The 57,671-nt window shown below is 43.6% G+C and carries 61 protein-coding genes and 5 pseudogenes (1 of these 66 running past the window's edge); 5 read left to right on the top strand and 61 right to left on the bottom strand.

Annotated elements, in window-relative coordinates:
- Positions 1 to 17 precede the first annotated feature (17 nt).
- Together ACIFSR_RS13695 and ACIFSR_RS13700 are read right to left on the bottom strand one after the other, a co-directional pair.
- The gene (locus tag ACIFSR_RS13695; RefSeq protein ID WP_430057852.1) at positions 18 to 485 is read right to left on the bottom strand and encodes a hypothetical protein; all 468 of its coding nucleotides are present in this window, start codon (positions 483 to 485) and stop codon (positions 18 to 20) included.
- 137 nt (positions 486 to 622) lie between these two features.
- A complete protein-coding gene (locus ACIFSR_RS13700; protein WP_430057853.1) occupies positions 623 to 1,114 on the bottom strand; it encodes a hypothetical protein in 492 nt (163 codons plus the stop codon).
- A 123-nt stretch (positions 1,115 to 1,237) separates the two neighbouring features.
- Here ACIFSR_RS13700 and ACIFSR_RS13705 point away from each other — a divergent pair.
- A pseudogene (locus tag ACIFSR_RS13705) lies at positions 1,238 to 2,129 on the top strand (transposase); the annotation flags it as partial.
- A 239-nt stretch (positions 2,130 to 2,368) separates the two neighbouring features.
- Here the strand turns inward: ACIFSR_RS13705 and ACIFSR_RS13710 are convergent.
- Positions 2,369 to 2,815, bottom strand: a complete 447-nt coding sequence (locus ACIFSR_RS13710) for a hypothetical protein (protein ID WP_339203227.1) — start codon at positions 2,813 to 2,815, stop codon at positions 2,369 to 2,371.
- 722 nt (positions 2,816 to 3,537) lie between these two features.
- Between ACIFSR_RS13710 and ACIFSR_RS13715 the strand changes: the two are divergent.
- Positions 3,538 to 3,609, top strand: a pseudogene (locus ACIFSR_RS13715) (IS3 family transposase); the annotation flags it as partial.
- 228 nt (positions 3,610 to 3,837) lie between these two features.
- Positions 3,838 to 4,005, top strand: a complete 168-nt coding sequence (locus tag ACIFSR_RS13720; protein ID WP_430057855.1) for a hypothetical protein — start codon at positions 3,838 to 3,840, stop codon at positions 4,003 to 4,005.
- A gap of 263 nt (positions 4,006 to 4,268) precedes the next feature.
- Here ACIFSR_RS13720 and ACIFSR_RS13725 read toward each other — a convergent pair whose 3' ends face one another.
- From ACIFSR_RS13725 to ACIFSR_RS13755, 7 genes are all read right to left on the bottom strand, one after another.
- Entirely contained in the window at positions 4,269 to 4,472 is a 204-nt protein-coding gene (locus tag ACIFSR_RS13725) for a hypothetical protein (RefSeq protein WP_339203229.1), read from the bottom strand.
- The gene (locus ACIFSR_RS13730) at positions 4,469 to 5,575 is read right to left on the bottom strand and encodes a GerAB/ArcD/ProY family transporter (RefSeq protein WP_430057857.1); all 1,107 of its coding nucleotides are present in this window, start codon (positions 5,573 to 5,575) and stop codon (positions 4,469 to 4,471) included. The genes ACIFSR_RS13725 and ACIFSR_RS13730 overlap by 4 nt, the downstream gene beginning before the upstream one ends.
- Positions 5,572 to 6,756, bottom strand: a complete 1,185-nt coding sequence (locus ACIFSR_RS13735; protein WP_430057858.1) for a Ger(x)C family spore germination protein — start codon at positions 6,754 to 6,756, stop codon at positions 5,572 to 5,574. Before ACIFSR_RS13735 ends, ACIFSR_RS13730 begins: the two co-directional genes overlap by 4 nt.
- Positions 6,753 to 8,252: a spore germination protein gene (locus ACIFSR_RS13740; RefSeq protein WP_430057860.1), complete on the bottom strand. Its 1,500-nt coding sequence runs from the start codon at positions 8,250 to 8,252 to the stop codon at positions 6,753 to 6,755. Before ACIFSR_RS13740 ends, ACIFSR_RS13735 begins: the two co-directional genes overlap by 4 nt.
- A gap of 234 nt (positions 8,253 to 8,486) precedes the next feature.
- Positions 8,487 to 8,708: a hypothetical protein gene (locus ACIFSR_RS13745; protein WP_430058054.1), complete on the bottom strand. Its 222-nt coding sequence runs from the start codon at positions 8,706 to 8,708 to the stop codon at positions 8,487 to 8,489.
- A 444-nt stretch (positions 8,709 to 9,152) separates the two neighbouring features.
- The gene (locus ACIFSR_RS13750) at positions 9,153 to 9,821 is read right to left on the bottom strand and encodes a DNA alkylation repair protein (RefSeq protein ID WP_430057861.1); all 669 of its coding nucleotides are present in this window, start codon (positions 9,819 to 9,821) and stop codon (positions 9,153 to 9,155) included.
- A gap of 262 nt (positions 9,822 to 10,083) precedes the next feature.
- Positions 10,084 to 10,632, bottom strand: coding sequence for a DUF3221 domain-containing protein (locus ACIFSR_RS13755; protein ID WP_430057863.1), 549 nt, complete (start codon positions 10,630 to 10,632; stop codon positions 10,084 to 10,086).
- Between the two features lie 98 nt (positions 10,633 to 10,730).
- Between ACIFSR_RS13755 and ACIFSR_RS13760 the strand changes: the two are divergent.
- Positions 10,731 to 11,012 (top strand): annotated as a pseudogene (locus ACIFSR_RS13760) (transposase); the annotation flags it as partial.
- A 391-nt stretch (positions 11,013 to 11,403) separates the two neighbouring features.
- Here the strand turns inward: ACIFSR_RS13760 and ACIFSR_RS13765 are convergent.
- The 7 genes and pseudogenes from ACIFSR_RS13765 to ACIFSR_RS13795 all read right to left on the bottom strand — a co-directional run bounded on the left by ACIFSR_RS13765 (position 11,404) and on the right by ACIFSR_RS13795 (position 17,245).
- Complete coding sequence (locus tag ACIFSR_RS13765; RefSeq protein ID WP_430057864.1) at positions 11,404 to 11,751, bottom strand: hypothetical protein; 348 nt, start codon at positions 11,749 to 11,751, stop codon at positions 11,404 to 11,406.
- A 66-nt stretch (positions 11,752 to 11,817) separates the two neighbouring features.
- Positions 11,818 to 13,029: an MFS transporter gene (locus tag ACIFSR_RS13770; protein WP_430057866.1), complete on the bottom strand. Its 1,212-nt coding sequence runs from the start codon at positions 13,027 to 13,029 to the stop codon at positions 11,818 to 11,820.
- A 22-nt stretch (positions 13,030 to 13,051) separates the two neighbouring features.
- Positions 13,052 to 13,495 (bottom strand): MarR family winged helix-turn-helix transcriptional regulator, encoded by a 444-nt coding sequence (locus ACIFSR_RS13775; protein ID WP_076269362.1) that lies wholly within the window; start codon positions 13,493 to 13,495, stop codon positions 13,052 to 13,054.
- 360 nt (positions 13,496 to 13,855) lie between these two features.
- Positions 13,856 to 15,105 (bottom strand): annotated as a pseudogene (locus ACIFSR_RS13780) (IS91 family transposase).
- Between the two features lie 601 nt (positions 15,106 to 15,706).
- Complete coding sequence (locus tag ACIFSR_RS13785) at positions 15,707 to 16,108, bottom strand: hypothetical protein (RefSeq protein ID WP_430057867.1); 402 nt, start codon at positions 16,106 to 16,108, stop codon at positions 15,707 to 15,709.
- A gap of 339 nt (positions 16,109 to 16,447) precedes the next feature.
- Entirely contained in the window at positions 16,448 to 16,660 is a 213-nt protein-coding gene (locus tag ACIFSR_RS13790) for a DUF3006 domain-containing protein (protein ID WP_430057868.1), read from the bottom strand.
- A gap of 21 nt (positions 16,661 to 16,681) precedes the next feature.
- Positions 16,682 to 17,245: an excalibur calcium-binding domain-containing protein gene (locus tag ACIFSR_RS13795; RefSeq protein ID WP_430057870.1), complete on the bottom strand. Its 564-nt coding sequence runs from the start codon at positions 17,243 to 17,245 to the stop codon at positions 16,682 to 16,684.
- A 178-nt stretch (positions 17,246 to 17,423) separates the two neighbouring features.
- Here ACIFSR_RS13795 and ACIFSR_RS13800 point away from each other — a divergent pair, with 178 nt between their 5' ends.
- A complete protein-coding gene (locus ACIFSR_RS13800; protein WP_430057872.1) occupies positions 17,424 to 20,156 on the top strand; it encodes an S-layer homology domain-containing protein in 2,733 nt (910 codons plus the stop codon).
- Between the two features lie 1,491 nt (positions 20,157 to 21,647).
- Here the strand turns inward: ACIFSR_RS13800 and ACIFSR_RS13805 are convergent.
- The 44 genes and pseudogenes from ACIFSR_RS13805 to prsW all read right to left on the bottom strand — a co-directional run.
- The gene (locus ACIFSR_RS13805; RefSeq protein WP_430057873.1) at positions 21,648 to 22,739 is read right to left on the bottom strand and encodes a prephenate dehydrogenase; all 1,092 of its coding nucleotides are present in this window, start codon (positions 22,737 to 22,739) and stop codon (positions 21,648 to 21,650) included.
- 4 nt (positions 22,740 to 22,743) lie between these two features.
- On the bottom strand, positions 22,744 to 23,841 hold the full coding sequence (hisC, locus tag ACIFSR_RS13810) for a histidinol-phosphate transaminase (RefSeq protein WP_430057875.1): 1,098 nt from the start codon (positions 23,839 to 23,841) through the stop codon (positions 22,744 to 22,746).
- 730 nt (positions 23,842 to 24,571) lie between these two features.
- Positions 24,572 to 25,381: a tryptophan synthase subunit alpha gene (gene trpA / locus ACIFSR_RS13815; protein ID WP_430057876.1), complete on the bottom strand. Its 810-nt coding sequence runs from the start codon at positions 25,379 to 25,381 to the stop codon at positions 24,572 to 24,574.
- On the bottom strand, positions 25,368 to 26,573 hold the full coding sequence (gene trpB / locus ACIFSR_RS13820; protein ID WP_430057877.1) for a tryptophan synthase subunit beta: 1,206 nt from the start codon (positions 26,571 to 26,573) through the stop codon (positions 25,368 to 25,370). The genes trpA and trpB overlap by 14 nt, the downstream gene beginning before the upstream one ends.
- Positions 26,570 to 27,247, bottom strand: coding sequence for a phosphoribosylanthranilate isomerase (locus ACIFSR_RS13825; RefSeq protein ID WP_339203262.1), 678 nt, complete (start codon positions 27,245 to 27,247; stop codon positions 26,570 to 26,572). The genes trpB and ACIFSR_RS13825 overlap by 4 nt, the downstream gene beginning before the upstream one ends.
- Positions 27,244 to 28,044, bottom strand: a complete 801-nt coding sequence (trpC, locus tag ACIFSR_RS13830; protein WP_339203263.1) for an indole-3-glycerol phosphate synthase TrpC — start codon at positions 28,042 to 28,044, stop codon at positions 27,244 to 27,246. The genes ACIFSR_RS13825 and trpC overlap by 4 nt, the downstream gene beginning before the upstream one ends.
- Positions 28,031 to 29,083 (bottom strand): anthranilate phosphoribosyltransferase, encoded by a 1,053-nt coding sequence (trpD, locus tag ACIFSR_RS13835; protein WP_339203265.1) that lies wholly within the window; start codon positions 29,081 to 29,083, stop codon positions 28,031 to 28,033. The genes trpC and trpD overlap by 14 nt, the downstream gene beginning before the upstream one ends.
- Positions 29,083 to 30,654, bottom strand: a complete 1,572-nt coding sequence (gene trpE, locus ACIFSR_RS13840; RefSeq protein WP_430057878.1) for an anthranilate synthase component I — start codon at positions 30,652 to 30,654, stop codon at positions 29,083 to 29,085. The genes trpD and trpE overlap by 1 nt, the downstream gene beginning before the upstream one ends.
- Before the next feature lie 359 nt (positions 30,655 to 31,013).
- The gene (gene aroH / locus ACIFSR_RS13845) at positions 31,014 to 31,382 is read right to left on the bottom strand and encodes a chorismate mutase (protein WP_076271337.1); all 369 of its coding nucleotides are present in this window, start codon (positions 31,380 to 31,382) and stop codon (positions 31,014 to 31,016) included.
- Positions 31,382 to 32,482, bottom strand: a complete 1,101-nt coding sequence (aroB, locus tag ACIFSR_RS13850; RefSeq protein WP_339203267.1) for a 3-dehydroquinate synthase — start codon at positions 32,480 to 32,482, stop codon at positions 31,382 to 31,384. Before aroB ends, aroH begins: the two co-directional genes overlap by 1 nt.
- Positions 32,483 to 32,484: 2 nt before the next feature.
- Positions 32,485 to 33,654, bottom strand: a complete 1,170-nt coding sequence (aroC, locus tag ACIFSR_RS13855) for a chorismate synthase (RefSeq protein ID WP_339203268.1) — start codon at positions 33,652 to 33,654, stop codon at positions 32,485 to 32,487.
- A 295-nt stretch (positions 33,655 to 33,949) separates the two neighbouring features.
- The gene (locus tag ACIFSR_RS13860) at positions 33,950 to 34,120 is read right to left on the bottom strand and encodes a hypothetical protein (protein ID WP_339203270.1); all 171 of its coding nucleotides are present in this window, start codon (positions 34,118 to 34,120) and stop codon (positions 33,950 to 33,952) included.
- Positions 34,121 to 34,193: 73 nt separating this feature from the next.
- Positions 34,194 to 34,973 carry a CheR family methyltransferase gene (locus ACIFSR_RS13865; RefSeq protein WP_430057879.1) on the bottom strand — a complete coding sequence of 260 codons (780 nt, stop codon included), beginning with the start codon at positions 34,971 to 34,973 and terminating at the stop codon, positions 34,194 to 34,196.
- A gap of 29 nt (positions 34,974 to 35,002) precedes the next feature.
- Positions 35,003 to 35,446 carry a nucleoside-diphosphate kinase gene (ndk, locus tag ACIFSR_RS13870; RefSeq protein WP_076271341.1) on the bottom strand — a complete coding sequence of 148 codons (444 nt, stop codon included), beginning with the start codon at positions 35,444 to 35,446 and terminating at the stop codon, positions 35,003 to 35,005.
- 29 nt (positions 35,447 to 35,475) lie between these two features.
- Positions 35,476 to 36,450, bottom strand: coding sequence for a polyprenyl synthetase family protein (locus ACIFSR_RS13875; protein ID WP_339203272.1), 975 nt, complete (start codon positions 36,448 to 36,450; stop codon positions 35,476 to 35,478).
- 8 nt (positions 36,451 to 36,458) lie between these two features.
- Positions 36,459 to 37,307: a menaquinone biosynthetic enzyme MqnA/MqnD family protein gene (locus tag ACIFSR_RS13880; protein ID WP_430057881.1), complete on the bottom strand. Its 849-nt coding sequence runs from the start codon at positions 37,305 to 37,307 to the stop codon at positions 36,459 to 36,461.
- Positions 37,270 to 37,935, bottom strand: coding sequence for a UbiX family flavin prenyltransferase (locus ACIFSR_RS13885; RefSeq protein WP_339203275.1), 666 nt, complete (start codon positions 37,933 to 37,935; stop codon positions 37,270 to 37,272). The genes ACIFSR_RS13880 and ACIFSR_RS13885 overlap by 38 nt, the downstream gene beginning before the upstream one ends.
- Positions 37,929 to 38,804: a UbiA-like polyprenyltransferase gene (locus tag ACIFSR_RS13890; RefSeq protein WP_076271344.1), complete on the bottom strand. Its 876-nt coding sequence runs from the start codon at positions 38,802 to 38,804 to the stop codon at positions 37,929 to 37,931. The genes ACIFSR_RS13885 and ACIFSR_RS13890 overlap by 7 nt, the downstream gene beginning before the upstream one ends.
- Before the next feature lie 2 nt (positions 38,805 to 38,806).
- Positions 38,807 to 39,517 (bottom strand): demethylmenaquinone methyltransferase, encoded by a 711-nt coding sequence (locus ACIFSR_RS13895; RefSeq protein ID WP_339203276.1) that lies wholly within the window; start codon positions 39,515 to 39,517, stop codon positions 38,807 to 38,809.
- 18 nt (positions 39,518 to 39,535) lie between these two features.
- A complete protein-coding gene (locus ACIFSR_RS13900) occupies positions 39,536 to 40,396 on the bottom strand; it encodes a heptaprenyl diphosphate synthase component 1 (protein WP_430057883.1) in 861 nt (286 codons plus the stop codon).
- A gap of 125 nt (positions 40,397 to 40,521) precedes the next feature.
- Entirely contained in the window at positions 40,522 to 41,097 is a 576-nt protein-coding gene (locus ACIFSR_RS13905) for a hypothetical protein (protein WP_430057885.1), read from the bottom strand.
- 160 nt (positions 41,098 to 41,257) lie between these two features.
- The gene (gene mtrB / locus ACIFSR_RS13910) at positions 41,258 to 41,479 is read right to left on the bottom strand and encodes a trp RNA-binding attenuation protein MtrB (protein WP_054024369.1); all 222 of its coding nucleotides are present in this window, start codon (positions 41,477 to 41,479) and stop codon (positions 41,258 to 41,260) included.
- 227 nt (positions 41,480 to 41,706) lie between these two features.
- Positions 41,707 to 42,006 (bottom strand): annotated as a pseudogene (locus ACIFSR_RS13915) (HU family DNA-binding protein); the annotation flags it as partial.
- 205 nt (positions 42,007 to 42,211) lie between these two features.
- Positions 42,212 to 43,690 carry a stage IV sporulation protein A gene (gene spoIVA, locus ACIFSR_RS13920; protein ID WP_076271348.1) on the bottom strand — a complete coding sequence of 493 codons (1,479 nt, stop codon included), beginning with the start codon at positions 43,688 to 43,690 and terminating at the stop codon, positions 42,212 to 42,214.
- 295 nt (positions 43,691 to 43,985) lie between these two features.
- A complete protein-coding gene (locus ACIFSR_RS13925) occupies positions 43,986 to 44,738 on the bottom strand; it encodes a hypothetical protein (RefSeq protein ID WP_339203279.1) in 753 nt (250 codons plus the stop codon).
- 128 nt (positions 44,739 to 44,866) lie between these two features.
- The gene (locus ACIFSR_RS13930; protein WP_339203281.1) at positions 44,867 to 45,214 is read right to left on the bottom strand and encodes a 2Fe-2S iron-sulfur cluster-binding protein; all 348 of its coding nucleotides are present in this window, start codon (positions 45,212 to 45,214) and stop codon (positions 44,867 to 44,869) included.
- Entirely contained in the window at positions 45,202 to 45,816 is a 615-nt protein-coding gene (locus ACIFSR_RS13935; RefSeq protein WP_430057887.1) for a nucleotidyltransferase domain-containing protein, read from the bottom strand. Before ACIFSR_RS13935 ends, ACIFSR_RS13930 begins: the two co-directional genes overlap by 13 nt.
- A 32-nt stretch (positions 45,817 to 45,848) precedes the next feature.
- On the bottom strand, positions 45,849 to 46,145 hold the full coding sequence (locus ACIFSR_RS13940; protein WP_076271352.1) for a 2Fe-2S iron-sulfur cluster-binding protein: 297 nt from the start codon (positions 46,143 to 46,145) through the stop codon (positions 45,849 to 45,851).
- Between the two features lie 55 nt (positions 46,146 to 46,200).
- Positions 46,201 to 46,380 (bottom strand): DUF2768 family protein, encoded by a 180-nt coding sequence (locus tag ACIFSR_RS13945; protein WP_076271353.1) that lies wholly within the window; start codon positions 46,378 to 46,380, stop codon positions 46,201 to 46,203.
- 136 nt (positions 46,381 to 46,516) lie between these two features.
- A complete protein-coding gene (locus ACIFSR_RS13950; protein ID WP_076271354.1) occupies positions 46,517 to 46,792 on the bottom strand; it encodes a stage VI sporulation protein F in 276 nt (91 codons plus the stop codon).
- 81 nt (positions 46,793 to 46,873) lie between these two features.
- Complete coding sequence (locus tag ACIFSR_RS13955) at positions 46,874 to 47,884, bottom strand: NAD(P)H-dependent glycerol-3-phosphate dehydrogenase (RefSeq protein WP_430057889.1); 1,011 nt, start codon at positions 47,882 to 47,884, stop codon at positions 46,874 to 46,876.
- A gap of 34 nt (positions 47,885 to 47,918) precedes the next feature.
- Positions 47,919 to 48,515, bottom strand: coding sequence for a glycerol-3-phosphate 1-O-acyltransferase PlsY (gene plsY / locus ACIFSR_RS13960; RefSeq protein WP_076271355.1), 597 nt, complete (start codon positions 48,513 to 48,515; stop codon positions 47,919 to 47,921).
- A 12-nt stretch (positions 48,516 to 48,527) separates the two neighbouring features.
- Entirely contained in the window at positions 48,528 to 49,850 is a 1,323-nt protein-coding gene (gene der, locus ACIFSR_RS13965) for a ribosome biogenesis GTPase Der (RefSeq protein ID WP_076271356.1), read from the bottom strand.
- Positions 49,851 to 49,927: 77 nt separating this feature from the next.
- Complete coding sequence (locus ACIFSR_RS13970; RefSeq protein ID WP_076271357.1) at positions 49,928 to 50,107, bottom strand: capping complex subunit for YIEGIA; 180 nt, start codon at positions 50,105 to 50,107, stop codon at positions 49,928 to 49,930.
- A complete protein-coding gene (locus ACIFSR_RS13975) occupies positions 50,100 to 51,017 on the bottom strand; it encodes a YIEGIA family protein (protein WP_430057891.1) in 918 nt (305 codons plus the stop codon). Before ACIFSR_RS13975 ends, ACIFSR_RS13970 begins: the two co-directional genes overlap by 8 nt.
- Positions 51,017 to 51,661 (bottom strand): YphA family membrane protein, encoded by a 645-nt coding sequence (locus ACIFSR_RS13980; protein WP_430057893.1) that lies wholly within the window; start codon positions 51,659 to 51,661, stop codon positions 51,017 to 51,019. Before ACIFSR_RS13980 ends, ACIFSR_RS13975 begins: the two co-directional genes overlap by 1 nt.
- A gap of 194 nt (positions 51,662 to 51,855) precedes the next feature.
- Entirely contained in the window at positions 51,856 to 53,091 is a 1,236-nt protein-coding gene (rpsA, locus tag ACIFSR_RS13985; RefSeq protein ID WP_339203290.1) for a 30S ribosomal protein S1, read from the bottom strand.
- Positions 53,092 to 53,172: 81 nt separating this feature from the next.
- Complete coding sequence (locus tag ACIFSR_RS13990; protein ID WP_339203291.1) at positions 53,173 to 53,751, bottom strand: lysophospholipid acyltransferase family protein; 579 nt, start codon at positions 53,749 to 53,751, stop codon at positions 53,173 to 53,175.
- A gap of 3 nt (positions 53,752 to 53,754) precedes the next feature.
- Positions 53,755 to 54,423: a (d)CMP kinase gene (gene cmk / locus ACIFSR_RS13995; RefSeq protein WP_339209675.1), complete on the bottom strand. Its 669-nt coding sequence runs from the start codon at positions 54,421 to 54,423 to the stop codon at positions 53,755 to 53,757.
- A gap of 171 nt (positions 54,424 to 54,594) precedes the next feature.
- A complete protein-coding gene (locus ACIFSR_RS14000) occupies positions 54,595 to 54,792 on the bottom strand; it encodes a hypothetical protein (RefSeq protein ID WP_076271362.1) in 198 nt (65 codons plus the stop codon).
- A 53-nt stretch (positions 54,793 to 54,845) separates the two neighbouring features.
- A complete protein-coding gene (locus ACIFSR_RS14005) occupies positions 54,846 to 55,502 on the bottom strand; it encodes a flagellar brake protein (protein WP_076271363.1) in 657 nt (218 codons plus the stop codon).
- Between the two features lie 58 nt (positions 55,503 to 55,560).
- A complete protein-coding gene (gene ypeB / locus ACIFSR_RS14010; protein ID WP_430057895.1) occupies positions 55,561 to 56,913 on the bottom strand; it encodes a germination protein YpeB in 1,353 nt (450 codons plus the stop codon).
- Positions 56,914 to 57,016: 103 nt separating this feature from the next.
- On the bottom strand, positions 57,017 to 57,178 hold the full coding sequence (locus ACIFSR_RS14015) for a hypothetical protein (protein ID WP_179089937.1): 162 nt from the start codon (positions 57,176 to 57,178) through the stop codon (positions 57,017 to 57,019).
- A 74-nt stretch (positions 57,179 to 57,252) separates the two neighbouring features.
- A protein-coding gene (prsW, locus tag ACIFSR_RS14020) for a glutamic-type intramembrane protease PrsW (RefSeq protein WP_076271365.1) crosses the window boundary here: on the bottom strand, positions 57,253 to 57,671 show its 3' portion. It continues 277 nt past the right edge of the window; 419 of the gene's 696 nt are visible here — the last part of the coding sequence; its start codon lies beyond the right edge, outside the window — the gene reads right to left on this strand; the stop codon is at positions 57,253 to 57,255.

The following is a 57,671-nucleotide window of genomic DNA, read 5'->3' on the forward strand; positions in this document are numbered from 1 at the left end:
AGCCTTAACAGGAATGTTTAGTTCAATGATTTGGTCGAAATTATCAATTGATTATGCTGGTCTAAGTCGTTTAATGCATCATTGACTGATTCATATGAAAAATTCCTCACAATTATTTGATTCTCAATTAAATATACATTACCATCCATATTTCGCTCTAAATAATCCATTAGCCCCGATTTCGTACAGATTGAACACCATCTCGTCTGACCATCATTAAATAAAATAGAGATCTCGATGTGTTCTAATGAATTCGCACTTGAATCCTCAACTGAATCGTCAAATTTCCAACTAACTATAACGGGTACACTAATTCCAGAACTTACGAAATAATACTTCTTAAACCACCTGGATCGGTTGTTGTCACCTTTTATTTTAAACTGTTCTTTTTCTTCATCCTCAGCTATCACTTCATATTCATTACCACGAGTCAATGCTTCTAAATAAGGACCAATGTCATTACAAACTACAATTTTACTAGTCATTTTTCACACCCTCATCGTCCTAGAACATTTATTAGTGCTCGATAATAAGTATAACTCTGAAGTCGCATGCTGCGTTAAACTGCCTGTTTGCTCAACAAGCCGCCGAACGCCGACTGCCTGTTGTTTGTAATTCTGCATCAAAAAAAACACTTCGGACATTTTAACACTTTCCTATTAATCGGTTGCCACGCTTCAAAACAGTTTGAACATAGTACCCAACCATCCTCTAATTTCTCTACTGGGAAAGAATTGTTCACTATAATTTCATCACCAAATCGACTTTCTCTTCCCATCCATTCGGAGACTTCGCGATATAACATTTTACGACAGACAAATACATTGCCATCGAGATTTATCGTTATTTCAGGAGTTTCATTGGCTTTAGAAATATGAATTGTACCAAAAGAATTATATATTTCGTAATTCAATTTAGGTAAGTTCATTTCGACAACATCACCTAGAAGGAGTTCGACAGCGGATGGTTTTTCCCATTGACGTTGAATAAGGATTCTCATATTGTACTTAAAGCCGCAAACCATTGATAAAAGTTTATCAATATATGCGTCATTTATTAAGTGGAATTCCTTAATTAAACCATCATGAAATCCATTGACAGAATCAAAAAACAATCCATCTCTTCTTGTGTTTTTATTTCAATATAACTTTCAACGGAATCCTGGATTGCCATGTTTCCACCTCTTTTTTTGGAGAGTAACGCTTATCACTGTCTTCTTTCTATACAATTATTGAACAAAACCAGCTTACGCAAAGTGAAAACAGATATCGCGGACGCCTATCATCTAGGGGAATTGTTCTACAAAGAAGAATTAGAACCGTACAAAAAACGAGGACAATTTATGATGAATCTACGCTATCTGACAAGGCAGTTTGATTCTCTAACTGATATGTATGTGCAAGTGAAGCTGCAGTTTCAAGCTGTCCTTGACCAAGTCTTTCCGGAATACCGTGGCGTGTTTGGTGACCTGTACTCGAAGGTATCCCTTCGTTTTCTGGCTCTTCATCCTACCTCTTCCGCGGTGCTGACTAAGTCTCTGAATGACATAACAGCGACGATCCAGTCTCTTACTGGACGGTCGAATTCCGCATGGGCGCTTGATCGCGCGCTGAAACTAACAGCTGCCGCGGAGCGAAACCCTTTCAAGGAAACTGCTTTTTCAAGCCATCTCATCTCGCTGGAGCTGCTCATTAATCTGCTTCTACAGTACCAAGAGCACCTAGTAAACCTCGACTAGTCCATAGATGCTCTGGCTGCAGAATTGCTGCAACAATACTTGCATAAGTCGGAGAAATCGATCGATTTGATCATGCAAAAAAGCTCGTTGCATTTGCCGGTGTCGACCCAAGCGTCTTCTCTTCCGGCAAGTTTACAGCAACCCGAAATAGGATTACCAAACGCGGTTCCAGAAGGCTTCGAACAACCTTGTATCTGTCCGTACGATGCGGTCTGCGGAGCTCGCGCAACCAAAAACTCCGAGCCTTTTACGATAAAAAGCGTGCCGAGGGCAAGCCGTTTAAAGTGGCTATATTGCCTGTGTAAAAAAGCTATTTCACTGGATTTTCGCGATTCTTACCCATAAGGAAGCATTTCGATTGATCAAATCAGGAAAAAAATATCCTGCTTAGGAAAACCTCCCCATCCGCCAATGAATGGTTTTTTGGCATGCTCTTTTTTCAGTATAACATCATGGACTTTATCCATTAAGTTTTAAATATTGACAAGCTATTAGCTAGAATAGTTCAATAATTGAGATGAACGGTATGTCCTATGCTTATATATCCATAAACATTGGCATTTACAAAGACAAATAGATAATACTGTGCAATAAAAAAGCGCCCAATTATGGGCGCATTTTTATAACATGTTATAACGTAATTGAAATAAGGTCACGATCCAGAACGATGTTACCATCTTGTGGTACATCCCCAGCTACTCCGAAATGGTTAACAATAACATTTGAAGTAGCTGAAAGGATGATAACTACTTCATAGTGATCGTTGACACCTGCGAGATTTGTATTGAAAAATCTAAGGGAATTGGCTGGTATGGTAACGGTGTTGTTACCAATTCTTACTGGTGAATTAGTATCCCAATTAAAGACCATAACGGTTGCGGTTATCGGTGAAGATCTCCGATTCATGACTTCGGTATGGGCAAATGTTGTACTTGGATTTTTTTTGAGAACACCTGTGCTTCTAACAGTACCCGAAGTGGTGTTTTTCACCCGAACTTGCTTTTTTAACTGAGTGTTCAATTTTTTCTTCATCGCGCTGGTCTTTACTACTCTCTTAGCTGATGTTTTAATTTTCACTATATCATCTCCTATATTGGGAATAATATAGTATACAGAAAATTGATAGATTTGTTTGTGCGGTATTACTAGTAGATAAGCCCTTTTAATAGAATTGAAAAACGTACTTTTCATTGTACATGAGTGGATATCAATACACACTTATAGACAGTATGGTCCGAATACGACGGCAGCCATGGTTCGTATTATGGTTCAACTAGATTGATCCTTATACCGTAACCTTTAGGAGATAGTTCACTTAATGAGCAATAAAAAATAGCCACCTGGAAGGGTGGCTCGCACTCAAAAAGAGTGCAAAAGTATAGATAGGAGTGGAGAGTCCTGTCCTGAACCTGTAGCTTTTTAGTGTTACACACATTCATATCTCTCTACATGATTTAAGCAAGTTAACGGCGATGATGCCAATCCATTTACATTTGCGAGAAGTTAATTATTTCATTCCAATTCATGACCAGAAATGCATTGTCTATCTGGAGTACGACTCGTAGTCGGAAGCCCCTAATAGCTCCGTCGCTTGTGCCTTTAATGCATGGTTCAAAACGGTCTCGAGCAAGGCAAAAAAAAGCACAATGCCGAAAAAAAGGGTAATTTTTCGGACTGTGCTTCCGCCATTCATGTTAATATATTCCTTTCACATTATCAGACTTCAATAAAGTTAGCTAGTGTAGCAGTATTTCATGATTAATTGGTTTAATTTTAGATTTATTCAACTTTAGTTAGCCTCACGCATCAAGTCAAAATTAAAAGGCATGAGCCCGGTACAATATCGAGCCCATACCCATCAGGTTGCCTAAAAAACATGTCTAACTTTATGGGTCACTTCATATGTTGGCTGCCGTTTCTAATTTTCAATGAGCAATCGTTCTCCATTATTAATAAACGCTGCTTAGTGGTGCTGTAACAGGGAAATATAGTTTAAAAAAGCTGGGTTATCTGGGCTGCACCTTATACTACCTTAATCAAATGAATTGCCGGAACTGGAAGAACGATACCATCTTCTTACCGACCATAGCGTCTCCCATTTGGAGCAATTGTTTGAAGAGGGCATACAAGCCTGGTCGATCCGCAGGGATGTGGACGCTCCTCTATTGGCTTCCACCATCACTCATGTTATGACAGGAACACTTAAGCGGCTGACCATACGAAGTGATATTTATCAACAGGAAAGCAAGTTCGTCGAGTCCGATTAGGTTGTGAAATACTTATTCAGTTTCCTGAATGATTACTTAGCTTATCCCTGCAAGAAAAGCGACTATGTCCGAACAAAAATAATCTCGAATCACCTTGAAATAATCAAGGGGTACGAGATTGTTTAGTCGGTTTGTATTCTATACACTAGTTTGATGTGCTAATCGAGTCTGCTACTTTGAATGGAGCGAGCACCGAACAAAAAGCGGAATTCCGTAAGCTAAGCCATACCATTACCTCTGATGACAGCTACGCTTTTACTACTCTATACACCCATCCAATCAATGAGTTTGGCGATCCACTGATACGGGTTGAATTGTCGCTCTAAGAATATGCTTATCCAGTCTGCAAAACCCAGCAAAACGATCGTCACAAACAACCCAATTTCTCTCGCGTTTTTTTTCTTTTGAACCATAACAGAGATGCAAATACCCAAAGCTATAGCAACGGAAAGAATGAACCAGATCACGATGAAGAACCTGCCTTTTCTTTTCCCAGGCTTTGTTTCATCCAAGTTAAAAAAAGAAGCAACGAAGGGAAAATAATGCCGAAAAGTGACATATATTCAAAAGCATATCGTTTGTCAATTTCTATATTTTCCAGAACGTTGTCGAATCCCAACGCGAGTCCGGAAATTAACAAAATAAGCGAAATCGCAAGCCATGATCTATCGTTCACGCGAAATAATTGGCATAGTCCCAGCACAGCGCCATAATAAGCAACGGACAGTTTAATAAAAATAGCAACCAATAAAATAAGCGCAATGGTCGATTCCAGATTTTCGAAAAACGATCCGATATGAAGCTCTTGCACAATCACAAACAAAGGGTATGTATCATGAGAAGAACGAGTAACTCCAAGCACTCCTATCGTAAAAAAAACAATTAAACTGAGCAACAATGTAGCAACCACAACTCCTAGTAAAAAGCTAACATTCCTTCTGCTTCGGACATATGGTAACAGCATCATAAAGACGATAGATTCCATAAAAGGAAAACCGAGTATGGACCGGGTCTCTTTCATCGTCGTCCATACGTTCATTCGAAACATACCTTGAAAACGATCCCAATTCCATTCGGAAAGCGCAACAAAGAATATAAATAAAAATACCAGAGTAATGAGAGGTAACAATAATTCTGTTGCTCTTGCAATCGTCTCTACCCCCTTGATAACAGCATAACAAATAATGAGGAGAAACATGACATGGAATACGGTTATAGGTGTTAGGGGAAATAGGGTTTGCTTCATAAAATCGCCAAGATTTCTAGTGATTAAAGCGGAAACATGCACAAAGTACCCTATATATAGTAGCGCGATCAGCCCGCCGATTACCTTTCCGGCTGCATGGGTACAAATCTGGACGATTGTAAGTCCGGGGTAATGATTAGCTAGCTTTATCCAGATAAAGGACATAACCACACCAGCAGCTCCTGCCCATATCGGAACGATCCAAGCGTCTTGCTTTGCCATGGCGATTAGTCCAGCGGGGCGAAAAAAAAATGAAGTCCCGAGCAAATAACCGATTACCAAAATAAAAAATTGCCAAGCGCTTATTTGACCTTTCTCCATCATTTAACCCCCTTATACGGATTTATGATTTCGCCAATATCGGTAATCTTGCTCTTTACGGAAAACTGAAACTTCGTTTGATTCCAAGCATTTTTCTGCTTTTGTACGGCCTTCCACTCTTTGCCACGTTTATACTTGATTTTGTCCTCCAAGCCAAACAAGTCCCATTCTTTTCTTATCGTATCCTGATAAAAATCGGTTGTTTTTTCTTGAACCTGCCTGTTAAAAGCTTCTATGATTTCGGTTAGATTTTCTAAGGTTAAGTCCTTCTTTTGTTCATTGTTTATAATGACGAGACGGGTACTTATATCGACTTTCCAAACTGGCACCCCAGAAACGATGTACAGGTGATTGTGGACTTTCAGTTTGGTTGCTTGAAGATCAACCTTGCGACCATTTACCGTCAACGACTCAAAAAATAAATTGCTTTCCCCTTTCAATAAAATGTAATAAGCCATTTGCTTCAATTTCAATTTCCCAATCATTCGGTCATGCTTAAAAACAGCGCCGCCGCTCAATATGAGGTTCCCCTGGTTTGCATTGATCTGTTCATATCGGTCTGTCGTGGACAACAGCTTTGATCCGCTAATGCTCAGCATAGGCATCACAGTTAGTATCGAAGATTCCATATTTTCCACCAGATCTTTGACACGTGACTTCTTGCTCACTCTCCCAGTTGATTCGGACTGGATCTCAATCAGAGAACGGAGGTAACGTCCCGGCAGTCTCTCTAACGAGGTATATGTCATCATCACATCTGAAAGCGGCGAATCCGTAATGAATAAGTAGAGATTGGAGCGCCTATTATACATCCTCTCATAAAAGTTGAGAAATGGATTCAAGCCCTGTCTGGCATATCGTTCGGTAATAATTTCCGACTGGTACTGATCGGGAAACAGCTTCCGCGGTAAGATATCGGCCGTTTTAATCCCTAACTCTGCTATGCTGGACGCCTGAACTCTATACGTATAAACTGGGGACTTGATACCTCCCCCCTTCTGGGTAGCAATCGCCTCTGGATTAGCAATTTGATAATAGACAATCTGTTTATGGGTGTTCGGGTCCATATCTGCTCCTACCAGCTCTCCGATAGCCAATTGATTAATTTCAACCTTATCCCAACATCCAGTTAAGCAGCATAAACAAACTCCGATCATAATGTTCTTCCTTGTGAACCATTTCATGAGCTTCCCCTTTGCTTTCTCCTTGTTTGATTTATTTGAGGATAAGTTTTCATCCATGGCCGAGGTACTCTAATAAGGAGATCTTTCCAGTCAGATAAGGAGGTCGGAGCAACTGGAGAAAGATAAGGGACCCCGAACGATTTAATCGAAGCTAAATGCACCACGGTAAAGAGCACGCCGCATAATAAACCGAAAAATCCCATAAAACCTGCGAGCGCCATGTAGAAAAATTGAAGCAGCCGTTGTGTTATACCGAAACTATAGGATGGTGCAACAAAATTGGAGATCGCCGTAACCGCTACAACAATAACCATTGCGGCCGAAACGAGCCCTGCTGAAACTGCCGCTTCTCCCAATACCAACGCGCCAACAATGGAAATGGCCTGTCCAGCGATCCTAGGCATTCGAAGACCTGCTTCGCGTAACACTTCAAACATGACCATCATGATGATCGCTTCAACAAAAGCGGGAAAAGGGACCCCTACCCTCTGTGCTGAGAGGTTGATTAATAGAGAATGTGGAAGGAACTCCTGATGAAAGGATACGACGGCAATGTAGAGAGAAGGAACGAATACGGACAGCATAAAAGAGAGCATTCGCAGCCAGCGCAGGAGAGTGGCGATATTAGCTCTTTGATAATAATCTTCCGGTGCAATAAAGAATTGAAAGAAAGTGACCGGACCGACCAACGCGTCTGGAGTTCCATCCACGAGCACACCAACCCGTCCTTCCAACAGGTGAGACGCCATAACATCTGGCCGTTCTGTTTTCAACAGAGTAGAAAAAGGGGAAATGGTTTTATCCTGAATCCACTCTTCTACATAAGTGCTGTCCAAAATACTATCGATCTGGATCGAACGGACGCGTTTTCGGAATTCGTCTACTACTGCTACAGGGGCAAGACTCCCCAGGTAGAGTAAACTGACTTTCGTTTCCGTTTCCGTACCGATTATGAACTGCTCAATCCGAAAATGAATGTTTTTGATTCGTTTGCGTAGGAGAGATAAGTTGACAGCAATATCTTCTGTAAACCCTTCCTGCGGTCCTTGAACAGTAGATTCTATCAAGGGCTCCGTTACGTTTCGGTGAGGTGTCATGGACGCATCAAGCAACAGCACATGGCGTGACTTAGAGATAACTAACAAACATTTTCCCTTCAGCAAACTTTGAACACAGCGGTGAAAATCTGTGGTAAATGAAATAGAACTAAAGGGAATTCGGCTTTGTAACGTGTTGATGATGTTCTCCGATGAATCCAACTCGCTGTAGATGGGCTCTTCGGATAAGAAGTGAAGTAATTCATGTTCAATTTTATTTTTATCGACTAATGTTTCAATAAAAACACAAAAACCGTGAAGATTTTTTGATAAAGTAAAAGTGTGTATCACTAGATCAGGCGGATTGTGTAGGATGTCCTTTATTTGGTTAACAAAAGTTTTTGGATTGTTACCATCAAAGATAGGATAATCGGTCTGATTCGAATCGTTTTTTAGCATCCGCAAACTCCTCATTTTTACATTGCATTATCCCAGTATTACCATTAGGGTATTGAATATGCACCCCTAAGGAACGGGTGATTTGTATTTCGATGAATCCATAACGTACGTCAAAGGGTTTCAATGTAATTTACGAGTTTGAAAATAAGAGAGAGCTTCCTCCTCTTCCTCGAAACATCAAACCCTATGAATGCATGACAAAGGAATGAAGCGAAGTGATGATTTATTTATTGTTCATGTACAGAAAAGTATCCGGATTTCAACAATGCGACATATGATATCAGAATGCGGTAGATATGTTTCTTCATATGCAAAACGAAAGAGGGAACGAACAAAACGAATGCGGTGCCCTAGACTGCTTGGCTTCAATCGATCGGACTGCTGAGCTAGGTTTTCCTTAAGCAGAATCAAAGTTATTTCAGAGATATCTAAATCCCCGAGTTCCGTAACCAGCATCTTGAGCTGCAGGGCATAGGCTTTCAATGTATTTGGACTAAACCCTTGGATTCGCTTATCCGTTTCATATTGACGTCATAGTTCACTTAATATCATAATAAAACCTCCTATTAGAGCAATTAATACTAGTTTGCTTCTAATAGAAGGTTTTAGACTAATTTATTCAATTAGCGTTACCCGATTGTTGAACATCACATTAGTCTTTTGAATAGTATTATTGTACTGCGCAGCTGGAAAGTGTTCTTCTTAAAGATAAGTGCCCCTACTGATCAAAAAGAGATAGTGAGCTAATCATTTACATCTTCCTTGCATATTTCACCAACTAGCTGCCATAACGCGTTGTTTTCTTTATTTTTTCGGTCCAAGCCTATTACAATTTTTATAATTAAGGATTTGAATTCCTTTATTTTTTACATTAATCCTTAACAAATTTTTCAAAGGTAACTAATTATTTTGTCGTTTGTTAACTTCAATCGTAATGAACTCCGGTAAATAGCTGGGAGTACATCCTTTTGCTACTATTTCATCCTTGTAAAGACCCGCTTTCTCACCAAGTTTAATACAACGTGCACGATTCTTTTCATCATAAACGCCTATCCAACCTGCGGTGAAATTCATAGCCCATTGAACTTCCGGTTCTTCCTGCGTAATATTAGCTTCTAATGTAGATAGTAAGTCTGCGGTGTCATCAGGCGGTGTTTGTCCAGTCCATCTCAATCGCGCTTGATAATACCAGAAAGCTCGCCTTTGAAGAGCAGAAGGGCTATTTTCCCATGACTCCATCAATGCAATTGTCTTCTTGTCTTTGGTGAGCTGATTAGCCATTAACCAATCCATTAAGTTATTTCGCTTATCAAAAGTGTGAGTCTGCATATCCTTATCAAGCTTATTTAGCACTTCTTGTGAAAGAAGTTTTTTATCCATAATTAAGATTGCTAATAGTCTGGGCAAAAACTCTTCGGTTGACCAAAGTTCCATAGCTAGTTCGTGATCTTTTTTAATGTCCTTTGCGATTTTTCGTAAGTCGCCTAGCTTAGTTTTACTATTGATCTGAGGTAGAATGTTTTCTGTTTTTGAAGAACGTTTTATTTCTGCACCTTTATTTTCATTCATTTTATACAACTCCTTTATTAAAGCACTGTTTCATAATATGTCCTTGATGGGATATATCAAGAACTTAATTTCGTTATAAGTCTTATTGCAGTGGTGTGCCTCCAAAGTTTACCTTTTTAATATTCTAACATTATTAAAGCTTTCTCCAACTGCCGCCAGTCTAATACTATTTTTTCTCTGGATAGCGACAGCCAAGGACGAGAAAATAGAATCCTAGACTGTCGCTGTTCCATTGAACTAACGTTACCCGTTAGTTTAACGATTATCTATCAGGTACTTGTATAGTAAGCTCTTCTAATGAGCCATCTGTAATCATTGCACTTTTGTATCTTAGAGTCCATACCGCTGATTTTTCATCATAATTCACTTCTTTGACAACAAGGATGTTAACATTTGAAATGTCTTTATTTGTAAGTGCTTTACGTATTATTTCGTCAGGAGAAAGTATTGCTTTTTCAGGTTTTTTTATTTCGGCAATCTTGACCTTCGCCGCCTTTCCCTGACCAGGGTAAGAAGTAGCCAATTCACCCTCAAACCATACATGAACGATTTCTCCTACTTTCACATCTGAAGGGATGTTTGAAACCCATACTGCGTCGTAGAACTCTTTCCTTGTTTGGTTTATTTCTTTACTGAAGGAACTAACTACTAATGCTCTTTGATTTTCAATCTTCGTAATATAGCCAATAAATTCAGGTGAATTGGATTGATTAGTTTCGGATAAAGAGGATTGCTTTGATTCAATTTTGGCGTTACAAGCACTAAGAAAAAGTGATGTAAACAAAAGGAATAACATAAAAATCTGTTTCATTTGGCAACCTCCTTGCTTTTTTACACAATCGACGTTGTAATCATTTGATATGTTGCTATTGATTAGCACTATCCTGCCCGTTCGTATTATGAGGTCACCAGAAGCTCGTTGTAATTGCCGGTGTCGACCCTAGCGACTTCTCTTCCGGCAAGTTTACAGCAACCCGAAATAGGATTACCAAACGCGGTTCCAGAAGACTTCGAACAACCTTAAATCTAGCCATACGATGCGGCCTGCGCAGCTCACGCAACCAAAAACTCCGAGCCTTTTACGATAAAAAGCGTGCCGATGGCAAGCCGTTTAAAGTGGCTGTTATTGCCTGTGTAAATAAGCTCATTCACTGGATTTTCGCGATTCTTACCCATAAAGAAGCATTTCGTCTGACCTTATCAGGAAACACTATCCTGCTTAGGAAATCTTCTCCATCCACCTATGGATGGTTATTTGGCATGCTCTTTTTTCAGTATAACATCATAGGCTTATCCATTAAGTTTTAAATATTGACAAGCTATTAGCTGGAATAGCTTAACGCCTGCCAGTACAGATGTACAAAATTTCTTATTTTGTGAAGATGTAAAAGGAAAAAGGAGCTGCCACGGCAGCTCCTTCATCGGTTATGGATGTCGAAAGTACTAAAGTGTATTGTTACACATTATCCTTGAGACGTTTTATGCTTGATCAAGTACTCCCAATGTCTCTAGAGATGCCATTTGTTTTTGCGCTTTAGTTACTTGATTGCGTTCGTGGTTGAATTCGTTTGATTCACTGTATTTAGCAGGAACTTCTTTGGTCTGATCTGCTTTTCCTATGGCCGTCCTCCTGCGTATGATGACTAACTGCAAGATGGGAATTATCAGGTGAAAGAACATGATCGTTGTTGCACTGTGTGGCATAACCCGACTCGACGACAGTGCTCGTACGAGAAACGATATCAAAGGCAAATATTCTTCCCAAACTGTTATAAATGAGCGTCTTGCCGTCGCGGGTCCAGTTGGGCGCTTCTATCAGATCGTCGAAATGGGATAATACCATGCGCTCCCCAGTCTGAACATTCACGGTCTCCAGCATGCTGACGACATGGCGTCCGATTATTTTCTGCGGCTGCTTTAGCGGATTCATGAATTGTCCCCTTTTCTTTCCCTGGTAAATCACCTATTATATGCGATTTACCGTCCCTGCAGGAAGTTATGTTGTTTGCCCGGCGCTTTGCTTGAATTTGTATCTGACCGCTGATAACAGCCGAACGACTATATAAAGTATCAGAAACAGGACCATGAATCCGGCCGAGATCCGGTACATGAAAGCATAATCGGACATGGATGAAACGGCACCCAAAATCAAGGCTCCGACCGCTATACCCAGATCAGTCGTATTATAGAACATGCTGTTGGCCATGCCGTACTGCTGCGGCGTGCCGGAACGAAGCATCCATGCCTGCAATGTGGGTTGAATGGACCCAAAGCCGAGTCCATATAACAGGGCGGACAAAATCAGCATCGGCATCGTTGTTGTGTAGGATAGAACCATTAGCGCAGACACAACGCTGATCGCGGCAGGGATGAGAACAGCAGCATGTCCGAAACGATCGAATATTTTGCCTGAAACGGGCCGGATAATGATCACTGCAATCGCATTGAACAAAAAGAACAGGCCGACCTGCTCCAAATGAACAGATTCCCCGAACAAGGCGATAAAGCTGAGCAGACCGCCATAGGTCACAGCCAAAATAACATTAAGCAGTCCGGGGATTAATAATTTGGCATGGAATAATTGCTTGGAAGCGGAGCCTGCTGCTGGCACTGTTTTCTTGCTGGTATCAGGCGGAATCGCCCGCGATAGCAGCAGAATGGGAAAAATAAGCAGGATGGTCGCCGTGCCAAGCATGGCAAGTGTCGTGAATCCTGCATGCTTCATCACGCTTAATCCGATAATCGGTCCAACAGACATAGCCAGACTGGTTGAAAGGCCGAAATAACCGATGCCTTCCCCCATCCTTTTGCCTGGAATAATTTGAGATACCAGCGTTGGAATAATCGTACTCGCCATTCCGAACCCGATCCCAAAACCAACCCGCATGACAAGCAGCATACCGACTGAACCCGCGGCAACAGACATTACGGTGAACAGACAAGCGGCAGCAAGTCCCGCATACAAAATCACATTGCGACGCACTTTACGCATAAGTTGGGCGGTTAATAACCGGGTAATAATTGTTGAACCAGCGAACACGCTAATGATTAGACTTACGGTCATATCGTCAGCCTGAAAAGCGGATTTCACATAGGCCGGGAAAGCGGCAAGCAGCATCTGCAAATTCAAAAACAACAGCAGGGTGCTAAGGGTCAGAATCAGAAAAGGTTTGGTCCAAAGCCTGGAACTGCTTTCTTGGGACTGCATATTTTTATGCTCCTTCCGGACATTATGATAATTGGCTCACATGATGATTAATCCGCAGAAGAAGCTTCATGATCATTTCATGCTCCTCAACCGTCATGCATTGTTTGATTTCCTGGTTTACCTGCATTTCAACCGGGAGGGTCTCCATGATCAGCGAAGCGCCTTTCTCTGTGCTGTGTACTTGAAAGGAACGTCTGTCGTTCTCCGCCATCTTGCGGCAGATCAGCCCCTTTTCTTCCAAATGATCGAGAATCCGGGTCGTCGTCGGCTTATCCTTACCCGCCAACTCAGCAATTTCCTTCTGGATCAAACCCTCTGTCTGATCGACCTGGAACAGCACCGACCACTGCTCCGTTGTAATCTCATAATCCTTAAGGCGGGTCTGAAGGACATTCGTCATCTTGCGGTACGTGATGCCCATCAAAGCACCAAGCGATCGTTCTAGCACATTTTCATTTGCCGTCATAACCATCCTCCTTCTTAATTAGTTGTTTTAACAACTATATATAGAACAACTGTTTTTGTCAACAGAAGAAGAACCGGCTAACGTCCTCCTTATCGGAGACAGGACGAAGCTTTAACCTTTCCGATAATTAAAAAACCGTCAGGGTAGATCTCCCTGACGGTCCTTTAGGTTCTGCGCACATCGGAAATGTTGTACTCATACCCGTGAATTCCTTTGTAATACTCCGCGTACATCTCTCCTCCACAATCCTCGCATGAGAATTGAGGGAGCACAAGGGGATCGCCTCCATCCATACGGTCAAAGTCCCGTACCATCTGAAGGGGAATGCGTTCTTCTCCGTTGCAGTTGAGGCATATGTACTTAACCTGCCCGTTTGTGAGTGGGTTCTTTTTTTTCGTTTTGGCTGGTTTGCGCTTCTTGGACACCGGTGAGATAACGAATCATCCTTTCTAGACAAACGTGGGTTATCCGGCAACGGACATACTTCACCCGCAATTTCCCCTCCTGTAGACAGACCTCCCCCTTGTATTCATAGTCACATTCACATTTTGGACAGACTAGTGTGCCCGACCCGTTCACGCCAGGTTCTGCGTCGGAGGATACGCCGGATTCTCACTACCCATTTCCGGCTCACCTTCTGCCAGGCACTCATCAACTTCTTGCTCACGCCCTTTGTTCACCGTGAGTAGACCCCATAGTAGCGAATCGTCTTGAAATGCTCATCCGGAATGTGCCGAATCAATCGCTTGATGAACGCTTCCACCGTCAAGCGCTCGGTCTTTTCCTCGTCGCTGGTTTTATCATGGTAGTTGAACACCACGTATTCTCCGTCATATTCCTTGATCCGTTTCCTTGCTATGGCTGGGCGCCGGATGTATCGGCCTATGTATCGCAGCTGCTCACGAATGGACCCCCGCTGTTTCGGGGCATGCACATAGAAGCCTTCAGCATTTTCCGTATACGCTTTTTGCAATCTTGCTTGAACCTGCCTCTTCTCCGCTCCGGAAAGATGACTGCGAATTAGTTTTAACACTACGACCTGCCACTGCTTGCGCAGCATCTCAAACGGTATGAAGTCGTAGGTTTTCCACTCTCCATTTTTTTCACCCCCCCATCGTCACGAGCATATGGACATGGGGATTAAAGTTCATCCTCGAACCAAATGTATGTAAGCCCACGATGACGCCAGGCGTCACCTTGAGCTTTTTTTGAAAATAATCTTATACCACGCGCACTGCTTCATCCATGTAGGCTTTGAGCAAATGGCGGTGCACCAAAAAGACATCCCACAGCCCCTCGTCTATCGTAAATACAACGTGACGATGGTGGACCTGCAGCACATCATCCAGAAGCAGCCTGCTCCATTCCTCGGTTTCCCCACAAGAGCAGGTGGTGCAAAACCGACTTTTGCACCGATACGGCACCATTTTCAGATCATGACATCCTTCGCACACCATGAGCTTGAAGCCGTTCCGCGGATCTCCACATTTCCGGAACTTCTCCACTTGTTTCAGCACGCATGGTCGTATCCGGTTACGATTCTTTTCTACAAATTGTTCCCAATGACGGTTCTCATCGAAAAATATCCGCTTTAAGATATTCGCTTCCATACCATCATTTTAACTCATCCTCCGTTTGCCTGAAAAGATATAAATTCTTTAATGTAAAAAAAACCACCCCGAAGGGTGGTCCGTACTCATGATGAGCACTATAGGATTTGGATAGGAGTGGAGAGTCCTGTCCTAAACCTGTAGCTTTTAGAGTAACGTACTTTCTTACCGTGCCTGATGCCAATCGTGCCGCTTTCAACAGCATTCAAAACCACTATTTCTTCATAATAGGAATGCTCCCTCTATGGAGAATCACTTTTCTCTCAGCTTTGCTTCAACCGTTCTGCTTGTTTTGCTAAGTATTCCTTCAACATGGTTAACGTTACATCCGTTATACTCAGGTCGCCTAGCCCCAACATCAACATTTTGTGCTGAAGCGAATATGCTTTTAGTGTTTTTGAACTGAATCCTTGAATCCGTTTATCAGCTTCATACAACCTTCATAACTCACTTAAGTTCATAAATAAAACCTCCCTTTAGAAGCTATTAAATCTAGTTTGCTTCTAAGGAGAGGTTTTAATCTGTATCTTGTATTGAACTGGCGTTTCCCGTTAGCGCAAGAGCGTAATGAATTTTTTCGTCCTGACTGAACTTTCAATTGTCACCAAATTCTCCACCAAGGTTTGTTTAATTTCTTAAATTCATTAATATCTAATTCAAAACCATCGAACTTTGTATTCGTATCAACTGCGGAAATCATCAATATATCAGCTAGTTCTTCTAATACTTCATTACTCATTCTGCAAACTGGAGTTATTAGTTCTATTATGTACTTTGAGCCCTCATCTTGTTTGATTATGGTTAACTCAAAATCAGTTTTGAATTGTGCCTCCAACCCTTTTGCTTGTTCATACAAATTAGAAACTAAATACGCCCTAATACGTCCTTTATCTCCTTTTCTTACTCCCTTATCACAAAGAGTCTGCCAAAGTTTTTTTGTAATTTCATGCTGTTTTCGTCTTTCAAGCGGGTCAATTTTCTCGATTCCAACGTAAACACTCACTAAGAATTCCCCCCGAGTCTTTAATTATTATAGAACTAAATCCGAACTTAATGATATTCGCGATAAGACTCAGCTATCCTGCCCGTTCGTATTATGGTTCAAATAGATGGATCCTTATCATAGCCTTTAGCAGATAGGTCAATTAATGAGCAATAAAAAAAGCCACCTGGAAAGGTGGCTTGCACTCAAACAGAGTGCAAAAGTATATATAGGAGTGGAGAGTCCTGTTCTAAACCTGTAGCTTTAAATGTCTATCACAAACACACAACATCCTCTAGTACTTTCTATCTGAGCCTGTAATTAATCACTGTTTTGTTTAGATTTAAATAGTTAACACTATTAATCCTCCCAAACATCTTCCATTAACTTTTTAATCTCATTTTCTCTTTGTTTAGTTGCCTTTATATCTAAAATCCATAAACCGTCCATCAGGATTACTACATCACCAGCTTTAGCATTTGAAAAAACTGTGCTTTTATTAAAATCTCTTGTTTGTCCTCCAATTTCTATGACAACACAATCACCTTCAAAACGATCAATAATTCCCCTCACCTGTAACCACTCCTTTTTTTATTATTCACATGCGACTCCATCTCCATCACGATCAAGCTTAGAGCTGTAACCTGAGTCACCTTTTTGTAAAGGTGATTTTCCAGCTTCTCTGACTGCCGCACAGTTTGCATACGATACAGATTCTTGTTTCGGTTTCTCTGAAGGTTTCGGTGTTGATTTAGGTGTTTGTGTAGCTATTGGTTTAGATGTTGCTGAATCCATCTTCCATTCATCTTGAGATGTTATTATTTTCTTACCATCAGTTGTGAAAACAATCGTGCCTTGCTTATCATTTCGATAAATCTTGATCTTCTTATAATTGATTCGTTTTAAAATCTCATTGGTTGGATGACCATAACTGTTTTTCCCTACTTGTATAACTGCATACTTAGGATTAACAGCATTCAAAAACGTTTGAGTTGTGGATGAGTTAGAACCATGATGCTCTAAAAATAGTACATCGGATTTGATGTTTTCTTTTGATTTAATTATGTCATTCTCACTCTTGGTTTCAGCATCACCCATCATCAAAAAGGATGTACTGCCGTGTGTGAGTTTAATTACCGCGTTTAAATCATCATTCATTTTATTAAAACTTCCTCAAAGCGATAATATTATTTATTTAAATATTATTTTTTCAACAATTTTTAGTGTTACTCAGCAGTTTTTTTACAAACCACTGCAATTCTGTAACATGTAAATTTACAATGTACCTCTATAATGAAATCTATAACTTACTTCAACATAAGGAGATTACAATAACATGAACAGCAAGTTTAAGTCTTTAATTTTCACCTCAGCTGCCTTTTTAGTGCTCACACAGGGTGTGGCAACGGTATCTGCAGCAGAGATTACTACTTCCGCTAATACTACTGGAAAGTGGATGTCAGGGGAGTTACACGTGCATACCGTACAATCGGCTGATGCATCGGAGCAATATGTGGAAATGAAAAATATACTCGACGCAGCATTTCGAGAAAATCTTAACGATTTTCCTTCCGCAGCAGGTATTTCACTGAAGTACGGAAATCCTTTTGATTTCGTAATGCTATCGGATCATCTTCGCGATTCACCGCGAGACCCAGAAGGCAAGGCTAAATTAACTGCTCGTTGGGAAGCGATTAAAGATCAGCAGGACAAGATTACACAGCTCAAAAATGCTGGAAAATATAAAGATAAATTGATTTACTCTGGTTTTGAGTGGGACATGATGGGTTTGGATCATGGTTCTGTAGGTATTATTGATTCTAAAAGTAATGAAGTGCCGATTGAGGGTATTCACGAATTCGAGTGGCTGTACAGCTACGATACAGCTCCAGCTAGGTTTAATTTAGATGAAGCTGCAAAGTGGGGACCAAGACCTGCTAAGAATGATTTGAAGCCTGATAAAAGTAAAACTGTCGAAGCCATTGAGTGGCTGAAAAAGAATTACCCAGAGAGCTATGTGATGTTTAATCATCCTTCTAGACATAATGGCGACTCGACAGGTGTTGTCACGATCGAGGACCTTCGCAAGCTGAATGATGTTGCTCCTGAAATCGTGTTTAGTATGGAAGGGATGCCGGGTAACCAGATGGCAGCCGGTAAGAACAGAGCCGAATTAGATGACATCTACGGTGGAGCTGACGTTATGGTCGCAAAAGTCGGCGGCATGTGGGATGCTATGCTTGGTGAAGGTCGCCATTTCTGGAATTTTACGAATTCAGACTTCCATTTTAAGGTGAGCAGCAATCGAAAGTATTCAAGTGGTTACTGGCCTAGTGAATACTCAAGAAACTATACTTGGGTCGAGGGTAATACCTTTAAGGATGTTGTAAATGGTATGCGTTCCGGTAAATCCTACTCTGTTTATGGCGATCTCATCAATGATCTTGACTTTAAAGTAACTGGAAATGGCAATCAAGCTGAGATGGGTGAGAATCTTCAAGTAACAGAAGGGGATCTTACGACAATATCGATTCGCTTCAAGAGTCCAGACCATAATAACTATGAACAAATTACTGCGCATGAATCGACTGTTACTAATAATGTAAATGTCGATCATGTTGATCTAATCTCTGGAGAAGTGACTGGCAAAATAGACAAAAGTGAATATGCTAGTAATACAACAAATGAAACGACGAAAGTGATTAAACGTTTTACGAAAGAAGATTGGGGACAACCAGATGCTGAGGGCTATTATACGGTCTCCTATAAAGTGCCCGCAGATAAAAACCGCTATTATCGTTTGCGCGGTACGAACCTGGGTACAGATGTTGAAGGCTTCACAACTAACGGCGAGCCTTTAAAAGATAAATCGTATGACTATTCAAATACTCCAACTGAGCAGGAGAACGAAGAACGTTTCAATAATATTAACGACCGTAGCTATACAGGCTTGTGGTTTTACTCCAACCCGATCTTTGTTAATGTAGCGGCATTCAGTGACGAGCAGGCAATTACCGATACGATTGCTAATGTAACGTCAACACTTGGTAATACAAGTGCGATTACCAGTAATGTTGCTCTTCCTGCTGAAGGCGTGCACGGAACAGGAATTGTATGGAAGAGCAGTAATGTGAATGTCATTCGCATCGATAACAATAATGCGGTAGTTACACGTCCATCCGCTGGCATGGGTGATATGACTGTCATGTTGACTGCAACGATAACTCGCGGTGAGAAAAGTGAAGATAAACAGTATACCTTTATTGTGAAGGCATACCCTATTATCAGCGTGCCGGATAATGGATCTAATAAGCCGAATGCTTCCGTTTCAGGTAGCGGAGGAACTGTTGCGGCATCTTCAAACGGAACGGTTACAATAACTCCAGATAAAGGCTATCAAGTGAAAGATGTAACAATCAATGGAGTATCTAAAGGAGCACTCACTGTATTGACTGGTCTGAAATCTTCTGATCAGGTTGTTGTGACCTTTGAGATCATACCAACTGAGCCTACTAAACCTGCTGTTACGTTTAATGATGTTACAAACCACTGGGCGTCTTCATCCATCAACTATGTTGTAAAACGTGAACTGTTCACGGGTACCGCGGCAAATACGTTTAGCCCAGACGGAACCATGACTCGTGGTATGCTGGTTACGGTTATGCACCGCTTAGCTGGTAAGCCTAATGCAGGGTCAACTCACTTCAAAGATGTGATTAAGAATGCATATTACAGTGATGCAATAGCTTGGGCAAGTCAAAATCACATCGTAAATGGGGTTGATAGTACTCATTTTGCTCCAGATCAGGCAATCACTCGTGAACAGCTTGCACAGTTGTTCTTCAATTATGCAAAAGCTAACAAATTTAATGTTAACGCTAGTCAGTCCTTATCCGCATTCACAGATGCAAACCAAATCTCTACTTGGGCAACTGATGCGATGAAGTGGTCCGTTAACAACCATTTACTTTACGGTAAAGGGAAAGGGCTACTTGATCCGAAGGGTATCGTGACGCGTGCTGAAGTTGCAGCGATTATAAATCGTTTTATGATTAACTTCAACATGTAATTACCTTTTTTGAAACCTAGTACACCCCTTAGAATATTCATGTGGCAAAAGCCCAGCAGGCTTAACTGATGAATGCTAAGGGGTGCATTTTTTGTGACTTGATTTTCAAGCCTATTTTATAACTGATAGGGGAAGATCCAACATTTTGAAGGTTTTATACGCTAAGCATTAGCGGACGCTCCAAGCAGCTTTGCGAGCCTCATGGACCTGCTTAAAATGCACTCTGCGATTGTAATCAGACATGTCTTACACCCTGCTTTCCTTTGATACGCTCCAAACGTCCAAAAACGATGTTGCCTTTTCTGATCGTCTCATAGATGCTGGTCAGACAATCAAGGTTCTTTTAGTTTTTCTCCGCAATTTTCATCGCGGCCATAATGTTTTGCGACTTCTATCATTTTTGAGGTGGATTGAATATGAATATCATACTTAGGAAAGTCCATGTCAAAGAGACCTACAGCTAAGTCTTTACATGGGCTGCCGCCGTTACAGGTTAAACAGAGAGGTTCTTCTGCGTATGGGCAATTACATTTTCATGTGCCCTATAGGAGCCATAGGGATTATCGATCACATTTAGCTTTTGATCACGCTAGTGCGTTTCCAGAATATCGTATGGAATTTCTTCATCCATATGAATCTCATGGATTTCCCCATTCATATCAAAGCTAAATACACCTTGTTCGCCACCGTTTCAAATGCGCTGGGCAAAGGATTATCTTCGTATCCCAGTCACACGCCTCCCCCATACGATAGGACTTTTTTTCCACAGATAACCATCTATGACAACGTTAGATTACAGCATCAGCTGATGACCGAAAAATTCGGAATTCAAAAGATTGCTCCTATAATCCTAGACCAATTACGAAGCGGAAATGAGCTCAAGCTTTATAGTCAATTATAGAAATAAAAAAAGCCACCCGGAAGAGTGGCCTGCACTCAAGAAGAGTGCAAAAGTATAGATAGGAGTGGAGAGTCCCGTCCTGAAAATGTAACTTTTTGGTGTTACATACGTTTTTATCTTTCTACATCATTCTAGCCAACGGTTAATAATGAATTTATTCGACAGAAAGTATTCTTACCCATAAGGAAGCATTTCGATTGATCTAAGAAGGAAAAAATATTCAACTTAGGAAAACCTCCCCATCCTCCAATGGATGGTTTTGGCATGCTCTTTTTTCAGTATAACATCATGGACTTTATCCATTAAGTTTTAAATATTGACAAGCTATTAGCTAGAATCATATTATGGTTCAACTAGATATATCCTTATACCGCAGACATTGTCAGATAGGTCACCTTATAAACAAAAAAAAACCACCCCGAAGGGTGGTCCGTACTCATGATGAGCACTATAGGATTTGGATAGGAGTGGAGAGAAACCATACTGTACCTTTATTATATGTATACGCTTCCATTTTGTCAATAAGCGTTTTCATTTTGTTCGAAATAAATTGTAAACGCTTTTTTTAATCAAAAATGACGAACACCCGATTAAAGGTGTACGTCATAGCCTTTAGCAGTAAGTACGATAACAGCCTGATCCAGATACTCTTGACTCCGGAATGAAAGTCTCAGAACGCCTGGCACGTCTTCTCTGCTCTCAATAATATGAATGTTGCTCAGGTTGATAAGGCTGTTCCCAAGCTCACTTGTGATCTTACCGATAATACCTGGATGATCTGGAATATCGACATAACAGTCAAATGCAGAATGGATCATGCCTTTGCGGCGCTCAGGCATTTTGCTGCGGAATTGACCTGCTGTTTCAAAAGCTTCAGCAATCGCATCCCCATCTGAACTCTCCAGCATAGACACAAATTTATCCGTTTCCTTGCTCCAATCGCGCAGCAGCTCAAGCAAAACCTTGCGATTATTAATTAATATATCACGCCAAATAATCGAATCGCTTGATGCTATCCGTGTAATATCGCGGAAGCCTCCTGCTGCTAACGATTCATAGAGCATATTATTTTCGTTATATCCGCGAACCTGATTCACAAGCGATACGGCAATGATATGCGGCAAATGGCTTATCGCGCCTGCTATCTCATCATGCTCTTTCGCATCAACTTTTACGATATTCGCTTTCGTATGGCTGAGTAGATCAACTAGACGCTCCACTGCTTCCTCAGGCGTATTCTCATCAGGTGTCAGCACATAGAAGGCGTTCTCGTATAGATGCGATGAAGCCGCTTCAACTCCTGTACGCTCAGAGCCAGCCATCGGATGCCCGCCAATAAAAGTAGCTTGTCCAAAATCAAGTGATTTTGCACATGCCATAACAGAAGCCTTCGTGCTCCCAGCATCTGTAATGATACAGCCGGGTTTTAATTTAAACGCACTGAGCTTCTCGATATACTCCTCAATGTTGCCGACCGGTACACAAACGAATATAAAATCTGCTTGCTCGGCCGCTTCTTGCATTGAAGTCGTTGCAAAATCAACCACACCCCGCTGCATGTACTTCTCTACCTGCGAGGGACGGTTTGAATGTCCGATTACTGTAATATCTGGTTTTCCTTTAAAACAAAGGGCGATCGAACCACCGATCAGCCCTACTCCAAAAATCGCTACAGTCGTCATAACTTTATCCTTGCACCGCCGATTCCTGCAAAACCTGTTCTAGTGCTGTAATGAATTTTTCATTTTGCTCACTTGTACCAACTGTAATCCGAATATGATTCGGGTAGTAAGTCCAACGCGGTCTTGAAATAATTCCTCTGCGCAGCAATCCGTCGAATACTTCAGGTGATGGACGCTTCACATCTACCATTACGAAGTTGCCGTATGCAGGGAAGTAAGATAAGCCAAGGCGATCAAATTGCTCCGACAAATAAGCAAGACCTTGTTTATTTTGGTCACGACAATATTCAATAAATGCTTTGTCAGCAAGTGCTGCTTTCGCTGCAGCTTGTGCCGCTCGCGACGTGTTGAATGGTTCACGCACCTGATTCGTATAACGAATGACATCAGGATGCCCAACGCCATAACCAATCCGCAATGCAGCTAGGCCAAAAATTTTCGAAAAAGTTCTCAGCACGATTAAATTGCGGTGCTCGCGCAGCAATTGTATTCCGTCTGGAAACTGCGGATCATCGATATATTCTCCGTAGGCTTCATCAAGTACAACAAGTACGTTCGTCGGCACCTGCTGCAAAAAATCAGAAAGCTCAGGCAGTGTGACAATGGTACCCGTTGGATTATTCGGATTGCAAATCCAAATGATTTTAGTTCGCTCAGTAATTTTAGACAGCATTGCAGGCAAATCATGCTTGCCTTCTTTTAGAGGAACCTCTATGATCGTTGCATTCTCAATTTCTGCATTATGCTTGTATTGCGGAAAAGTTTCGTCCGCCATAATCGTTTCGTCGCCAGGAACGATAAACGCTCTATTAATCATAAGAATAATTTCACTGGAGCCCGTGCCAAAAATAATTTGGTTCGTATCTACGCCAAGCTCTTCCGCAAGTGCAGCCGTTAGTTCAACGCTCGCACCATCTGGATAAATATTAAAATTGCCTAATTCTTCAATGACTGCTGCTTTAACTTGTTCAGAACAGCCAAACGGATTTTCATTAGATGCAAGTTTGATGACTTCTTTTAACCCTAGCTCCCTCTTAACATCTTCAACCGGCTTTCCAGGTTGATAGACGGGAAGGTGGACGATATTACTTTTGGGCTGCATGAGCCGTTCACCTCTTTTATAATTGACTAGTCTCATTACTCGACATCCATTGTCTCATATCTGTGTTAGGTTTTAAAGTTTTTTTAACACAAGATTGGTCTATTGCGCAAGATTATATCGAAAATGTGATATATGTTTAATGAACTTATGATGCAAAAGGGTCTTTTTTTAATCAATGGTTCAGTTTCTGTATAAAAAATGAAGTGAAGAACATCCGCTTCCATGCCAAAAACAGTTCAAAACCATCGCTTGAAACAGTCTATTTAATTTCTTCATTCAAATAACGGACATCAGATCCCTTATTTAATGATAATCATGCTTTATCTCGATATAACGGACATAGGATCCCTTATTTCTTAAATTTACATACAATTGAACGCCTTTTAGATAAAATAGCGGATTCTATGTCCGTTAAATAATAATTTTAGTCAATTATTCTAAAATAACGGATCCTATGTCCCTAAGCTATCTTCAAAAGTTACTCTTCAAATCAACAGCTTCGTACTTCTCCATTTATCCTTGTGCTTTACCTTCCGTCCTCTCCACCCCCGAACCACCGTGCCGAAATCCCTCCCAAACAGCTCCCTGCTACAAATCCCCCTCTTATCCCGATAAAGCAAAAAAAGCTCTCCTAGACCAAGTCTAGAGAGCTTTCCGCTATTTTTAATATCCTATGTCAATTACAAGCCACTTCCGCAGCGTATAACTTCAATTATCTAAAATAGTCTGCTTACCCTTTAAGCTGAGCAACAAAATCGCCGATTTGTTTAAGTCCCGCTTCACGCGTATCAGCAGAATTCAGCAGTGGAATGGCATCTTCTATCGTACGCACAATCGCACTGCCCACGATCACGCCGTCACATTGCTTTTCAAAGCGAGCAACCTGCTCACGGCTTGAAATGCCAAAGCCTACCGCGATTGGCAGGTCTGTCGCTTCACGAACCATCGAGAGGAATTCATCAATACCCGTATGAAAATCAGCTCTCACGCCTGTTACGCCAAGTGATGAAACGCAGTAGACAAATCCTTTTGCTTTGCGTGAAATACGTGTAACCCGATCCTTAGATGTCGGTGCCACAAGAGGAATAAGATGTACATTAGCTGCTTCCGCAAGCTGCCTAACCTCTTCATCTTCTTCGATTGGCAAGTCAGGAATAATAAGACCACTGATGCCTTTGCTCTGTACAAGCTCGAAAAACGCTTCAAGCCCATATTGAAACACCGGGTTGTAATAAGTGAACAATATGAATGGAATTTTAACGCCGGCCTCACGCGATTGTTCAGCTATTTCAATACAATCCTTAATTGTAATGCTGTTATGGCGCAATGCTCGCTCAGATGCACGCTGGATAACAGGACCATCCGCTAGCGGGTCGGAATACGGCACGCCAAGCTCGATCATGTCAGCGCCTGCCTTCTCGAGCGTTTGGATGATAGCAACCGAAGTGGCTAGATCAGGATCACCCATCGTAACAAAAGGAATTAGCGCCGTTTTGCCTTCAGACTTCAGCCTTGCAAATGCTGTATCAATGAGATTCATGCTTATTTACCCCCAAGTAACCCATAATTGCTTCTACGTCCTTATCTCCACGTCCGGATAAGCTGACAACGACGACTTTGTCTTTATCAAGCGTAGGCGCAAGCTTAATCGTCTGAGCGATCGCATGTGCTGATTCCAGTGCTGGAATAATGCCTTCTGTGCGCGATAGCAGCTGCAACGCATCAAGCGCCTCGGCATCCGTTACAGGAACGTATTCAGCACGTCCGGAATCTTTCAAGTAGGCATGCTCTGGTCCAATACCAGGATAATCAAGTCCCGCTGAAATCGAATGAGCAGGTTGTACCTGTCCGTACTCATCCTGCAGCACATAGCTCATCGAGCCCTGGAATACACCGTGACGTCCTTTGGTCATTGTTGCCGCATGCTCAATCGTATCTACACCGAGGCCAGCAGCCTCAACGCCAAGCAGCTTCACGCTGTCATCATTGATAAATGGATAGAAGATACCCATTGCGTTGCTTCCACCGCCAACAGCTGCTACAACATAATCCGGCAATCGGCCTTCTTCTGTTAATATTTGCTTACGAGCCTCTTCGCCAATGATACGCTGGAAATCACGAACCATCATCGGATAAGGATGCGGGCCTGTAACTGAACCCAAAATGTAATACGTATCTTCAACATGGCTAACCCAATAGCGAAGGGTTTCATTACATGCATCTTTAAGTGTTCTCGTTCCAGACAGAACTGGCACAACTTCAGAGCCAAGCAGCTGCATCCGGAAAACATTAAGCTGCTGACGCTTCATATCTTCCTCGCCCATAAATACTTTGCATTCTAGACCAAGCAAAGCAGCAATCGTTGCAGAAGCAACGCCGTGTTGTCCTGCGCCTGTTTCTGCAATGATTTTTGATTTACCCATACGTTTGGCAAGTACGCCTTGACCAATCGTATTATTAATTTTATGTGCACCTGTATGGTTCAGGTCTTCACGTTTTAAGTAGATTTTTGCGCCGCCGAGATGCTCGCTAAGTCGTTCTGCATAGTATAGTGAAGTCGGACGACCTGAGTATTTATGCAACAAGTAAGTAACCTCGTCTTGAAATGCTTGGTCCTTGGAATAATGCTGATAAGCTTCCTCTAGCTCTAATAATGCTGTCATTAATGTTTCTGGCACATATCTACCGCCAAATTTGCCGAAGCGTCCATTCTCATCTGGTACTTGTGTCATGCTTCCATCACCCTTCTTACAAATAATCGGATTTTCTCGATATCTTTCCGTCCATCCGTCTCAACACCGCTTGATACGTCTATCCCGTTTGGCGCATATGTCTTTAGCAGCTCTTGCACATTTCCTTCATGCAGACCACCAGCTACATACAGAGTAATGCCAAGCTCTTCAGCTGCTTGCTTATATTCTTTTATCGCTTCCCAATCGAAGGTTTGACCCGTGCCGCCGCCAGGTGCGTCTATCAGTACGGCATCAACAGCTGCTCGGTATGGCGTTAACCGCTCTAGAGCAGACATTGGCGTGCTGCCCTCGGCTTCCTTCTTCATGGAAAATACTTTCCATACTTTAACGTTCAGCTGCTCACGCACCATTTGGCAAAACGCTGCCGATTCATTGCCATGCAATTGAATCACATCTAAAGGAGCTTCTAACAAAAGATTTTGCAGATTAGCAAAGGTTTCATTTACGAATACGCCAACCGTTCTCGGGCGCTCACCGCCAGCTGCCTTTAACTTCGCAGCTGCTGATATAAGCAGCGATGCAGTCGACTTTTCCACCAATCGCTTGCTGGGTGCAAAGATGAAGCCGATTTCGTGAATAGGCAATCCATCCATCTGCTGAATCGTTTGCACATCCATCAGACCACAAATTTTGATACGCGTCTGCTGCTTCATCGAACGGTTACCGCACCCATTAAATCAGTAACCGATTGTCCAACTTGCTCATGCCGCATAAAATATTCACCAATCAATACACCATGAGCACCGATTGACTTTAAGTAATCCATATCGCTATTACCCGCAATTCCGCTCTCACTAATGACAGTAACATTTTTCGGCATAAGTCCGATTAACTCTTCGGTCGTTTTTAGATCCGTAACGAATGTTTTCAAATCGCGGTTATTAATGCCGATGAGCGTTGCTTTGTCCAGCTCAAGAACGCCTTCCAGCTCATCTTTGTTGTGCACTTCTACGAGCACATCCATCCCAATCGACTTCGCAAGATCATGAAACTCACCAAGCTGCGTTGGCGTAAGAATAGCTGCTATGAGCAAGATTGCGTCCGCTCCGATTAAGCGAGCCTCATAAATTTGACGATGGTCAATCGTAAAATCTTTTCTTAATAGAGGTACCTTTACCGTTTTTTTCACGGCTTGCAGAAATTCATTAGATCCTTGAAAGTAATCACGATCCGTTAACACTGAAATACAATCCGTACCAGCTGCTTCATATTGTGCAGCAAGCGTGGTTGGCTCAAAATCAGCACGAATCAGTCCTTTTGATGGCGACGCCTTCTTTACCTCGGCAATCAATCCCATACTTCTGTTGCGGCCAGCTGCCGATAATGCATGTTCAAAGCCGCGGCATGCTTCCATCTCCGAAATTTGTTTCTCCACCTGTGCAAGGTCAAAGCGAGCCGCCAGCTCCTCAACCTCAGTTCGTTTTGTAGCTACAATTTTATCCAGAAACATTTGCCAACTCTCCTGTCGTATGAATAAGACTAACGAGCTTCCGCTGCGCCTCGCCTGAATCGATCACCTTGGCAGCAATCTCTGCACCCTCGCGAAGCGATTGTGCCTTCCCGCCTACATATATACATGCACCTGCGTTGGCAAGCACGATATCACGATAAGCACCGCGTTGCTCTCCTGAGAAAATAGAACGAATAAGTGCTGCGTTAACTTCCGGCTCACCACCCATAACATCCGCAATCGGCCACCGTGTTAGTCCAAGTTCCTCTGGCGTAACATCGTAGGTTTTCACAACACCGTTTAATAGCTCAGATATTTGTGTAGGTGCAGAGATGCTAATTTCATCAAGCCCATCATGGCTGCTTACAACCATTGCACGTTTCAGTCCAAGCTCACCAAGCACCTCGGCAACCGTAGAGGTGCGGCTCCGATCGTAGAATCCAAGAAGCTGTCTATCTGCTCCAGCTGGATTTGTGAGCGGGCCAAGCATGTTGAAGATTGTTCGAATACCAAGCTCACGCCGCGGAGCAGCAGCATGGCGAAGCGATGGATGATACAACTGCGCAAACATAAAGCAAATGCCGATATCCTCCAAGCATTGTGCGGCTTGTTCAGGAGTTATCGTAATTTGTACGCCAAGTGCCTCCAGCACATCAGCACTGCCCGTTTTCCCAGACATTGCGCGATTGCCATGCTTGGCAACTCGGATGCCTGCCGCCGCAGCAATAATGGAGGAAGCTGTTGAGATGTTGAATTTATGAATACCTGATCCTCCGGTGCCACATGTATCGAGCAAACCTTCTTGTTCGGTATGGAGATGGCTCGAATGCGCGCGCATTGCCTCAGCGAATCCGGTTATCTCGTCCTTCGTCTCGCCTTTCATCCGCAGCGCAGTTACGACTCCGGCTATTTGAACAGCTGTTGCTTCACCGTTCATGATGATGTTCATCACCATTTCTGCTTGCTGCCTCGTCAAACTTGAGCCGCCAATAAGCTGGTTCAGCGCTTGCTGCATCGTTATCGCTTCGGTTGCCTGCATTATTGACCAATCCCCTCTCCGACCTTGACGTAATAATCCGAGTTAATGGAATTGAAGGAATCCGGTGCACTTTTGGGCTGTGCAAAAATCGCTTCGGCCGCACGAATGGCTTTAAGGCTGCCTTTCGCCTTGTTGACCGTCTCCAAATATTCGCTCTCCGGAACAGAATCCCAAACGATTCCCGCTCCTGCTTGTACATACGCTTTGCCGTTCTTAAAAATAATGGTACGGATCGTAATACAAGTATCCATTGTGCCGCCAAAGCCCAAGTATCCAATAGCGCCTGCATATGCGCCGCGTGCTTCATTCTCCAGCTCCGCAATGATTTCCATCGCTCTTAATTTAGGTGCGCCAGATACTGTGCCTGCCGGTAAACAAGAGACAAATGCGTCAAAAAAGTCTTTATCCTTGTGCAGCTTGCCAGAAACGTTCGATACAATATGCATGACATGGGAGTAACGCTCAATTTCCATAAACGAATCACATGTTACCGAACCAAACTCCGATACGCGTCCGATGTCATTGCGGCCAAGATCAACCAGCATTAAATGCTCAGCACGCTCTTTCTCGTCTGCAAGTAGTTCTACCTCGTAAGCCTTATCCTCTTCCGGCGTCTTGCCGCGCGGCCTTGTTCCCGCAATCGGTCTTGTTTCCACACGGTCGCCCGTTACTTTCACTAGCGCTTCCGGCGAAGCGCCGACAATAACTTCCTCGCCCATTTTCAAATAATACATATACGGTGAAGGATTCATCATGCGGAGCACGCGATATACATGCAATGGATCAACATCTGTATCAATGCTAAAGCGCTGTGACAATACGACTTGGAAAATGTCACCTGCTCGAATGTACTGCTTCGCCTTCTCAATGTTTCCGATGAATTGCTCCTTGGTCACATTGGATTGTACATCACCTAACTCGTAATCAACTTCAATTGAGCGCCCAGTCGTTACTGGAATGGTCACCGGCTGCTGCAAACGTTCTATGGTTGCTTCAATTTTGGCAACTGCCGCTGCATAGCTCATCGCGATTTCCGCATCGGTAGAGCCTTCCGCGATATGAACATTTCCAACGATTTGCAGCTGCTGCTTAAAGTGGTCAAACACAATGATTTGATCACAAAACATAAACTGCATGTCATTCATATTCAAGTCGTCGATGCGGTGGGCAGGAAGCTTCTCATAATATTGCAGTAGGTCATAGCCAAAAAATCCGATTGCTCCACCTGTAAAAGGAGGAAGCTCTGGCAGCGACGGGCTGCGGAAGGAACGCAAATGAGCTTTTAGAAGCTCAATCGGCTTGTCATTAAGCACATGCTTCACGCCGTGATGCTCAAGCACCATCTCACCATTTTTACCGTAAAGCATCATGAACGGGTCCGTTCCTATAAACGAATAACGCGCCCATTTCGCTCCACCCTCGACACTCTCCAGCAGAAAAGCATGATCCTCTTTCGCAAAATGCTGGAATAGTCGAATTGGTGTTTCAGTGTCCGCCATCATATAGCGAACGATTGGAATTAAATTGTACTGACTGGCAAGACGGGTGACGTGCTGCAGCTCATTTGACATTCCGAACAACCTCCCTCAGTAGTGAAAATTCTATTATTAAAAACAAAAAAAGCTCCTGCCAGAGCAGGAGCGTTGGTTTAGATGATGACGGAAGTGTGTAAGCGGAAAAGACGCATGTGTAGATACGTTGAAGCAGCACTTTTACAATCCTGTGTGCCATTGCACATAAGATCGTTCAGCTTTTTCTCAAACTCGCGTATCTCTCATTGCCTAACTCTGCTTCTCTCAACTAATCTCGACTCATCTCTACTCAGCTCATAAAACTACTCTGCTACTCTCACTTACGTAACTAAATATACAACAACGTACAGCTATGCGTCAACAAAGGGATTTGTTCTTTATGAGCTAAAGTCAAAGCTTTATGCTTTAGACAAGTCTGGACGAAGCGCCTGCGCGCCGTTTAAATAAACGTGACGAATCTCCGCTTGCGTCTTGTCCGTGTTGATAAGAACCATTAATCTAATACAGCGTTCAAGACTGCCTTTAACCGGAACTTCAAGCGCGCACATAAGCGGAACAAGCTCCCAGCCCTTCATCTGGCGAATAGCTCTAGCAGGGAATGTCTCGTCCAGATCGCTCGTAACCGTCACGAACACGCTGCAAATATCGTCAGGCACGATCTCATTATCGGCCACAATTCCATTCAACATTTCAATTGTTGCATTCAAAATGGGTTGTTCTTCATTAGCATCTACAGTAATAGCACCACGAATTCCTCTAACACTCATTATTGTTGCACCTCCTGCTTTAATTGCTCTACGATCTCACGTACCCATTGGATGCGGACATCGGATTTTATTTCAACTGAACCTATTGCAGTTGGCACAACAAAAACCATCGTACCCTCAGCAAATTTCTTGTCATGCATCATTGCTTCCATAATCTTATCTACGTCCAAATGCTCAGGGAGCCGCACTGGCAGTCCTGCTTTCGCAAGAACGCGCTTCGTTATGGTATATACCTCTTCTGGAGCACCATATCGCATACCCAGCTTAGCCGAGCCTACCATCCCGATGGAAATGGCTTCCCCATGGAGCAGCTCCCCATATCCAGCTACCGCTTCTAGGGCATGGCCAATCGTATGACCCAGATTCAAGATCGCTCTCAAATCGTTTTCGCGCTCATCCTTCGATACGACTGCCGCCTTCACGCTGCAGCCTTTATACAAAGCATAACCAAGTGCTTCCGCATCAAGAGCGCGCAGTTTCTCCGCATTCTCTTCACACCATGCGACAAAGGATTCATCCCAAATTAGTCCGTGCTTGATCACTTCCGACAAACCAGCGCTTACTTCTCTTGGAGGAAGGGTTTGCAGCGTGTTCAGATCATACAGGACAAGCTCAGGCTGATGAAAAGCACCGATAATATTTTTGGCAAGCGGATGATTGACGGCAACTTTGCCGCCCACACTGCTGTCATGCGCCAATATTGTCGTTGGAACCTGTACGAATTTGATGCCTCTCATATATGAAGCGGCAACAAATCCAGCAAGATCTCCAACAACACCGCCACCAAGTGCAACGATAGCAGACTTGCGGTCGAGACCTTCCTCCAAAGCTTTAGCGACAAGCTTTTCGAGCATAGCTAGCGACTTTGAGCTTTCTCCAGCTGGAACAACGACGCTTGCCGTTTTAAAACCTGCGCCAGTAAGCTCAGACTCAAGCGTTTGCAAATGAATGTCTGCAATGTTCGAGTCAGTAATGATGAGCAGCGGCGATTTTTGGCTAATGCCATGCTTGATAAAATAAGAGGATGCCTCCTTCAAGAGGCCTTCCCCGATATAGATAGGATAAGAGCGATCACCAAGTTCAACTGTAAGCTCGCGCATTTTTAATACCGCCCTAGCTGTTCAAGATAATTGTTCAAGTTGGTGCGAATTTCCTCAATGGAATCGCCGCCGAATTTTTCAAGGAATGCTTTGGCAACTTCCCATGCAACGACATGCTCCATCACGACGCTTGCCGCTGGGACTGCACAGCTGTCCGAGCGCTCTACTTGAGCCGTAAACGGTTCTTTAGTATCAATATCCACACTGCGAAGCGGCTTGTATAGCGTCGGAATCGGTTTCATTACACCGCGTACGACGATTTGCTCCCCGTTCGTCATGCCGCCCTCGAAGCCGCCAAGACGATTCGTTGCTCGATGATAGCCGCGCTCTGCATCATACATAATCTCATCGTGTACTTGCGAGCCGCGAAGCTTGGCTGCTTCGAAGCCAATCCCAATCTCACAGCCTTTGAATGCATTGATCGATACGACCGCTTGCGCGATACGTCCATCGAGCTTGCGATCCCACTGCACGTGGCTTCCTAGACCAATTGGCACGCCTTCTATAATACATTCCACGATACCGCCGATCGAATCGCCTTCTGCTTTAATTTGATCGATATAATCAGTCATCTTTTGTTCGGTTTCTTTGTCAACGACACGAACCGAGGATTCCTCCGTCAAACGGATCAACTCATCCACGGATAGTTGATTAGCTGGTGCTTCGATTTCACCGATGCGAATAACTTGTCCAGCTACTTTAATCCCGAATTCCGCGAGGAATTGACGAGCTACCGCCCCTACAGCTACACGTGCTGCAGTTTCACGAGCACTAGAGCGCTCAAGCACATTGCGCAAATCCTTCAAATCATATTTAAGTCCGCCATTCAAATCCGCATGACCAGGGCGCGGACGATGAACGCGGCGCTTATCTTCATCGCTGCCTTCAATCGGTTCAATATTCATAACGGAAGTCCAGTGCTTCCAATCGTTGTTTGCAACGATCAGCGCTACAGGAGCACCAGTCGTTTTGCCGTGGCGTACGCCCCCAACGATGTTTGCTGTATCCTTCTCGATTTGCATCCGGCGTCCACGACCATGACCCTTCTGACGACGGTGCAGCTGGAAATTCAGTTCCTCAAAATCAATTTTCAAATTGCTTGGCAATCCTTCAATAATCGCGGTTAATTGGGGACCGTGTGTTTCCCCTGCGGTCAAATATCTTAAAGTCAACTAAAGCTCCTCCTCAAGTGTAAACGACTAACACAGTCCATTGACGGCACAAACTCGTTTCGCGATAAAATTTTAGCGATTTTATAAGTACATCACTTATAAAATTATAAATTTTCAAAACAGCTTTCAAGCGCCTGCTATGCTTTACAGCACTAAACATCTTTGCTCATTATAGTACACAGTTACAGGTTTGACAAGAATTTGGACACCTTGAAAGCCGCTGTAACCGTATAAAAAAAGGGCTGGTGGAACTGTCATCTAAAATGACAAATCCGCCAGCCCGGGCAGCGTGCAGTTAATTTGCTGTTAACCGATCTTTTCTAAGTATCGTCGTGCCTTCACTCGTCAGCAATGGATCATCAACAAGTCTTGTCATTTGTCCACTGTCCACTCCGATAATTTGCGCACATTCCTGAATAGAAATAAAACCACGCCTATAGGCAGCTATAACCTTACGTTTATCCATCGGTTGCTTCATCCTCCAAGTTTATTACATACTAACTAGTATAGGAGAAGATGGAAAACGGTATACATGCCGCTTATACCCGGCGATAAAAGAATGTATCTGCGGTCTCAAATCCGTATTGCGCAGGGGAAAAAATTTGTTCCGTACTGCCTACAAACAGCAGTCCGCCCGGTTTAAGTGCATTAGAAAATTTATGATACAATAAGTGCTTTGCTTCTTCTGTAAAATAAATCATTACGTTTCGGCAAACAATTAAATCAAATGATCCATCAAACGTATCATGGAGCAGATTTTGCTGCTTGAATTGAATAAATTGCTTCAGGGAGTCTGAAATCAAATACGCTCCCTCTGCCTGCTTAAAATATTTTTGCCGGCAAACCTGCGGAACATCGCGCAGCGATCGCTCTAAATAACTGCCTTCCATTGCCTTTTGCAGCACATTTGAATCGAGATCAGTTGCAAGTAGCGAGGAACGCTGCAAGGCGCTGAGCTCCGATAAAATCATAGCGAGCGTGTATGGCTCCTCGCCTGTTGAGCATGCCGCACTCCAAACCTTTAGACGATTAGAAGCAGCAAGCATCTCAGGGAAAAAGCGCTTTTGCAAAACTTCCCAGCGGGAAGGATTTCTCCAAAACTCAGAAACATTAATCGTCATACGGTCCAAAAACTCATTTAGCATCGTCCGATTTTGCTCAATCGCCTTCCAATACTCATCGAACGTTTGATAGCCGTGCTTCATTCGTAATGTAGTCAGCCTGCGTTTCATTTGAGCTTCTTTGTACTGCGACAAATCAATGTCGGTCTTTTGCTTTATTCGGGTAATAAACTGTGCAAAATCACGATCTTCAAGCATAGGCCCCTCCATCGCTTGTGGGCGAAATATTAAATCCACCGTTGAATTGTATGCTCGTATTGCACCAGCTCCGCTGGCGTGAAGTAAATGCCGATCTCTTTTTCCGCATTAGCTGCCGAATCCGAGCCATGAATAAGATTGAAATTCGTATGTACAGCAAAATCAGAACGAATAGTGCCGGGATGAGCATCTAGTGCATCCGTTTTGCCAATAAGGGCTCGCGTCAATGCAATGACATTGTCACCTTGCCATACCATCGCAAATACAGGACCTGACGTTATGAATTCGAGCAATGGCTCATAAAAAACTTTGCCCTTATGCTCCTCATAGTGGCGCTCAGCAAGCTCATGGCTCAAAACCATAAACTTGGCTGCTGCAAGCTGCAATCCCTTTTTTTCAAATCTCGAAACGATTTCGCCAATTAATCCGCGCTGAACGCCATCAGGTTTAATCATCAGAAAAGTTCTTTCCATCCCCAACCATTCCTTTCTATTTTGCACGATTAATAATTACGTTTACCAAACAAAATCGCTATATCGCTCAAGTTCTTCTTCGCTGTGACGTTCGGCAATCCCTCTAATGCTTTGAGAGCTTTTTTAATATATCGGTTTGCAAGCTGATCTGCTTGATCTCCGCCATCGCTCTTGCGAATCATTTCGATGGCTCGTCCAGCATCTCGTTTCCCGCCTTGCTCCCTGATTAAAGCAATTTCCTTTAACAAAGGATCGCGGGTTTTGGGGTCCTGCAATGCAAGGAGAACCGGCAATGTAATATTTCCTTGACGCATATCTGAGCCTGAAGGTTTGCCGATCTGTTTCTCTGTTCCATATAGATCAAGCAAATCATCACGGATCTGGAATGCCATACCCACATTATAACCATAGCGATATAAGCTATTTGCTGTTTTTCGGTCCGTTCCCGCAGCAACAGCGCCAAGCTGGCAGCTAATAGCAATTAATAAAGCTGTTTTGCGTCTAATCCGAAGCAAATAATGCCGTACCGATTGTTCTGTGTTGAAGAAATCACGAATTTGTTCCATTTCTCCGATACACATTTGTACAAGCGCATGTGACAAAATTTGATGTATCTGCGGATTTGGAAGCTGAGCAGCGATTGACAATGCTTTGCCATGAATGAAGTCGCCCGTATACATCGCTATTCGATTGTCCCACTTGGATTTTACAGTGAGCTGTCCACGACGTGTTTCCGCGTCGTCAATAACGTCATCATGTACAAGTGAAGCCATATGAATAAGCTCGAGAGGGACGGCGACGCGCTTCATTATATCCAGCTGATAATCGCCAAACTTGCCTGCCAGCAGGACAAACACCGGTCTAATCCGTTTACCGCCAGCTCTAAGCAAGTGCAAAGAAGCTTCGCCAAGCAGCACATGATCATCCGAAATGCTGCGCTCAAGCTCCTGCTCGATCTGATTTAGGTCGCCTTTCATCTTTGCATACAAATCTAGTAGTTTCATTCTTTCACCTATTGGGCAGATTGGTCTTCAAAAAAAGTAAGCTCCACGTCATTCGATAGCAACCCTAGCTGCTTAGAATAATTGAAATATAATTTAAGTCCTTCTTGCAGCTTGCTCCCAAAATCATATTGAAGCGAATGAAAATACATCTCCCAGTAAGTTGATTCTCCTCCAAGCTGCATACAGGCCTGTTCAATTAGTGGACCAAGATGGCTCTTATTATACTGTTTGCTCGCATTTAACGCTTTATATACTGCACGAACGGCTTCTGGGGCTGCAAGAGTTGCTTCTTTACGTGCAGCAACAACAGCGTAAGTCATGCCAAGTCCCGTCCACTCATTCCATAATTGTCCTAAATCAATGACATGAAGGCCGTGGTTTTGCCAAGAAGCATGAATGGCAGGATCGCCAATGATGAGTGCAGCATCGGCTGTCTCCAGCATACTTTCCAGATTTGGTGCGGCAGTGACATACTCTGGGTTGCATTCAAAGTGCAATGTCATCAAAATTTTCAACAGATTAACTGAAGTTGCTGATGTTGTCGTTACTGAAATTCGCTCAGGACGTTTACGGCTGATCGGCTCTTTCAGAAATAAAAAGATCGAGTTGACCTTCCCTACCGAACCTACGGACAATTCTGGCAGCAGCACATAATCATCCGCATTTAATCCGTATGCAAATGATGATATTGCCGAAATATCCAATTCACCAGCTTGCAGAAGCCTATTTAATTCAGAAGGTACACGTTTAATGACCTCAAAGCTATCCCCATCCATTCGATTCTCGAGCTGATGGAAAAGAGGCCATGCATTCGCGTAATCAATTCTTCCGATGGTGATCGGGCGATTCATGCCCATTCTGTTCATCTCCCCATCTTCTGTACAAATCATGTTCGATTGTCATATTATCAAGTACTTTACCAACTAAAAAGTCAATCATTTCATCCATCGTTTGCGGTTTGTAATAAAAAGCCGGCATAGCCGGTATGATCCTAACGCCAAGACGAGCCAGCGTCAGCATGTTTTCAAGGTGAATCGCATGAAGCGGCGTTTCTCTTGGAATAATAAGCAGCTTCCTGTTTTCCTTCAACATAACATCAGCGGCTCTAGTCATCAAATTATCGGAAATGCCGTGCGATATCGACGCAAGCGTCCCCATCGAGCACGGCACAATAACCATTCCTTGAACCCGGTAAGAGCCGCTTGCAATGCTTGCGCCAATATCCGCATTGGGATGAAATACTAGTCTGGCTTCCGCGATAGCATCGCCAAAACGTTGTTCAAGAGCTGCTGAACGACGAGTCGTCTCCCAGCCCAGTTCTTCTTTTAGTACTCTCCAACCAGCTTCTGTTATGACGAGATGAACCTCGTATTTCATCTGAAGGAGAACTTCAATAAGCCTTATTCCATAAATTGAACCGCTTGCTCCTGTAATGCCTACTACCCATCGATTCGTCCAGTTGGTTTCGTTGCGGCCGTCTACCATTGGTGAATAACCAACAAATCAACTATAACAAACAGAAAAAGCACGACGCTTAATGTACCGTTCATTCCAAAAAAAGCAGTTTGGACGCGCGACAAATCGTGTGGCCGTACCATCCAATGTTGGTAGAACAGAAGCGAAATCGATATCAAAGTACCAAGCAAGTACATCCAGCTAAGGTCTGTCAGCCAAAACAATGCTATAAAGCCGATTGCCGTAACGACATGAAAGGACCGAGCAATCCAGATAGCCCCTTTAATACCGAACCGAGCCGGAATCGAATGCAAGCCAGCATTGCGGTCATACTCAAAATCCTGTGTTGCATAAATAATGTCAAATCCAGCAATCCATAAAGAAACGGTAATATATAATATCCAAGCAGCTAGATCAAATTGACCTGTTATGGCAACCCAGCCGCCAAGCGGCGAGAGTCCAATTGTTAATCCCAGCACAACATGGCATAACCATGTAAAGCGTTTTGTGTAAGAATAAAGAACTAGCAAAGCTACCGCGATTGGCATAAGTTTCATTGCGATTGGTGCCAAGTTCGCAGTTGCTACAAACAACAAAACGAAGGAAACAATGATAAATAACATGACTTCTGCTGATTTAAGCAAGCCAGCCGGAAGTGCTCTTTTTTCAGTACGCGGGTTGCGTAAATCGATAGCCTTATCTATCAGTCGATTCAAGCTCATAGCAGCGCTTCGAGCACCAAACATCGCAAGCGTTACCCAGCCGATCTCCCCCCATGAAGGAAGGCGCTGCTCCATCATTACTGCACCTAGAATCGCTCCCATAAAAGCAAAAGGCAAAGCAAACACAGTATGTTCAAACTTAATCATTTCCAAAATAATGCGTAATTTGCGAATCATTGCTATTTCTTCTCCTTTGTCCCCATATGCAGCGCAGCTACTCCACCGGTCAGAGGATATGCCTTCACCTGATGAAGACCCGCTTCTTCAAACAGCTCAGCAAGCTGCTGTCGACCGGGAAACATTTTCAGTGATTCGGGCAGCCATTTGTATTCACTGAAGCTTTTGGCTACCACTTTACCCATAACTGGCAATATACGTTCGAAATAAAGATTGTACATCGATTTAAATGGCTGCCAGGTTGGTTTGGATACCTCTAAACATACAACTAAACCGCCTGGTTTAACAACGCGGTGCATCTCCTTCAGTACCTGTAAATAATCAGGAACATTGCGCAGACCAAATCCAATCGTAACATAGTCAAAGGAATTATCCTCAAACGGCAAGCTCATTGCATTTCCTTGGACTAATGTAATTTGCTTATTCAAGCCCATCTTGTTTACTTTGACAGCACCCACATCAAGCATGTTTTGGCTAAAATCAAGTCCTACGATTTGTCCAGTACCGCTCGCTTCTGCAAGAGCAACCGTCCAATCACAAGTGCCGCAGCAAAGGTCAAGTGCAGTTTGTCCTTTTGCAACGCTCATTTTTTTCATCGTAAACTTCCGCCATGCCTTATGTCTTCTAAAGCTGATCAGATCATTCATCAAATCATATTTTGGAGCAATCCTCTCAAATACGCCATGCACATGGCTCTTGGAGTTCGTATCCACCCTTGCAAGTCACCTCGTCTAATTGAGTGCAGGCGTGTAATCGGTTTTTTCGTTAAATAGATTATCGACGATAGTCGTCAATTCTCCAAGCAACTTGTCCGATTCCAGCTTGCCAGCCAAAACCTTCACTGAATCTGCTGAGACCTTCAGCTTCGCTATAAGCTGGCTGCGCACCTTATATTTTTCCACTAAACTGTTAATAAATGCAGGTTCATACATACGCTGAGAGAGCTGCATGCGCTCATCTTCTGACCCCGCTTGCAAGATATGCCAATAGGACCAGCTTTTATCGAACGTAGCTGGGTTCTCGCAGCGCTTGATTTCATCAACTATAACCTCGCACCGGCTAATGCCATCCAGAATCCCTGGCCAGACGCGAGAAAGCTCGCCCTCCAGCACCTCTGTGAAAATCTGGAACAACGTGCTCTTAAGCTGAACCGCAAGACCTAAGTATTCTTCTGAGGTCATCTTAAGCTGCCTCATTCGAACGTAAAGATTAACTTTTAGTCTGTTGACCTCACTAACCGCGCTGCTGATTTTGGAAACCATCTCAATTTCGCCGGCTTGCGAGAGCAATTGATAAAAAGTTGCGCTAAAGTAGTCCCCTGCCAGCACCTTAAGCTGCCTTGAACGCATCTCCGGCTCAGAGCGCTGCTCTTGGTGTGTGTCGATTAAATCATGCGTATCCATTCCTAGCTGAACGAGAGATACGACGAGCGTGTAGAGCTCACTGTGGGTCTGTAGCGACGCTTGCTGGCTCAGGAAGGCGTGTAGCAAGCGAAGCCTTGCATTCGCTAAGTCAGGAAGAGACGTATGCTCCTCGATCATGTCATATTTCACATATTTTTGAGCTATTTCAGGTATACGGTATGTTCTCATTGGGGAAGCCTCCGAACAGAGAAGCGCAAATCGCCGCTCAATAATCTAAACTATTATAGCACAACTTAATCTAAAGAACATATGATTGAGCCTGCTTGTTCAACAAATTGCAATATACATCACCTTTATTGCTGCGAAATGGAGGAAGGCTTTACAGTAAATCCCGATACTGGTCCAAAACGTTTTTCCCAGGCCGATGTAAAGCTAACTCTTAGCCTCTTTCTCCACAGCTCATCATGCACAGGATCCGCTTGTACAAGATGATCCAGCTCCGTAATAAGCCAATCGTCGGTTTTCCGCACATCAACAGCAGCAAGCAGAGCATCGCCTTCTGATTGCGCCTCAATGATCCGAATCAGAATACGCTTCACATTCTCTAGCTGCATAAAAGAGACACGAATAAGCTTCTCAACATCCGAGAACCAAATTGCCGGCCGGCCTTCAATGGTGCTTACCCGCATATCGATCGATAAAACGCCGTTATTCCATTCCGCTTTATTCAACCGCTCATGAAGCTGAGTTGCAATGAGCACATCTACCAAATTGTTATTGGAGAGCCTTACGACCGGCGTCGTGCGAAAAACAGCCACGTCGCCGCGGTTTGCCGAATGCTGCCATCCTGCATGAGGAAGCCATGTAAATAATAATGTAGCTGCTATCGCAGTCACACAAGCTGTTAGAAGTGGTTTTCCGATGTTCACTCTGCACCTCCGAATATAAACTTATCACCTTAACCTTTAAATTCACTCGATCCGCATGAATATAAAGTCCCATCTCTCATTGTACGAGCGGTGCAGGATGATTATTCGGACTGCCGGCAGGCAAAAAAAAGCAGGCATAGCCTGCTTTGCACATTCGTTGTTACTGATCGGTTTCCATCGTACCGTATTTCGTCATCACGACCGCTTTACCTCGAATTTTTATAGCTGAAGTATGATCGGTAAATTGGCAAATTAAAATTTCGTTCTTATCCAACTTTTCCGTATGATGAAATTTTGTGTCAAGCCCGCGTGTTAATCCGATGACTTGAACGCCTTGATCTTTTGCCTTTACGACAATGTACTCGCCATGTGTAGGCTCCATCGTTATCCCTCCGCATCCGTAATTCCATACTATCCATGTGAATTATAGTGGATGTGTAACGTTTGTGCAATCCATTCTATCATGCAAATAAACAAATAACGCCCGAACGGTATCCCGTTCGAGCGAAATTAGACCGAATTATAAGCAGTAACATCAAGCTTATATTCCGTGGCATATGGATGCTTGCCGCCAAACATCGGCGTCAATGCAGTTAAGCTGGAGTATGCTTAATTGGATACGAGGTCCTTGAGTGATTTTCCTGGTTTGAATGCAGGCGTTTTGCTTGCTGCGATCTCAATAGGATCTCCAGTTTGCGGATTGCGGCCTTTACGTGCTTGGCGCTCGCGAACTTCGAAATTACCAAACCCAACCAATTGGACTTTATCCCCGCTTTGCAGCGCATCGGATATCGCATCAAAAACAGCATCAACTGCTTTCGTTGCATCTTTCTTCGAAAGATCAGTCAATTCAGCTACTTTTGTAATCAAATCTGTTTTGTTCATTGTTTCACCTCCTCCAAAGTGCTTTGTGTACTTTTTTTTGGTGTAAGCATATAAACTCTCATCTTATCCCTCTTATTAACGGAAAACTTCAAAAATATACCTTTTAACCGAACAAACCTATAGTAATACAGCCGTTTGCCAATTTCAAGTGCCAACCTGCATTTCCTGCAAAACAAATAAAACCGCTCCCTTTACGGCAGCGGCTTATTCGAATACTAGTATCGATCAACTACAGAATGATAGCAATCAATCCCCCGGAGCCCTCGTTGATAATACGTCCGAGCGTTTCCTGCAGCTTGTAGCGGGCATTATCCGGCATCATTGCAATTTTGCCCTGAATGCCTTCTCTCACAATCGAATGCAGGGAACGACCGAATATATCAGACTCCCAAATCTTGATTGGATCATTCTCAAAGTCTTGCATTAAGTATCTTACAAGCTCTTCGCTTTGCTTCTCCGTGCCGATAATCGGAGCAAATTCCGATTCCACGTCGACGCGGATCATATGGATGGATGGTGCTGTTGCCTTCAGTCTAACCCCAAAGCGTGAACCTTGGCGGATTAACTCCGGCTCGTCGAGTGCCATTTCCGCAAGTGTCGGTGCTGCAATGCCGTATCCAGTTGTCTTGACCATTTCCAGCGCTTCTGCAAAACGGTCATATTCCCTCTTGGCATGAGAGAACTCTTGCATCAACTGAAGCAAGTGGTCTTTGCCGCGAATCTCAACGCCGACTACTTCCATCAAAATACGGTCATACAGCTCATCTGGCGCGTACAAGTCGATTTCTGCTACGCCCTGCCCCATATTCATGCCGCTTAGTCCAGCTTTGGCGATGAAGTCATATTCCATGAACTGGGTTACTACTCGGTCCACATCGCGCAGCCGGCGAATATCTTTAACCGTATCGCGAACGGAGCTCTCATAGTTGCTGCGCAGCCAGTGCCGATCATTAAGCACCATGACCCAGCTTGGTAAATTAACATTTACCTCATGGACAGGGAATTCATAGAGCACTTCACGCAATACCGAGATGACTTCTTCCTCACCCATCGTAGCTACGCTAAGCGTCATTACTGGAATGTCATATTTAGCTTGCAGCTCGTTTCGCAGTTGCAGCGCCTCTTCACCCTTAGGACGAGTGGAGTTGATGATGAGGACAAATGGCTTGCCGACTTCTTTCAGCTCGTTTATAACACGCTCTTCTGCTACAACATAGGAGCTGCGCGGAATTTCTGCGATAGAGCCGTCTGTCGTAACAACAACACCGAGTGTAGAATGCTCTTGGATTACTTTACGCGTCCCGATCTCAGCCGCTTCCTGGAACGGGATCGGCTCATCGAACCAAGGAGTTGTAATCATTCGTGGACCATTTTCATCCTCATAGCCCTTCGCGCCTTCAACCGCATATCCAACACAATCGACGAGTCTCATGTTTACCTCAAGTCCATCGGTAACTCTGAGCTGCACCGCTTGATTCGGAACAAATTTAGGCTCTGTTGTCATAATCGTCTTACCTGCGGCGCTTTGAGGAAGTTCGTCCACGGCTCTCGCACGGTCTGATTCGTTCGCAATGTTCGGAAGTACAACCGTCTCCATAAACCGTTTAATAAACGTTGATTTGCCCGTCCGGACAGCCCCGACAACTCCGAGGTAAATATCCCCGCCGGTTCTTTCGGCTATGTCCTTGAAAATATCTACTTTCTCCACTGAATATCCCCTCCCAATTGATTTTTCCGGTTCGCCGCCATCCACCGGTCAATAGGGCAGGCCAGCGACGCAACTCGTACATGCTTTTTGGACTAGTAACATCTTATGTGCAAGCTTTCCGATTATGACGATTCCTTCAATGAAATCTTTTTTTGTTCCTCTGCGGGGCTTCCCTTCCAAGATTGAGTTATATGAGAAAATAAGCAAATCTATGACCCAAACAGCCAAAAAAACCTCTCCGAGACGATAGTCAAGGAGAGGTTTGGAACTAGCTTATTGAGGAATGTGCATGAAGTTAAGGTTTTACAGCTTGCGGCTCATTATTTACAAAGTGATAGACCGGAGCTTTGACAGGGACAAAGTCTGATCCATCGACGAGCAATGTACGCAAATCAAAATCTGCCTCAAAATCATTTTTTCCACTCTTTTGTATGTATTGCATGATATCTATCCCATAATCGGAAAATACTACCCCATTCTCATCCACGATTGCTTGAATCGTTTGTCCTGAAAACACGCTTCGAATCGTTGGGGCTGTTTTGCTCATTGCTTTGTAATCGATTTGATAAAACCCTGGGTATGTTTCCTCGCCCTTTGGAAGGACACTGTTTGTTTGGATATAAGAAGTTACCCAGCTCTGAATATCATTAATTTTTTGAAATGCCAAAATATCAAGCAGCTTCACTCTAGGCTTACTCTCTTCATCAATAATAAGGTAGCTGTAATTGCCGCCTTTTTCAAAAGCAGAAGAAGGTATATCCGACATATAGCCTGTCCGATTTAGCACTCCAAAATCAATATAAAATTTCTCATACTTCGGTGTGTCAGCGGTACTGTTTTTCATGGGCAGCATGCCCGTTTCGGACTGATATTGATCAATCGCCGCCTGAACATTGCGAACAGCTTCTTTCGGAGCAACTTGGTTTTGCTTCATTTGACTTTTCGGATACATGCAGCCCGATAAAGCAAATAGCAAAACAATCAAAGCAGAGAATGCTGCGAACTGGCGTATGTAACGGGGCAGCCTTCCCATAAATAATCCATTCATTTTTTTGTAACCTCCTAATGGTTTGCGAAGCAAACCTGCTTCGTAAGGATATGCTTAGGTTTGCGAAGCAAACCTGCTTCGTAAGGATATGCTTAGGTTTGCGAAGCAAACCTGCTTCGTCGTTCAGCCTACCATAAATCATCGTTTTCCTCTGCTTGCCTTGCGAGCTGCCTTACAACTGCCGCTCGCAGCGGATCTAAAGGAATTTCCACATCCACTTTTCCAGCTACTCTAGCTTGGCATGATAAACGTTCATGATTTCCGTCTAATCCAGACAGTTTGTTTCTCTCCACATCACCAATCGGCTGCAGCTGGCTTCCCGGCCTCACAGTGACCTTGCACATGAAGCAAGCAGCTTTGCCCCCGCAACGTGTGCGAATCGGTATATTCGCACGTCTAGCAGCGTCTAACAGCGTTGTGCCCGGCTTCACCTTAATGCTCTTGCCCGATGGCCAAAAAGTAACTACTCCATCCATGACAAGCCACCGCCCTTTCGATAAGACAACAGCTGATGAAGAGTACGCCTTGCCTCAGCGGTGAATGTATTGTTAGTTTCAATCGCAAGGAATGCACCCTCATGCTGAGCAGGTGCTTTTGCAATCGCTTGAACGATTAAATCAACGCGATCCATCCGATCTCGCAAGAAATTAAACCACAGCTCATGCGCAAGCGGAACGATCGCTACTGAATAATTAGCATCGTTTAACAGCACTTGCTCTGAGAAAGGCATCAGTAATTTATTAACCATCGTCTCATACTTACTGCCTTGAGCACTCACCTCGAACCCGCCGACGAGCTCTACCTGTATTCCTTGTATAATAAAATGGCTGAGCGTTGATCGATACATCTCTGTCACGCTTAATGTTGGTTGATCCTGGGCAAAAGGCTCAAGAGCATCATAAATTTCTTGTACATTCTCTTCATCACAATAAATGTCCAAATCACGCGGATCGTTTGAAAGTTCAAGTCCTCGAAGCATTAGACTGGCGCTTCCGCCAATAATCCACTGCGCCTGACATGATTCTGTCGCTTTTTTAACGGCAGCCAGCGCTTTATGAATGCGTTCATTTTCTGACATCGCTGGCACTTCCTTCATCAGTAGCTTATGCATTAAAAATAAGGCTTGTTGGCTGCTGCGATTTTCGCATCTGCACTTTTGACGATGGCCTGGCAGCCGAGCCGGTAACCTTCCTCAAACTCCTCCGGCTCAAGGCGGTCCCACTCCTCGTCCGTAATGCCTTCAAGATGCTCCATGCCTTCGGTTACCAAGCAGCGGCAACGGGCACAGGTTCCTCTCGCACAAGAGAAGCTCCAATCAATCTCATGCTTAAGTGCATGATCAAGCAGCGACAAGCCTTCTTCTGCTTTTACAACAGCTGTTTTGGTTCTACCCTTTAATTCAATCATTGTATGTCAAAAACTCCCTTTTGTTAGTGAACGACCGTCCCCTATGTAATAAGAACTAAATAATGGATATAAGTCCGCATACAAAACCAATAATTAGAACAATAAATGCAATTAACGAAAGAATAAATTTCACTGCGCCTTTCGTTTTCAAACGAGCAAACGTAATTAAAAGGGCCGCAATCGCCATCATTCCAATGCCGAATAGCGAAACCCACATTTTTGTCATAGCATCCATAGAAATTCCATTCTCCTAATCTATATCATAATGAATTCTCACCCATTATAACATCGCACAAAAAAAAGGACAAAAGCTGACAGAACACTTTGCCGAATAAAATATTCGGGGCGCTCCACGCTTTTGCCGCAATTTTTTATTTTTTTATCATCATTTTCATGATTGCTTCCATATTGCTGGCGCTCATGCCGCTGGCTTTGACAGCTCTTACGATATCATTAATCGTAGATTCCGTAACCTTGACCTTAGCCACTTCCGACACTTGCTTAATCAGCTTGCGAAGCTCAGCTTCGTCAGTCATCGTCTGTGCTGTAACTCCGCTGGCAAGCTTTTTGACTGAGCTCTCGGAAATTCCTTTGCCCGTCTTTTTATTGATCGAATTAAGAATGTCCTTGGAGAAATCCCTCGCCATACTCTACACCTCCAGCATGCGCATGTGTATTGCTCCATGCATCATATGAGAAGGCAAGAAGATTGGTGTAGGCGCTGGTCCTTAGCCTAACTCTTCGATCTCATGCGTCCGCAGCCTGCCCATCAAATGCTCAACAGCAGTCCTAGGCGCTTTGTTCGCGAACAATACCTCATATAACTGAAACGTAATCGGCATCTCAACATCGTACTCTTTGGCTAAACTGTAAGCCGCACGCGTCGTACGAACACCTTCTACGACCATTCCCATCCGAGTGAGCACATCATCTAGAGGTGTGCCATCTGCAAGCATGTAGCCAGCACGCCAATTTCGACTGTGCTTGCTTGTGCAAGTAACGACAAGATCGCCTACGCCAGCTAATCCAGCAAAAGTGAGCGGATTCGCCCCCATTGCCGTTCCAAGCCTGCTGATCTCCGCTAGGCCCCGAGTTAATAAAGCAGCCTTGGCATTGTCGCCAAACTGAAGCCCATCCGTCAAGCCTGCACCTAATGCAATAATGTTTTTGATGGCTCCAGCCACTTCCACACCAACGACATCCGGATTGGTATACACTCGGAAATGCGTATTCATGAGCGCATCCTGGGCTTGCTCAGCTGCTTTCAAATCAGTTGAAGCAACAACTACTGTAGTAGGCTGCTTCAAAATAACCTCTTCAGCATGGCTTGGTCCTGATAAAACAACAAGCTGTTCCATCGGTCGACCAAGCTCTTCCGAAAGTACAGTCGTCATCCGCTTCAAAGTATCCGTTTCAAAGCCCTTTGTTGCATGAACAACAAGTGTCTTATCCGATAGAAACGGTGCCGCTTGCTTAGCTACCTCGCGCATTGCACCAGAAGGCGCAACGAACAAAGCGAGCTCAGCATCCTGCAGTGCATCCTTTAAGTCCGTAGTTGCATGGATTAGCTCAGGAAGCTGTACACCAGGCAAAAACTTGCTATTCTCATGGCTGAGGTTAATGTTCTCCGCTTGTTCCGTACTGCGTGTCCATAGCTTTACATGATAGCCATTTCTCGCGAGTACAGAAGCAAGAGCAGTGCCCCAACTTCCAGCAACCAGCACTGCCGCATTTTTCATTGTTGATGAATCCTGCTTTGTCATGCGACGCTCACTACCCTTTCTTTGCACCTAACTTGTTTTCTGTTCCTTGAAACAGCTTTACAATATTCGACCGATGGCGTACGAATGCAAAAATACATATCAGAAGACTTGCACAAAGTAAAGGAACCGAATAATAGAACAAAGTAATAAATAATGGCGTTAAAGCAGCAAACAATAATGAGCCAAGCGATACGTATCTGGTCAAAGCAATTGTCGCAATGGCAATGGCTCCTGCACAAAGTGCAGGCACGAAAGCAAGGGTCGCAATGACACCTACAGTCGTTGCAATGCCTTTGCCTCCTTTAAAGCGGAACCAAATCGGCCAGTTATGGCCTATGATTGCGGCTAATCCGCACAAAACTGGAATCCAGTCGTTTTCACTAAGAGCGCGGCCAATAAATACAGCTGCTACCCCTTTGCCGATATCGAGTAAAAACACCAGTAAGCCCGGCCCTTTGCCGAGCACCCTGAGTGTATTCGTAGCACCAGCGTTTCCACTGCCGTGCTGACGTATATCGATACCTTTCACCCATTTTGCAATAACGATGCTAAATGAAATTGAGCCTAACAAATAGCTTAAAGCAACCGCGATTACTCCGTATAACAAGCTACTTCTCCCCTAATCTTCTTCGGACTTACGACGCGAGAATATGCGTATAGGAGTCCCTTCAAAATTAAATGCAGCACGAATTTTATTTTCCAAATAGCGCTCATACGAGAAATGCATAATTTCCGGATCATTGACAAAAACAACAATCGTCGGAGGTTTGATCGCTACTTGCGTAACATAGTTGATGCGTAGACGCTTGCCTTTGTCGGATGGCGGCGGATTAATCGCTACTGCATCCGAAACGACGTCATTAAGAAGATGAGTCTGAATGCGCATTGCATGCTGTTCAGAAACATGCTTCACAACAGGCAACAGCTTATGCAAACGCGTTTTGGTTAATGCTGATAAATAAACGATCGGTGCATAAGACATGAACAAGAAATGATCACGAATATTTTGCGAGAAGTTTTGCATGGTCTTCTCATCTTTTTCGATGACATCCCACTTGTTCACAACAAATATCGATGCTTTTCCTGCTTCATGAGCATAACCAGCAATATGCTTGTCCTGCTCGATGATGCCTTCTTCACCGTTAATCAGCACTAGAACAACATCTGCGCGTTCAATCGCTTTCATCGCACGCATTACGCTGTACTTCTCTGTGGATTCATACACTTTGCCGCGTTTACGCATGCCGGCTGTATCAATGAGCACATAACGCTGCCCATCACGCTCGAAAGGTGTATCAATGGCGTCACGAGTCGTACCCGCTACATTGCTTACAATTACACGGTCTTCGCCAAGCAGTGCATTCACTAGAGATGATTTCCCAACGTTAGGACGGCCGATTAATGCAACACGGATGACATCCTCATCGTAGCCATCATCGGTTAGATCCGGAAGCAAAGCGACAGCAGCATCAAGTAAATCACCGATACCTAGTCCATGCGAGCCGGAAATTGCGATTGGTTCACCAAAGCCAAGTCCATAAAACTCATAAACTTCATCCATGCGGCCATGATTATCAACTTTATTAACTGCAAGCACAACGGGCTTGCCCGAACGGAATAGCATTTGAGCAACTTCATCATCCGCATGCGTCAAGCCTGTTTTCGCATCCGCCATAAAGATAATTACATCTGCTTCTTCAATTGCGAGTTCAGCCTGCATACGCACAGATTTCATAATTTCATCTTCGCCATCGATTTCAATACCGCCAGTATCAATAATGCTGAACGGTTTTCCATTCCATTCTCCGGTGCCATAAAGCCTGTCACGAGTGACGCCCGGTTTATCCTCAACAATTGCTAGACGGTCGCCGATGACCCGATTAAAAATCGTGGATTTCCCCACATTCGGACGACCGACAATAGCGATAACGGGTCTTGCCATGTTTGTTTTCCACTCCTTCAAAAATACTCACGCTATCCATCATAGCAAAAAAGTGCGTTCTTGGCTAACTTTTCATATTATCGGTGATTGACCAGTATGATTGTACCGTTCTTTAAATCATGCGCACTCGCATCCAAAATCTTCTCGAGCAGAAACGAGGTTTCTTCCAATTTATCTACATTTTCTGCAATAAAAATCGGCGCTCCGCCACTAACCGCATCTGCATGAATGGATACCACAGCTAAGATTTCAGCCATTTCCCTCCGCCCCTTTCTTGTTCACAGATGCTTCTGTCGGCATGCGAACAGCAGATTCCAAAATCGGCACTCGCATGATAACTGCTTTCCCTTTATCTGCATCCAACTCCTGTGGCAATATAAATACAGCCAATCGTCCATCCTTCATATCCAGCTTCGCCATAGGTATTAAAGCAGGCTCTCCATCATCGCGATATACCCCTAAAATCGTAGCCAAATCGTAAAGAATAGCTTGCCGTTGACCAAGATTGCTTAAAGTAACTTTTCCATTTGAGTTGAAGGGAGTCAAAATAAACCCCATGCCACGCGCTGCAATGATTTCTTGGTTGCTCTTCAAACCTACGTTCATAATATAAACGTTATCAACAAACAAGTCCGGTCCATCCACTCGAACCTTCGCGGCTTGCACCTTTGCAATATGGGAGACAGCTTTGCCTGATTTCAGCTTCTCGACGACTAAGAGCGAGATAACTCCCGCTATCATCCCCACCCATATATTTACTAATATCCCAAATAGACTTGTAAGCAATGCCGTCATAATAACTAAGTAATTTCGCCCTTCAAATACCATGGCGATTCCTTCAATATATGTCGAACCGCGTCCTACCAGCTCCATACTGTCGATTTTCGTCAACGTTTCGCGTTCCATTTTTCGCACATCTCTAAATTGCTGAGCAGCTAAAGTTAGGAAAGTAATTGCAGTGTAATCTTTGTTAAATAGCGCCGGCACAGCAACAGCTCCTAATGCCGCTGCAATTACGCCTAATGATATGTGGATGATTCGACCATGAGGATAAGTTGGATACTGGCGATAATCCGTCCTAAGCATGAGCAAGCGAGAGATAAGCCCAAAAGCAATCCCAAGGAGGACACCGACCAAATATTTGTTTTCAACGAGAAAATGCTGCATTAGGATGGACGCCCTCCCTTTATATGCCAAAGTATTACGCTGAGCTTGGAAAACACTAATCGAACCGATTTTAGCAGCAAACTGCAAGTCATCGCTGTAGCCAGCGCAATCCAAAAACTGTCCCACCAAGCTAAATTGCCAATATGTGCGGTGTGTGCTCCTAATTGAAGGGCAGTGTTTAACGTTTCGCCAAGCACCGCTCCCCAAACGATCATCCCAAATTGATGTTTTACATGCGAGGTAAACGCGCCGCAAAAAATTCCACAAAGCAAAGGAGCATCCCAGCTCGGATCAATCCAATGAAAAACAGGATCAAAGCTATACATTTTGCGGATGAACCCCCATATGACAGCAATCATTATTGTGCACAATATTAAGTACCCTAGATAACTCCAATCCTCGGCTTTCTTAAATGCGAGTATGCCTAACAGCAATAGAAGACAAACACTCATTTGGAGCTCGACCTGAATATGGCCTTGTAACGGCTTCCACCAAAACGAAACACCCATCAGTGCGATTAATACAATGCTAAGAAGCGACAACATACGACGGCTGATATCGGGAGCTATAAACGGCTTCCAGCCTGTCGTAATAAGGATAAACATAATAATCATAATCCAAATCGACATATATCCGGGATTCAACGTTATCTCACCTCTTGTACCCCCTATTATGCACCAAAAAAAAGGAGCTATTCCTGCGAGTTTTCGCAGAAATAGCTCCTTTTTGTAAATATAAGAAAGTATATCATTTGCTTCTACTTATCTTACATTTCTCCGTCAAAGCTGCCTCAGCATCCAGAGGACGCTGAAGGCGTTTTTGATTGATATAATAAATATTATTTAAGGTTTTTAAGCTTGTCGCCGAAACGCTCTGCAAGTGAGTAGCTCATGCTCTCATTGCTCAAGCTTACATTCGGGTTATCGATTTTCTCGATTTTTGGTGAACGTGGTGCACGATCAGGTCTAGCGCTAGGAGCTGGTTGCTCAGGCGCTTCTTCTGTTTCTTTGATGCTTAGGCTAACGCGTTTTTCAGCAGGGTTAAAGTCAAGAACTTTCGCTTGAACTTCTTGGCCTTCTTGAAGAACTTCGTTAGGTGTAGCAATGTGACGGTGCGCGATTTGCGAGATGTGAACAAGACCTTCAACGCCTGGAGCGATTTCAACGAAAGCGCCGAATGGAACTAGGCGGCGAACAGTACCAGTTACGATATCGCCAATTGCAAATTGACCACCAGCAGAATCCCAAGGACCTGGTTGAGCGGCTTTCAAGCTAAGGCTGATTTTTCCAGCAGCTGGATCAACTTTAAGTACTTTAACGCGTACCGTTTGACCTTCAGAAACAACATCCTTCGGATGTGCAACATGCTGCCATGACAACTCGGATACGTGAACTAGGCCGTCAATGCCACCGATATCAACAAAAGCGCCGAATGGTGTAAGACGTTGAACTGTACCATCAAGTTCTTGACCTACTTCAAGCGCAGCAATAACTTGCTTTTTGCTTGATTCGAATTCAGCGTCAAGTACTTCTTTTTGAGACAAGATCACTTTGTTGTTCTCACGATCGATTTCTTTGATCTTAACGCGAAGCGTACGGCCTTTGTAACCTGCGAAATCTTCAACGAAATGACGCTCAACCATCGATGCCGGAATAAATCCGCGAACGCCTACGTCAGCAACAAGGCCGCCTTTTACAACGTCAGCAACAGCAACTTCAAATACTTCGCCGCTCTCAAAACGTTTTTCAAGAACATCCCATGCTTTTTCGCCGTCAACTTGACGTTTTGAAAGAACAAGCTTTTCTTTCTCGTCGTCGATGCTTACAACTTTAAGCTCAACCTCTTGACCGATTTGAACAGCATCCGCTGCGTTTTCAATCTGCACTGCAGAAAGCTCACGAACCGGAATAACACCGTCATATTTATATCCAAGGCTTACATAAGCTTGGTTATCTTCGATTTTGACGATCGTACCTTTAACGGAATCGCCTTTTTTCAAAGACACGAAATTATCCAAAGCGTCTTGGCTTACTTCTTCCGCCACGGATTCTTGCACATTAGTTTCTTCTGACATTGAAATAACCTCCTCAGTTCTAACCCCAACTTTATTTAAATCCGCAAGCGCCTAGAGCGAAAGCAGCATTTAAAACATAAATTAACGATTGTTTGCAGCTAACTCGCGAATGCGAGCCATAATGGCGTCTGTTACTTGCTCAAGCATATCAGGCGATGATTCTTCAATAATTGCAGTAAGATCAATAGGCTTGCCGTAACAAACGATTATTTTGCTGAATGGTCTATATTTACCGACAATGGCAACAGGAACGACTGCTGCGCCGCTGCGAACAGCAATCATGGCTGCACCCTTCTTGGCTGCTCCAGATTGATTGTTGCGAGAGCCCTCCGGGAAAATACCCATGACATTGCCTTCTTTCAGCAACGTGATCGCAGACTTGATAGCGTCCTTGCTCACACCGCCGCGTTTGACTGGAAACGCGCCAAACGAACGAATAAGAGGCCCAAATACGGGAACTTTAAATAATTCCTCTTTCGCCATAAAATAAACCTTGCGTTTCACCTTGACTCCAACCGTAGGCGGATCAAAGTTACTCAAATGATTCGAAGCGAGGACAACTGGTCCGTCGGCTGGAATATTTTCCGTGCCTCTAGCTTCTAATCGAAATAACACCGTGTAAATAACACGCAGGAGAAACCTAAAAATAAGATATGACATAGTTTACTTCGCCTCCGCCAATTTGGTTCGGCTTAATTTCACAATTGCATGAATTACTTCATCAATTGTCATGGCGGTGCTGTCGAGTACAATAGCATCCTCCGCACATATGAGCGGTGAGATGTCACGTTGCTCGTCCAAACGATCACGTTCTGCGATCTCCGCTTCCAATTGGGCAAGCGAAATGGTTTGAGTGTCCACTATTTCACGGTAACGGCGAAGTGCCCGTTCCTTAACGGATGCAGTCAGAAAAATTTTCAGTTCCGCATTTGGCAGCACATGTGAACCAATATCACGGCCATCCATTACAACGCCTTTACGCTCTGCAAGCTTGCGCTGCAAGTCGCCAAGAACTTCACGTACCGTTTCATTCGCAGCAATATGAGACACTTGAAGCGTCACTTCGCGCGAGCGAATCAATGCGGTTACATTTTCACCATTCACAAATACCGACTGGCCATGTTCACCAGGTTCAAGCTCAATCTCTAATGCTTTTACTAGTTCAGCAAGTTTGGCTGTCTGGTCCACCTTTACTTCTGCTCGCTGGGCGCTTAGTGTTACTGCGCGATACATAGAGCCTGTATCGATATACACATAGCCAAGCTGCTCGGCGACTTTCCGTGCAACCGTGCTCTTGCCCGCGCCTGCCGGCCCGTCAATTGCAATGTTCATACGGTCGCTGTCACCTTCGTGATGCACCACCTAAGGTCAACCCCCTTTTAGTAGAGACGGCTGGCCGAATGCATGTAAGAATGCGACGCAAACCTCTCAAGAAAAAAGCAGGCTTTGCCTGCGAACGTGAAAATTATACCACACTATATACGCAGATGCAAAAGCTGAGCGTCAGTTCATATGGGTTCCTTCCCACTGATCCACACCCGTCAGCCAATATCTAACCGTATCATTTTGCAATGCTGCTTGTGAGCATACGAGTAAAATAACGAGCGTAATGATGATTTTCTTCAATACGCTGCTTACTTCATCCGTTAGTTTAATCATTTTTTTGCGGTTTGTTTTTTTATGTAACAGATTTCGTGTCATATGGACAACCCCTTCCTCTTTCTGGGTAGTTTTCCATATTAAACGAATGTTATTCAGCGATTGCGATATTCCAGCTGCTTCTCAAAGCAGTACCTGATAACCTTTTGCCGCTCTGAATCATTGATGCTCACATATTTAATCATAGCCTGCTTCCTTCCGGATTCAAGCTGGACAACTCGTACGACTTCCCCACGGAAAAAAGCATGTTCAATAGTCCCGTTCTTAAATGGAACTAGCAACCAGCACTCTAGTACTTGTTCAGGTGCGATCTGCCATTTTCCATCACAAATAAAGGAGATTCCGCCACCGCCAACATCATCGGTTTCACAGACAAACCGGATGTTGCTTGACATCTTAACTGCAATCTCAAGTTCAGCTGATACGCGCAAGAAGCTGCGTCTTTGAACTTTAGTAATGCGATCTAGTTCAGGCCTGCGAATTTTTATGAGTTTAACAACGCCATCCTCTTTGAATCCAAGGACATGTGAATCGAAATAATTTTTTATGCCATCCTCTGATACAAAATAAACAGAAAGCTCATCTCCTAAAAAAAGGCGCTTGTACCTTCCTGATTTCTCGCTGATTGGAACTTCTATTAGTAAGCCGTCCTCTTGCTCATCGGCAATACGGGACTTGTATTCAATCGCTGCTTCCTCTTCGTCTGACGATGCGATCTGATAGTAAAGCATTTGGTTCACTTTTGGCAACAAATTGACTCCCCCCATTTACATGTCATTATAACACGTCGATTTGAGGGGAGCCATATCGTTATTTGTCAGAAGCTGCCTTAGAATCTGCGTGAGACATTTCCTCAATCGATTCTTCCGTTCCGGTTTCTGCATTGATATATACGCGATAAATCGAACCGTTCATATTACCCGTATACTCATAGCAAAGAGCCTCTTTGCCTAAATCGTTGAAGATGATCGCCATTTGCTCTGTTTGCACCTTCATCTCCGGATTTAGCGCCTTCCTTGCCTCAGCTTTTGTAATCGTTGGACTAGGTATCTTGCGAGTGTGATGTTGATACACATAATCATTAGCTTGCAAGCCTACGGTCTGCCCTTTATCAAGAGCAACCTTCAAGGTCAATTTATCAGGGTAAATAAGTACCCCGTTCTGCGTGCCTACATAAGTAAATGCACCTGTATTTTCATACTTGTCGTAGCTAATAGCTTTCATATTCTTAAATCCGTGTTTCTTCAAGAAGGAATCAGCCGATGCTTTTGCCTCTTCAAAAGTCACTTTCGCTTCTCCAATATCACGAGAATTCAAAAAGTAGAGAAGCTGGCCGCCTTTTTCCGTAAAATCCATTTGAAGCGTACTGTCCTTGCCTTCTTTCACCGTTGCTGAGAACGAAGCATATTCAGTTCCCTTCGCATTTTCAACAACACGGATGTCAGCATTAGGAACATCAGTAAACTTAGCCGCTTCTTTTTTAATTTCTTCAGCGGTCACCATGTTTCCGCCAAGCATTTTAATCGTACGCTTCTGATACATGCTGCTAACGGAAGGGCCCCAATTGATTTCTGGATATTCACTTACCTTCTTTTCTACCGATCTAAAGCCATCAATGATAATGTTGGGGTCACTTGCGTTTTTGGCAGCTGCGATTTCAGCGTCCATCCAGCGCAGACGGTTGTTCAACACATCCTTCTGCATCTTTGACAAATCCTTCGATATTTCCTGTGAATTTGTATAGAGCGTCTTAAGCGTCTTGAATTCATCAGGCGAAAGCGGCTGCTTCGTCAAGTCGCGAACAGATGTCTTGTATGCAAAGTTTGCAATGCGCGACAGGAAGTCTTCTGCTTCATTGAAAGGAAGCATCGATACAGGAAGCTGGTTGATCTCATTTTGCGCTTGGCTCGTTAAACGCCATACATTGACAAGCCCTTTGCGATGAAAGGCTTGTGAGGTGGAGTTAACAGCTAGCGTGTTGCCTAATTGCTGATGCAGCTGCTCAACATGGTTAGTCAAATCGTGGAACGCTCGTTGATATTGATTTTCTGCCTTTATCAAAACTGCGTTTTTCTCTTGTTGCTCTTGATAACCCCAGTAGGCAGCGCCGATAAACAGCACGGTCATAATGGGAAATAGAATTGAACTGAGTCGACGGTACATAATACAAAAGCTCCTTTCTTGTGCAAAACCTGGTTTTAGTTTGGTTTGCCCAAGGGAGCTTTATGCATCCATCTATTTATTTGTCATTGCTGCATGTATTTCCCTAAAATACGCTATGCTCTTCAATTTCCAGATCATTTGCATTGTTGCAAATGCATTGCTTAAAGCCAGTATCAATCGAATCTTTTTCTCTTCGTCCGCGAAGCACAAATTTTTCTCCGCATAGATTGCATCTAATCGTTACCTTTATTCTTGCAGCCTCCATAAGACCCTCCTCAGCCATTATTCGAACGCCATCATTTCAGGCATTACAATATAATGTAAGTATGGACGGATCGACTACAGTTTAATCTCATCTTCACGGACCATAAATCGAAAGGGCGACCGTGCATTCGCATGACTCATTTTGCGCAAGCCCCATATCCAAAGCACGATCATAAACGGAATAATAAAATACATCCAATTTGTGCGCAACGTAATCATGATCCAATCGTAAGTACCATGTAGAAGCACTGGCAGCAAAAGTGAAATGCCTAAGAAATAGACGGTTTTGTTTTTTGGAGCAAACTTCGCTTTCCCTAAATAGTAGCCCATCATTATACCGAACAAGGCATGGCCAGAAACGGGAAGCAGCGCCCTCACAAGAAGCGTGCCGAACGTAGCAGGCGAGTAAATGGCATACAAAACATTTTCTAAGGTTGCGAAGCCAAGCGAAATGGCTGATGCATAAACGATTCCGTCATAAGGCTCGTCAAATT

It is taken from the genome of Paenibacillus sp. NRS-1760 (genome assembly GCF_050467785.1).
In the GTDB taxonomy this organism is placed as follows: Bacteria; Bacillota; Bacilli; order Paenibacillales; family Paenibacillaceae; genus Pristimantibacillus.

Excerpts from the sequence above, each read along its gene's own strand:
- ACIFSR_RS13695 (WP_430057852.1), bottom strand. The coding sequence starts at position 485 with ATGACTAGTAAAATTGTAGTTTGTAATGACATTGGTCCTTATTTAGAA.
- ACIFSR_RS13730 (WP_430057857.1), bottom strand. The coding sequence starts at position 5,575 with ATGATGGAGAAAGGTCAAATAAGCGCTTGGCAATTTTTTATTTTGGTA.
- ACIFSR_RS13735 (WP_430057858.1), bottom strand. The coding sequence starts at position 6,756 with ATGAAATGGTTCACAAGGAAGAACATTATGATCGGAGTTTGTTTATGC.
- ACIFSR_RS13740 (WP_430057860.1), bottom strand. The coding sequence starts at position 8,252 with ATGCTAAAAAACGATTCGAATCAGACCGATTATCCTATCTTTGATGGT.
- ACIFSR_RS13745 (WP_430058054.1), bottom strand. The coding sequence starts at position 8,708 with ATGCTGGTTACGGAACTCGGGGATTTAGATATCTCTGAAATAACTTTG.
- ACIFSR_RS13750 (WP_430057861.1), bottom strand. The coding sequence starts at position 9,821 with ATGAATGAAAATAAAGGTGCAGAAATAAAACGTTCTTCAAAAACAGAA.
- ACIFSR_RS13755 (WP_430057863.1), bottom strand. The coding sequence starts at position 10,632 with ATGAAACAGATTTTTATGTTATTCCTTTTGTTTACATCACTTTTTCTT.
- ACIFSR_RS13765 (WP_430057864.1), bottom strand. The coding sequence starts at position 11,751 with ATGAATCCGCTAAAGCAGCCGCAGAAAATAATCGGACGCCATGTCGTC.
- ACIFSR_RS13770 (WP_430057866.1), bottom strand. The coding sequence starts at position 13,029 with ATGCAGTCCCAAGAAAGCAGTTCCAGGCTTTGGACCAAACCTTTTCTG.
- ACIFSR_RS13775 (WP_076269362.1), bottom strand. The coding sequence starts at position 13,495 with ATGACGGCAAATGAAAATGTGCTAGAACGATCGCTTGGTGCTTTGATG.
- ACIFSR_RS13795 (WP_430057870.1), bottom strand. The coding sequence starts at position 17,245 with ATGAATGATGATTTAAACGCGGTAATTAAACTCACACACGGCAGTACA.
- ACIFSR_RS13800 (WP_430057872.1), top strand. The coding sequence starts at position 17,424 with ATGAACAGCAAGTTTAAGTCTTTAATTTTCACCTCAGCTGCCTTTTTA.
- ACIFSR_RS13805 (WP_430057873.1), bottom strand. The coding sequence starts at position 22,739 with ATGACGACTGTAGCGATTTTTGGAGTAGGGCTGATCGGTGGTTCGATC.
- hisC (WP_430057875.1), bottom strand. The coding sequence starts at position 23,841 with ATGCAGCCCAAAAGTAATATCGTCCACCTTCCCGTCTATCAACCTGGA.
- trpA (WP_430057876.1), bottom strand. The coding sequence starts at position 25,381 with ATGAATCTCATTGATACAGCATTTGCAAGGCTGAAGTCTGAAGGCAAA.
- trpB (WP_430057877.1), bottom strand. The coding sequence starts at position 26,573 with ATGACACAAGTACCAGATGAGAATGGACGCTTCGGCAAATTTGGCGGT.
- ACIFSR_RS13825 (WP_339203262.1), bottom strand. The coding sequence starts at position 27,247 with ATGAAGCAGCAGACGCGTATCAAAATTTGTGGTCTGATGGATGTGCAA.
- trpC (WP_339203263.1), bottom strand. The coding sequence starts at position 28,044 with ATGTTTCTGGATAAAATTGTAGCTACAAAACGAACTGAGGTTGAGGAG.
- trpD (WP_339203265.1), bottom strand. The coding sequence starts at position 29,083 with ATGCAGGCAACCGAAGCGATAACGATGCAGCAAGCGCTGAACCAGCTT.
- trpE (WP_430057878.1), bottom strand. The coding sequence starts at position 30,654 with ATGTCAAATGAGCTGCAGCACGTCACCCGTCTTGCCAGTCAGTACAAT.
- aroH (WP_076271337.1), bottom strand. The coding sequence starts at position 31,382 with ATGAGTGTTAGAGGAATTCGTGGTGCTATTACTGTAGATGCTAATGAA.
- aroB (WP_339203267.1), bottom strand. The coding sequence starts at position 32,482 with ATGCGCGAGCTTACAGTTGAACTTGGTGATCGCTCTTATCCTATCTAT.
- ACIFSR_RS13860 (WP_339203270.1), bottom strand. The coding sequence starts at position 34,120 with ATGGATAAACGTAAGGTTATAGCTGCCTATAGGCGTGGTTTTATTTCT.
- ACIFSR_RS13865 (WP_430057879.1), bottom strand. The coding sequence starts at position 34,973 with ATGCTTGAAGATCGTGATTTTGCACAGTTTATTACCCGAATAAAGCAA.
- ndk (WP_076271341.1), bottom strand. The coding sequence starts at position 35,446 with ATGGAAAGAACTTTTCTGATGATTAAACCTGATGGCGTTCAGCGCGGA.
- ACIFSR_RS13875 (WP_339203272.1), bottom strand. The coding sequence starts at position 36,450 with ATGAAACTACTAGATTTGTATGCAAAGATGAAAGGCGACCTAAATCAG.
- ACIFSR_RS13880 (WP_430057881.1), bottom strand. The coding sequence starts at position 37,307 with ATGGGCATGAATCGCCCGATCACCATCGGAAGAATTGATTACGCGAAT.
- ACIFSR_RS13885 (WP_339203275.1), bottom strand. The coding sequence starts at position 37,935 with ATGGTAGACGGCCGCAACGAAACCAACTGGACGAATCGATGGGTAGTA.
- ACIFSR_RS13890 (WP_076271344.1), bottom strand. The coding sequence starts at position 38,804 with ATGATTCGCAAATTACGCATTATTTTGGAAATGATTAAGTTTGAACAT.
- ACIFSR_RS13900 (WP_430057883.1), bottom strand. The coding sequence starts at position 40,396 with ATGAGAACATACCGTATACCTGAAATAGCTCAAAAATATGTGAAATAT.
- mtrB (WP_054024369.1), bottom strand. The coding sequence starts at position 41,479 with ATGGAGCCTACACATGGCGAGTACATTGTCGTAAAGGCAAAAGATCAA.
- ACIFSR_RS13925 (WP_339203279.1), bottom strand. The coding sequence starts at position 44,738 with ATGAATGGATTATTTATGGGAAGGCTGCCCCGTTACATACGCCAGTTC.
- ACIFSR_RS13930 (WP_339203281.1), bottom strand. The coding sequence starts at position 45,214 with ATGGATGGAGTAGTTACTTTTTGGCCATCGGGCAAGAGCATTAAGGTG.
- ACIFSR_RS13935 (WP_430057887.1), bottom strand. The coding sequence starts at position 45,816 with ATGTCAGAAAATGAACGCATTCATAAAGCGCTGGCTGCCGTTAAAAAA.
- ACIFSR_RS13940 (WP_076271352.1), bottom strand. The coding sequence starts at position 46,145 with ATGATTGAATTAAAGGGTAGAACCAAAACAGCTGTTGTAAAAGCAGAA.
- ACIFSR_RS13945 (WP_076271353.1), bottom strand. The coding sequence starts at position 46,380 with ATGGATGCTATGACAAAAATGTGGGTTTCGCTATTCGGCATTGGAATG.
- ACIFSR_RS13950 (WP_076271354.1), bottom strand. The coding sequence starts at position 46,792 with ATGGCGAGGGATTTCTCCAAGGACATTCTTAATTCGATCAATAAAAAG.
- ACIFSR_RS13955 (WP_430057889.1), bottom strand. The coding sequence starts at position 47,884 with ATGAAAAATGCGGCAGTGCTGGTTGCTGGAAGTTGGGGCACTGCTCTT.
- der (WP_076271356.1), bottom strand. The coding sequence starts at position 49,850 with ATGGCAAGACCCGTTATCGCTATTGTCGGTCGTCCGAATGTGGGGAAA.
- ACIFSR_RS13970 (WP_076271357.1), bottom strand. The coding sequence starts at position 50,107 with ATGGCTGAAATCTTAGCTGTGGTATCCATTCATGCAGATGCGGTTAGT.
- ACIFSR_RS13975 (WP_430057891.1), bottom strand. The coding sequence starts at position 51,017 with ATGCAGCATTTTCTCGTTGAAAACAAATATTTGGTCGGTGTCCTCCTT.
- rpsA (WP_339203290.1), bottom strand. The coding sequence starts at position 53,091 with ATGTCAGAAGAAACTAATGTGCAAGAATCCGTGGCGGAAGAAGTAAGC.
- ACIFSR_RS13990 (WP_339203291.1), bottom strand. The coding sequence starts at position 53,751 with ATGTCATATCTTATTTTTAGGTTTCTCCTGCGTGTTATTTACACGGTG.
- cmk (WP_339209675.1), bottom strand. The coding sequence starts at position 54,423 with ATGAACATTGCAATTGACGGGCCGGCAGGCGCGGGCAAGAGCACGGTT.
- ACIFSR_RS14000 (WP_076271362.1), bottom strand. The coding sequence starts at position 54,792 with ATGACACGAAATCTGTTACATAAAAAAACAAACCGCAAAAAAATGATT.
- ypeB (WP_430057895.1), bottom strand. The coding sequence starts at position 56,913 with ATGTACCGTCGACTCAGTTCAATTCTATTTCCCATTATGACCGTGCTG.
- ACIFSR_RS14015 (WP_179089937.1), bottom strand. The coding sequence starts at position 57,178 with ATGGAGGCTGCAAGAATAAAGGTAACGATTAGATGCAATCTATGCGGA.